44 protein-coding genes (1 of these 44 running past the window's edge) are annotated in these 57,671 nt (G+C 73.4%); 23 read left to right on the top strand and 21 right to left on the bottom strand.

Annotation, left to right across the window (positions count from 1 at the left end; genetic code table 11):
- A protein-coding gene (locus ACZ5GH_RS16155; RefSeq protein WP_464334552.1) for an SCO2583/SCO2584 N-terminal domain-containing protein crosses the window boundary here: on the top strand, window positions 1–1,237 show its 3' portion. Its footprint begins 80 nt before the window's first position; the window shows 1,237 of its 1,317 coding nt (coding positions 81–1,317); the start codon falls outside the window, past its left edge; its stop codon occupies window positions 1,235–1,237.
- Window positions 1,238–1,262: 25 nt separating this feature from the next.
- Here the strand turns inward: ACZ5GH_RS16155 and ACZ5GH_RS16160 are convergent, their stop codons facing one another.
- From ACZ5GH_RS16160 to ACZ5GH_RS16185, 6 genes are all read right to left on the bottom strand, one after another.
- Entirely contained in the window at window positions 1,263–1,793 is a 531-nt protein-coding gene (locus tag ACZ5GH_RS16160; RefSeq protein ID WP_464334553.1) for a hypothetical protein, read from the bottom strand.
- A 140-nt stretch (window positions 1,794–1,933) separates the two neighbouring features.
- Window positions 1,934–3,778, bottom strand: a complete 1,845-nt coding sequence (ilvD, locus tag ACZ5GH_RS16165; protein ID WP_464334554.1) for a dihydroxy-acid dehydratase — start codon at window positions 3,776–3,778, stop codon at window positions 1,934–1,936.
- A 158-nt stretch (window positions 3,779–3,936) separates the two neighbouring features.
- Window positions 3,937–4,725, bottom strand: coding sequence for a class I SAM-dependent methyltransferase (locus tag ACZ5GH_RS16170; protein ID WP_387752936.1), 789 nt, complete (start codon window positions 4,723–4,725; stop codon window positions 3,937–3,939).
- A 46-nt stretch (window positions 4,726–4,771) separates the two neighbouring features.
- On the bottom strand, window positions 4,772–5,575 hold the full coding sequence (locus ACZ5GH_RS16175) for a sugar phosphate isomerase/epimerase family protein (protein ID WP_387753201.1): 804 nt from the start codon (window positions 5,573–5,575) through the stop codon (window positions 4,772–4,774).
- A gap of 674 nt (window positions 5,576–6,249) precedes the next feature.
- Window positions 6,250–7,212: a Ppx/GppA family phosphatase gene (locus ACZ5GH_RS16180; protein ID WP_387752934.1), complete on the bottom strand. Its 963-nt coding sequence runs from the start codon at window positions 7,210–7,212 to the stop codon at window positions 6,250–6,252.
- A 262-nt stretch (window positions 7,213–7,474) separates the two neighbouring features.
- Window positions 7,475–8,683: an SUKH-4 family immunity protein gene (locus tag ACZ5GH_RS16185; RefSeq protein WP_464334555.1), complete on the bottom strand. Its 1,209-nt coding sequence runs from the start codon at window positions 8,681–8,683 to the stop codon at window positions 7,475–7,477.
- 318 nt (window positions 8,684–9,001) lie between these two features.
- Here ACZ5GH_RS16185 and ACZ5GH_RS16190 point away from each other — a divergent pair.
- Window positions 9,002–9,888, top strand: a protein-coding gene (locus tag ACZ5GH_RS16190) for an IS5 family transposase (protein WP_464336835.1) whose coding sequence is annotated in 2 segments (ribosomal slippage) — window positions 9,002–9,356 and window positions 9,356–9,888 — 888 coding nt in all. Because the reading frame shifts where the segments join, the coding sequence is not laid out codon by codon here.
- 1,015 nt (window positions 9,889–10,903) lie between these two features.
- Here the strand turns inward: ACZ5GH_RS16190 and ACZ5GH_RS16195 are convergent.
- Both ACZ5GH_RS16195 and ACZ5GH_RS16200 read right to left on the bottom strand, forming a co-directional pair.
- Window positions 10,904–13,705 carry a toxin glutamine deamidase domain-containing protein gene (locus ACZ5GH_RS16195; protein WP_464334556.1) on the bottom strand — a complete coding sequence of 934 codons (2,802 nt, stop codon included), beginning with the start codon at window positions 13,703–13,705 and terminating at the stop codon, window positions 10,904–10,906.
- Window positions 13,706–13,788: 83 nt separating this feature from the next.
- Window positions 13,789–14,271, bottom strand: a complete 483-nt coding sequence (locus ACZ5GH_RS16200; protein ID WP_464334557.1) for a hypothetical protein — start codon at window positions 14,269–14,271, stop codon at window positions 13,789–13,791.
- Window positions 14,272–14,626: 355 nt separating this feature from the next.
- Between ACZ5GH_RS16200 and ACZ5GH_RS16205 the strand changes: the two genes are divergently transcribed.
- Window positions 14,627–15,517 (top strand): DUF3109 family protein, encoded by an 891-nt coding sequence (locus tag ACZ5GH_RS16205; RefSeq protein ID WP_464336836.1) that lies wholly within the window; start codon window positions 14,627–14,629, stop codon window positions 15,515–15,517.
- Window positions 15,518–15,549: 32 nt separating this feature from the next.
- On the opposite strand, the gene ACZ5GH_RS16210 is transcribed toward ACZ5GH_RS16205, so the two are convergent.
- Both ACZ5GH_RS16210 and ACZ5GH_RS16215 read right to left on the bottom strand, forming a co-directional pair.
- Window positions 15,550–16,719, bottom strand: coding sequence for an NADH-quinone oxidoreductase subunit D (locus tag ACZ5GH_RS16210; protein ID WP_464334558.1), 1,170 nt, complete (start codon window positions 16,717–16,719; stop codon window positions 15,550–15,552).
- Complete coding sequence (locus ACZ5GH_RS16215) at window positions 16,716–17,732, bottom strand: SAM-dependent methyltransferase (protein ID WP_464334559.1); 1,017 nt, start codon at window positions 17,730–17,732, stop codon at window positions 16,716–16,718. Before ACZ5GH_RS16215 ends, ACZ5GH_RS16210 begins: the two co-directional genes overlap by 4 nt.
- Window positions 17,733–17,860: 128 nt before the next feature.
- Here ACZ5GH_RS16215 and ACZ5GH_RS16220 point away from each other — a divergent pair, with 128 nt between their 5' ends.
- From ACZ5GH_RS16220 to ACZ5GH_RS16255, 8 genes are all read left to right on the top strand, one after another.
- A complete protein-coding gene (locus ACZ5GH_RS16220) occupies window positions 17,861–19,093 on the top strand; it encodes a sensor histidine kinase (RefSeq protein ID WP_464334560.1) in 1,233 nt (410 codons plus the stop codon).
- Between the two features lie 37 nt (window positions 19,094–19,130).
- A complete protein-coding gene (locus ACZ5GH_RS16225; protein WP_387752919.1) occupies window positions 19,131–19,820 on the top strand; it encodes a response regulator in 690 nt (229 codons plus the stop codon).
- A 126-nt stretch (window positions 19,821–19,946) separates the two neighbouring features.
- Window positions 19,947–20,918 carry a Rossmann-like and DUF2520 domain-containing protein gene (locus ACZ5GH_RS16230; RefSeq protein WP_387752916.1) on the top strand — a complete coding sequence of 324 codons (972 nt, stop codon included), beginning with the start codon at window positions 19,947–19,949 and terminating at the stop codon, window positions 20,916–20,918.
- Entirely contained in the window at window positions 20,918–21,823 is a 906-nt protein-coding gene (gene panC / locus ACZ5GH_RS16235; RefSeq protein ID WP_387752913.1) for a pantoate--beta-alanine ligase, read from the top strand. The genes ACZ5GH_RS16230 and panC overlap by 1 nt, the downstream gene beginning before the upstream one ends.
- A 133-nt stretch (window positions 21,824–21,956) precedes the next feature.
- Window positions 21,957–22,406, top strand: coding sequence for an aspartate 1-decarboxylase (panD, locus tag ACZ5GH_RS16240; RefSeq protein ID WP_387752910.1), 450 nt, complete (start codon window positions 21,957–21,959; stop codon window positions 22,404–22,406).
- A gap of 15 nt (window positions 22,407–22,421) precedes the next feature.
- A complete protein-coding gene (locus tag ACZ5GH_RS16245) occupies window positions 22,422–24,092 on the top strand; it encodes an L-aspartate oxidase (protein WP_387752907.1) in 1,671 nt (556 codons plus the stop codon).
- 4 nt (window positions 24,093–24,096) lie between these two features.
- On the top strand, window positions 24,097–25,059 hold the full coding sequence (gene nadC, locus ACZ5GH_RS16250) for a carboxylating nicotinate-nucleotide diphosphorylase (RefSeq protein ID WP_401112945.1): 963 nt from the start codon (window positions 24,097–24,099) through the stop codon (window positions 25,057–25,059).
- 47 nt (window positions 25,060–25,106) lie between these two features.
- Window positions 25,107–25,895 (top strand): type III pantothenate kinase, encoded by a 789-nt coding sequence (locus ACZ5GH_RS16255; protein WP_387752904.1) that lies wholly within the window; start codon window positions 25,107–25,109, stop codon window positions 25,893–25,895.
- A gap of 7 nt (window positions 25,896–25,902) precedes the next feature.
- Here the strand turns inward: ACZ5GH_RS16255 and ACZ5GH_RS16260 are convergent, their stop codons facing one another.
- Together ACZ5GH_RS16260 and ACZ5GH_RS16265 are read right to left on the bottom strand one after the other, a co-directional pair.
- Window positions 25,903–26,811 carry a hypothetical protein gene (locus ACZ5GH_RS16260; protein ID WP_464334561.1) on the bottom strand — a complete coding sequence of 303 codons (909 nt, stop codon included), beginning with the start codon at window positions 26,809–26,811 and terminating at the stop codon, window positions 25,903–25,905.
- 73 nt (window positions 26,812–26,884) lie between these two features.
- Window positions 26,885–27,439 carry a SigE family RNA polymerase sigma factor gene (locus ACZ5GH_RS16265; RefSeq protein WP_387752898.1) on the bottom strand — a complete coding sequence of 185 codons (555 nt, stop codon included), beginning with the start codon at window positions 27,437–27,439 and terminating at the stop codon, window positions 26,885–26,887.
- A 162-nt stretch (window positions 27,440–27,601) separates the two neighbouring features.
- Between ACZ5GH_RS16265 and ACZ5GH_RS16270 the strand changes: the two genes are divergently transcribed.
- The 7 genes from ACZ5GH_RS16270 to ACZ5GH_RS16300 all read left to right on the top strand — a co-directional run bounded on the left by ACZ5GH_RS16270 (window position 27,602) and on the right by ACZ5GH_RS16300 (window position 37,729).
- Window positions 27,602–28,348 (top strand): hypothetical protein, encoded by a 747-nt coding sequence (locus tag ACZ5GH_RS16270; RefSeq protein WP_464334562.1) that lies wholly within the window; start codon window positions 27,602–27,604, stop codon window positions 28,346–28,348.
- Between the two features lie 245 nt (window positions 28,349–28,593).
- The gene (gene lysX / locus ACZ5GH_RS16275) at window positions 28,594–30,150 is read left to right on the top strand and encodes a bifunctional lysylphosphatidylglycerol synthetase/lysine--tRNA ligase LysX (RefSeq protein WP_387752893.1); all 1,557 of its coding nucleotides are present in this window, start codon (window positions 28,594–28,596) and stop codon (window positions 30,148–30,150) included.
- Window positions 30,151–30,393: 243 nt separating this feature from the next.
- Window positions 30,394–30,831, top strand: coding sequence for a BlaI/MecI/CopY family transcriptional regulator (locus ACZ5GH_RS16280; protein ID WP_387752890.1), 438 nt, complete (start codon window positions 30,394–30,396; stop codon window positions 30,829–30,831).
- Between the two features lie 10 nt (window positions 30,832–30,841).
- Window positions 30,842–31,378 carry an amino-acid N-acetyltransferase gene (locus ACZ5GH_RS16285; RefSeq protein WP_387752887.1) on the top strand — a complete coding sequence of 179 codons (537 nt, stop codon included), beginning with the start codon at window positions 30,842–30,844 and terminating at the stop codon, window positions 31,376–31,378.
- A gap of 91 nt (window positions 31,379–31,469) precedes the next feature.
- Window positions 31,470–31,823, top strand: a complete 354-nt coding sequence (locus ACZ5GH_RS16290; RefSeq protein WP_387752884.1) for a histone-like nucleoid-structuring protein Lsr2 — start codon at window positions 31,470–31,472, stop codon at window positions 31,821–31,823.
- 697 nt (window positions 31,824–32,520) lie between these two features.
- Window positions 32,521–35,040, top strand: a complete 2,520-nt coding sequence (locus ACZ5GH_RS16295; RefSeq protein ID WP_387752881.1) for an ATP-dependent Clp protease ATP-binding subunit — start codon at window positions 32,521–32,523, stop codon at window positions 35,038–35,040.
- 343 nt (window positions 35,041–35,383) lie between these two features.
- On the top strand, window positions 35,384–37,729 hold the full coding sequence (locus tag ACZ5GH_RS16300) for an immune inhibitor A domain-containing protein (protein ID WP_387752878.1): 2,346 nt from the start codon (window positions 35,384–35,386) through the stop codon (window positions 37,727–37,729).
- Window positions 37,730–37,826: 97 nt separating this feature from the next.
- On the opposite strand, the gene ACZ5GH_RS16305 is transcribed toward ACZ5GH_RS16300, so the two are convergent.
- Window positions 37,827–39,017 (bottom strand): threonine aldolase family protein, encoded by a 1,191-nt coding sequence (locus tag ACZ5GH_RS16305; RefSeq protein ID WP_464334563.1) that lies wholly within the window; start codon window positions 39,015–39,017, stop codon window positions 37,827–37,829.
- Window positions 39,018–39,374: 357 nt separating this feature from the next.
- On the opposite strand from ACZ5GH_RS16305, the gene ACZ5GH_RS16310 reads away from it, so the two are divergent.
- Window positions 39,375–40,313, top strand: coding sequence for a M23 family metallopeptidase (locus tag ACZ5GH_RS16310; RefSeq protein WP_387752873.1), 939 nt, complete (start codon window positions 39,375–39,377; stop codon window positions 40,311–40,313).
- A gap of 38 nt (window positions 40,314–40,351) precedes the next feature.
- Here the strand turns inward: ACZ5GH_RS16310 and ACZ5GH_RS16315 are convergent, their stop codons facing one another.
- Window positions 40,352–40,999, bottom strand: coding sequence for a TetR/AcrR family transcriptional regulator (locus ACZ5GH_RS16315; RefSeq protein ID WP_464334564.1), 648 nt, complete (start codon window positions 40,997–40,999; stop codon window positions 40,352–40,354).
- Window positions 41,000–41,221: 222 nt separating this feature from the next.
- On the opposite strand from ACZ5GH_RS16315, the gene ACZ5GH_RS16320 reads away from it, so the two are divergent.
- Window positions 41,222–42,817, top strand: coding sequence for an MDR family MFS transporter (locus tag ACZ5GH_RS16320; protein WP_464334565.1), 1,596 nt, complete (start codon window positions 41,222–41,224; stop codon window positions 42,815–42,817).
- A 69-nt stretch (window positions 42,818–42,886) separates the two neighbouring features.
- Here the strand turns inward: ACZ5GH_RS16320 and ACZ5GH_RS16325 are convergent, their stop codons facing one another.
- The gene (locus ACZ5GH_RS16325) at window positions 42,887–43,834 is read right to left on the bottom strand and encodes an HhH-GPD family protein (protein WP_464334566.1); all 948 of its coding nucleotides are present in this window, start codon (window positions 43,832–43,834) and stop codon (window positions 42,887–42,889) included.
- A 194-nt stretch (window positions 43,835–44,028) separates the two neighbouring features.
- Between ACZ5GH_RS16325 and ACZ5GH_RS16330 the strand changes: the two genes are divergently transcribed.
- A complete protein-coding gene (locus ACZ5GH_RS16330; RefSeq protein WP_387752861.1) occupies window positions 44,029–44,889 on the top strand; it encodes a hypothetical protein in 861 nt (286 codons plus the stop codon).
- A gap of 190 nt (window positions 44,890–45,079) precedes the next feature.
- Here the strand turns inward: ACZ5GH_RS16330 and disA are convergent, their stop codons facing one another.
- Both disA and radA read right to left on the bottom strand, forming a co-directional pair.
- A complete protein-coding gene (disA, locus tag ACZ5GH_RS16335) occupies window positions 45,080–46,138 on the bottom strand; it encodes a DNA integrity scanning diadenylate cyclase DisA (protein ID WP_387753192.1) in 1,059 nt (352 codons plus the stop codon).
- Window positions 46,139–46,338: 200 nt separating this feature from the next.
- Window positions 46,339–47,862, bottom strand: a complete 1,524-nt coding sequence (gene radA, locus ACZ5GH_RS16340) for a DNA repair protein RadA (RefSeq protein WP_387752859.1) — start codon at window positions 47,860–47,862, stop codon at window positions 46,339–46,341.
- Window positions 47,863–48,021: 159 nt separating this feature from the next.
- Here radA and ACZ5GH_RS16345 point away from each other — a divergent pair, with 159 nt between their 5' ends.
- On the top strand, window positions 48,022–49,968 hold the full coding sequence (locus ACZ5GH_RS16345; protein ID WP_464334567.1) for a BACON domain-containing protein: 1,947 nt from the start codon (window positions 48,022–48,024) through the stop codon (window positions 49,966–49,968).
- 500 nt (window positions 49,969–50,468) lie between these two features.
- Here ACZ5GH_RS16345 and ACZ5GH_RS16350 read toward each other — a convergent pair whose 3' ends face one another.
- Both ACZ5GH_RS16350 and ACZ5GH_RS16355 read right to left on the bottom strand, forming a co-directional pair.
- Complete coding sequence (locus ACZ5GH_RS16350) at window positions 50,469–51,731, bottom strand: IS256 family transposase (RefSeq protein ID WP_464334568.1); 1,263 nt, start codon at window positions 51,729–51,731, stop codon at window positions 50,469–50,471.
- Window positions 51,732–51,919: 188 nt separating this feature from the next.
- Window positions 51,920–53,254, bottom strand: a complete 1,335-nt coding sequence (locus ACZ5GH_RS16355) for a DUF1254 domain-containing protein (protein ID WP_464334569.1) — start codon at window positions 53,252–53,254, stop codon at window positions 51,920–51,922.
- A gap of 267 nt (window positions 53,255–53,521) precedes the next feature.
- Here ACZ5GH_RS16355 and ACZ5GH_RS16360 point away from each other — a divergent pair, with 267 nt between their 5' ends.
- Window positions 53,522–54,562 carry an NAD-dependent epimerase/dehydratase family protein gene (locus ACZ5GH_RS16360; protein ID WP_464334570.1) on the top strand — a complete coding sequence of 347 codons (1,041 nt, stop codon included), beginning with the start codon at window positions 53,522–53,524 and terminating at the stop codon, window positions 54,560–54,562.
- Window positions 54,563–54,722: 160 nt separating this feature from the next.
- Here the strand turns inward: ACZ5GH_RS16360 and ACZ5GH_RS16365 are convergent, their stop codons facing one another.
- Both ACZ5GH_RS16365 and ACZ5GH_RS16370 read right to left on the bottom strand, forming a co-directional pair.
- Complete coding sequence (locus ACZ5GH_RS16365; protein WP_464334571.1) at window positions 54,723–55,772, bottom strand: family 2 encapsulin nanocompartment cargo protein polyprenyl transferase; 1,050 nt, start codon at window positions 55,770–55,772, stop codon at window positions 54,723–54,725.
- A 198-nt stretch (window positions 55,773–55,970) separates the two neighbouring features.
- Window positions 55,971–57,389 carry a family 2B encapsulin nanocompartment shell protein gene (locus ACZ5GH_RS16370; protein WP_464334572.1) on the bottom strand — a complete coding sequence of 473 codons (1,419 nt, stop codon included), beginning with the start codon at window positions 57,387–57,389 and terminating at the stop codon, window positions 55,971–55,973.
- Window positions 57,390–57,671: the final 282 nt, after the last annotated feature.

Consider the following 57,671-nt stretch of genomic DNA (forward strand, 5'->3'; position numbering starts at 1 on the left):
GAAGGACCCGTTCGCCGACCTCGTCCTGGACGAGGAGTTCATCCGCAGCGCCACCGTCAAGGAGCAGAGCGGGCGCACCCGCATGCTGTCCGCCCGGTGGAAGCACACCCCGCCGGTCGATCCGGGCGGCCGCCGCTCGGTCAACGACGGCCCCCGGCCCAAGCGCCGGTTCGGCCGCGGGCCCAAGCCCCCGGCGGTCGACGCGTGGGGCGCCCCGCACCCGCGCCGCCGCGAGTGGCGCGCACCGCTGTTCGTGACGCTGACCGTCGTCCTGGTGCTCGCCGCACTGAACCTCGGCGGGCTGCGCGGCTGGTACGAGGACCACTACGGCAGGGGATCCTCCTCCCCCTCGGGCGCCGCCGTACCGACCGTCGCCCCGGAGACGGCCAGGCCGACCGCGGCACCGCCGGCCACCCCGGCCGACCAGCCGACCGTCGACCACCCCTGGAAGGGCTCCCCCGCCGAGGGCTGGCCGACCAGCCTGGAGTCCTTCGAGCTGCCCCCGGCCAAGGCCGTCGGCGTCTTCTCGGCCGAGGAGGTCGCCGCCCAGCTCCAGTCGGTCAAGGCCTACCTGACCGCCGCCAACCTCGACCCCGGGGTGATCGCCGGCGCCCGGCCGGAGGCCGCCCTGGCGATGCTCGACTCCCAGGAGCGGGCCTCCGCCGTGGCCGCCCTCGACCACCCCGGCAAGGGCACCGACCCGACCAGCTGGTTCGCCCGTTTCGACCCGCGCGAGGCGGCCCTGGTCGGCGGCGCCGTCAAGGTCCAGGGCCGGATCGGCTTCGAGGAGGACGGCGACCGGGGCGTGCTGGTGCACACCGACTTCACCTTCGTCTACCCGCTGCAGCCGGGCCCGGACGCGGAGAAGCTGGCCTCGTCCCGCCGCGGCACGCCGGACACCGCGCCGGGCGGCACCGCCAGGCCGGTCGGCCTGACCGCCCCGGCCTCCGGCGACACCGGGAGCACCTGGACGACCCGCACGATCATCCGCAAGGTCGACGACTTCCGCTTCCACGACCCGCAGCGCTACAAGGTCGAGGCGAAGAAGCTGGTGTTCGCCAAGACCCAGTGGGACGCCGGCAACAGCGCCTGCGACGTCTACGACGGCTTCCTGCACCCGCGGTTCGAGCAGTTCCCCGCCCACGGCCCCGCGCCCACCGGGCCGACCAGCGACCCGTACGACCGGAGCAAGGACCTCGCGCCGACCGGGCAGTGCGGCATCGTCAGCCGTACGTAGGAGGTGTCGTGTCCGGGAGCAGGCGTCAGCGCTTGCGCCCGGCCCGGCCCGGCGCCTTGGCGTCGGGCCGGCGGCTGCGGCCCGCCTGGCGCTTCTCGTACTGGGCGACGGCCCGCTCGTAGGCGGCCCGCTTGACCGCCTCGCCGGGGGCCTCGACCAGGCTGCGGGCGAAGTAGGCGAGCAGCGAGCCGGCCCCGCCGATCAGCCAGACCGCGCCGAGCGACCTGTCCTCGGCCATCCAGCCGGTCAGCTGGTCCTTGCCCTCGGTGAGCACCTTCCAGGTGCGCCGCACGGCCATCATCGAGCAGACCGCGATGGCGGCGGTCAGCAGCCCGTTGAGGAAGGTGCCGTTGTCGGAGAGGGCGATGCCCTCGACGCCGAAGCGCAGCAGCAGCACCGCGGCGGCCGCCGCGACCAGGGCGCCGACCGACACGGCGACCCGGCGCGGCCAGTAGCCGTTGTCCCGGTTCAGCCAGCTGGTGCCGAACCAGCGCAGGGGCTCCGGCTCGGGGGCGCCGGCGGGAGTGGGGGCGGGGGTGGGGGGCTGCTCGCTCACGCCGTCGATTATCACCCGACCGGCCCGAACGACGGAGGAGCCGTCCCGCGCGCTGCGGGACGGCTCCTGCGTCGTTCGGGCCCGGTGCGGGCTCGGGCTCGGCCGGATCGGGTACTGGCTCGGGCTCGGCCGGTGCGGGCTCAGCCGAGCTTGGACACGTCGCGGACGGCGCCCTTGTCGGCGGAGGTGGCCATCGCGGCGTACGCCCGCAGGGCCTGGCTGACCTGGCGGTCGCGGTTCTTCGGCCGGTAGCCGCCCACGGCCTCCAGCGCGCGGCGGCGCTCGGCCAGCACCTCGTCCGGGACCTCCAGGGAGATCCGGCGGCCGGGGATGTCGATGGCGATGGTGTCGCCGTCCTCGACCAGCGCGATGGTGCCGCCGGAGGCCGCCTCCGGGGAGGCGTGGCCGATCGACAGGCCCGAGGTTCCGCCGGAGAAGCGGCCGTCGGTGACCAGCGCGCAGGCCTTGCCCAGGCCCCGGCCCTTCAGGAAGGAGGTCGGGTAGAGCATCTCCTGCATGCCCGGGCCGCCCTTGGGGCCCTCGTAGCGGATGACGACGACGTCGCCCTCCTTGACCCGCTTGGCGAGGATCGCCTCGACCGCGTCCTCCTGGGACTCCACCACGACGGCCGGGCCGCTGAAGGTCCAGATCGACTCGTCCACGCCGGCGGTCTTCACGATGCAGCCGTCCTCGGCGAGGTTGCCGTACAGCACGGCCAGGCCGCCCTCGACCGAGTAGGCGTGCTCGACAGCACGGATGCAGCCCCTGGCGGCGTCGGTGTCCAGCGACTCCCAGCGCTCGGACTGCGAGAAGGCCTCGGCCGAGCGGACGCAGCCGGGGGCGGCGTGCCACAGCTCGACGGCCTCGGCGGAGGGCGAACCGCCGCGCACGTCCCAGGTCTTGAGCCACTCGGCGAGCGAGTCGGCGTGCACGGTGTGGACGTCCTCGTTGAGCAGCCCGCCCCGGTACAGCTCGCCGAGGATGGCCGGGATGCCGCCGGCCCGGTGCACGTCCTCCATGTAGTACGAGCCGTTCGGCGCGACCTTGGACAGGCAGGGCACCTTGCGGGAGACCGCGTCGATGGCCCGCATGTCGAAGTCCAGCTCGGCCTCCTGGGCGGCGGCGAGCAGGTGCAGGATGGTGTTGGTCGAGCCGCCCATGGCGATGTCCAGGGCCATGGCGTTCTCGAAGGCGGCGCGGGTGGCGATCGAGCGCGGGAGGACGGAGTCGTCGTCCTGGCCGTAGTGGCGGTTCGCGATCTCGACGACGGTCCGGCCGGCGTTCTCGTAGAGGGCGCGGCGGGCGGTGTGGGTGGCGAGCACCGAGCCGTTGCCGGGCAGCGAGAGGCCGATCGCCTCGGTCAGGCAGTTCATCGAGTTGGCGGTGAACATGCCGGAGCACGAGCCGCAGGTGGGACAGGCGTTCTCCTCGATGATCGCGATGTCCTCGTCGGAGACGTTCTCGTTGACCGCCTGGGAGATCGCGTCGACCAGGTCGAGCTTGCGCACGGTGCCGTCGACCAGGGTGGCCTTGCCGGCCTCCATCGGGCCGCCGGAGACGAAGACGGTCGGGATGTTCAGGCGCAGCGCGGCCATCAGCATGCCCGGGGTGATCTTGTCGCAGTTGGAGATGCAGATCAGGGCGTCCGCGCAGTGGGCGTTGACCATGTACTCGACCGAGTCGGCGATCAGGTCGCGCGAGGGCAGCGAGTAGAGCATGCCGCCGTGGCCCATCGCGATGCCGTCGTCCACGGCGATGGTGTTGAACTCGCGCGGGATGCCGCCCGCCTGCTTGATCGCCTCGGAGACGATCCGGCCGACCGGCTGGAGGTGGGTGTGGCCGGGGACGAACTCGGTGAAGGAGTTGGCGACCGCGATGATCGGCTTGCCGAAGTCCTCGCGGGCTACGCCGGCCGCCCGGAGAAGCGCCCGGGCGCCTGCCATGTTGCGACCGTGGGTGACCGTACGGGACCTCAGCTCGGGCACTGTGCTCCACTCCTTCGGGGCTCTCGCCGGCGCCCCGCTGCTGGGAGGGTTCGGGGGCCGCTGTGGGTACCGAGCCTACGCCCGCGGTCCGGCGGGCGGACGGTCCGTCCGCGATGCGGGCAGGCGGCGGGGCGGGTCGGGCACGGTGCCGACGGGCGTCAGTGCCGCTTGACGGCCACGGTGAGGTCGAGGACGTACGGCTCGACCACCCGTCCGTCCGGGAACTCGGCCAGCAGCGCCGCGCGCTCGGTGGCGAGCAGCGGTTCGCGCCGCTCGGGGGTCAGCGAGGCGAGGAAGGAGCGCGAGGTGAGGTTGTCGACCACCTGCTCGACGGACACCTGCCGCTGCCAGCGCAGCTGGGTGCGGAGGACCTCCAGCCCGGCGGCGGCCAGGGGGGCGGTCAGGTCGTCGACCCGGCCGTAGCCGTGGTAGCGGCCGGACAGCGCGGCGGACAGCCGCTCGTCCCGGGCGCGCACCCAGGGGACGGTCTCGTCGAAGAGGTTCCACCAGGCGGCCAGCGCGCCGCCCGGCCGCAGCACCCGGATCGCCTCCGGGACGGACCGCCCGGGATCCGTCCAGTGGAACGCCTGGGCGTAGCCGATCAGGTCGGCGGAGCGGTCGTGGAACGGCAGCTCGTCACCGACGCCGCGGACCAGCGGGAGCTGCGGCGAGACGGCCTGGAACCGCGCGGCCATCCCGGCGGAGGGCTCGACGGCGACGACGTCCGCGCCGCGGGCGGCCAGCAGACGGGTGGCGATGCCGGTCCCGGCACCGACGTCCAGGACCCTGGCGCCCTTGAGCCCGCGGCCCCAGAGCCGCTCCAGCTCGTCGAACAGCTCCTCCGGGTAGCCGGGCCGGCCGCGGTCGTACTCGGCGGCCACCGCGCCGAAGCTCCCGGCCAGCTCACGGAAGCCGGGCAGTTCGCGGAACTCCTGACCCGTCGCCATTTCGCCTCCTGCGTAGGGCGGTTCGCGCCCGATCCGGCCGGACGGCTCAGCGTACGCGCGAGGGGGTGGCCAGGTGCAAGCGGGTGAAGGCGAGGGCCTCGGCCAGGTCGGCCTCGCGTTCGGCGGGGGACGCGGAGCGCCTGGTGTTGACCTCCAGCACCACGTGGCCGTCGAAGCCGGTGCGGGCGAGGTGCTCCAGCAGCTCCGCGCAGGGCTGCTTGCCGCGGCCGGGGATCAGGTGCTCGTCCTTGCCGGAGCCGCTGCCGTCGGCCAGGTGGACATGGGCCAGCCGGTCGCCCATCCGCTCGACCATGGCGAAGGTGTCGATCCGGGAGGTGGCGGCGTGCGAGAGGTCGATGGTGAAGTGCCGGTACTCCTCGTCCGTGACGTCCCAGCCGGGGGCGTACGCGAGCATCTCCCGGTCGCGGTAGCGCCACGGGTACATGTTCTCGACGGCGAAGCGGACGTCGGTCTCCCCCGCCATCCGGTTGATGCCCTCGACGAACTCCCGGGCGTACTGGCGCTGCCAGCGGAACGGCGGGTGGACGACCACGGCGCTCGCGCCGAGCTTCTCGGCGGCCGCCCGGGCCCGGACCAGCTTGGTCCACGGGTCGGTGCTCCACACCCGCTGGGTGATCAGCAGGCAGGGCGCGTGCACGGCCAGGATGGGGAGCTGGTGGGCATCGGAGAGCCGGCGTAGGGCGTCGACGTCCTGGCTGACCGGGTCGTTCCAGACCATCACCTCGACCCCGTCGTAGCCGAGCTTGGCGGCCAGCTCGAAGGCCACGGCGGTGCTCGCCGGGTACACCGAGGCGGTGGACAGCACCACCTTGGTGTCGGGGATGTGCAGGGCCGGGTGCCGGGGCAGCACCAGCCGGTCGGTGGTGCGCAGCAGCGGGGGGCGGGCGGCGTCGCGCTTGGCGGCCTTGACCGAGCGGACGGACTGGACGGCGGCCTTGGCGGCGCCGGCGGCCCGGGCGGTGCGGGTCTCCTTGGGGACGGCTTTGCCGGTGGTGGTCTGCTTCGCGGGCTTCGTGGTCCTCGCGGGCTTCGGCTTCGCCGTCTCGGCGGTCTCCGCCGGCTTCGCGGCCTTCGCCGTCTTGGCGGTCTTCGCCGAGGTCGTCTTCGCCGAGGTCGTCTTCACCGAGGCCGTCTTCGCGGCTGCCGTCTTCGCGGTGCGATGGGCGGCCTTGACCGCCTTCGCGGCCTGCTTGGCGGCCTGGGCGGCGGTGGCGCCGGTCACCGCCTTGCCGAGCCGGCGGCGCGGGCCGTCCGGCCGCGACTGCCCGTTCCCGGGAGTGCGGCCCTCCTGCGTTCCGTCCTCGTCCGCTGGTTGCACCACGGGAGACAGCGTAAGCGGAGCACGCGGCGAACGGGGTGGGATGACCGGCGCAGTGACCATCGGCACGTTGCGGCGGGGCGACTCCTACCGGCCGTGGGGCGGTGGTCGACCGGCGGGTGCCGGGTGTCTTGGCGCGGCCAGGGCTGCGGGCGTGGCCGGGGTGCCGGTGCGGCCGGCCGGGGTTACGGGGTGAGTGCCGGGCGGCGGCGGTCGGCGGGGCTGTCCATGGCGTCCAGGCGGCGCAGGATGATGCCCTCGCGCAGCGCCCACGGGCAGACGTCCAGCTCCTCCAGGCCGAACAGGTCCATCGCGGCGTCGGCGACCAGCGCGCCGGCCAGCAGCTGCTTGGCCCGGCCCTCGGAGACGCCGGGGATCCGGGCGCGCTCGGCGACGGTCATCGCGGACAGCCGGGGCAGCCAGGCGGCCAGGCCGCTGCGGGTGAGCCGCCGGTCGGCGTACGGGCCGGCGTCGGCGGGCGCGGCGCCGGTCATCCGGGCCAGCTGCTTGAAGGTCTTGGAGGTGGCGACCGCGTGCCGCGGCGGCCCGAGCCGGGTGATCTCGGCGACCACCGTGGCCAGCTCCGCCCGGATGTGGCGGCGCAGCTCGCGCAGCCCGTCCGGGTCGGCGACGTCCCCCGGCAGCCAGCGGGCGGTCAGCCGGCCGGCGCCCAGCGGCAGCGAGCAGGCGACGTCCGGTTGCTCGTCGAGGCCGCAGGCGATCTCCAGCGAGCCGCCGCCGATGTCCAGGTTGAGCAGCCGGCCCGAGGACCAGCCGAACCAGCGGCGGACGGCCAGGAAGGTGAGCCGGGCCTCGTCCTGCCCGGAGAGGACGCGCAGCTCGACACCGGTCTCGTCGGTCACCCGGCGCAGCACCTCCTCGCCGTTGGCGGCCTCGCGCACCGCGGAGGTGGCGAACGGGAGGATGTCGACCACGCCCTTGTCCTCGGCGACCCGCAGCGAGGAGGCGACGTGGCCGACCAGCCGCTCGACGCCGGCCTCGCTTATCGCCCCGTCCGCGTCCAGCAGTTCGGCCAGGCGCAGCTCGGCCTTGTGCGAGTACGCGGGCAGCGGGGCAGCACCCGGGTGGGCGTCCACCACGAGGAAGTGGACCGTGTTGGAACCTACGTCGAGCACACCGAGTCGCATAACTCTCCACGCTACGCGATCCAGGTCCTGGTGAGAGGGGGTGCGGCGGTACTCGTGCTGGTCCGGGACCGGCCGGCGGGCGGGCCGGTGAACCGGCGGTTCCGGCCGTCCGCACCCGTACCGCCCGGGTGGCCAGTGGCCGCCCGGGGGTCGCCGCATCGGGGGCGGCCGCCCTTGCGGCGTCCGGCGCGGGGGTTGTCGGCGCGGGGGTTGTCGGCGCGAGGGTGGCCGCGCCGGGGCTTCCGGCGCAACCGACCGGCCGTCACAGCAGGCCGTCCCACAGCTGCTCGACGATGACGGCCCACCAGTTCTCCGGGTCGGCGAAGACCGTGCCGTCCACCTCCGCCAGCGCGCGCTGCAGGGCGTCCACCGCTCCGCCCGCGGCCACCGGGTCGAGCCCGCGCAGCGCGGGCCACCAGCCGGCGAACACCTCCAGGCAGCGGACGAAGGCGCGCAGGCTCGCGTTGCAGTGGCGGGCGGTCGCGTAGTCCGGGTCGACGGCCCGGACCGCCCCGCCCACCGGGTCGAGGGCCAGCAGCGCCCAGCCGTCCGTCCCCAGCACCAACTGCCCGGCGAGCGCCAGACGCTCCCGCTCGGCCACCCGGGTGCCGCGGCCGAGCTCGGCCAGGTGCGCGGCGAGCGGGGGCAGGGCGGTGCCCTGGCGGGTGCCGTCGGCGATCGCCTCGGTACCCGGGTGGTGCAGCCCGAAGAACCCCGGCACGGAGACCGGTACGCCCACCGTCAGCAGCAACGCGGCCGCGTCCCCGGGCAGTTCGGCGCGGGCGACGTCGGCCGGATCGAAGCGCTGCACGCCCGCCGGGCCGAACCGCTCGGCGAGCCGGGCGGCGAGCGCCGCGTCGGGTTCGTCGGGCGCGGGGCGCACCGCTCGGGGGAAGGGCACCCGGTTGCGGGCCGGGCCGCCCGGCGGCGCGGGCAGCGCCCGTACGGCGGCGGCCCGGTGGTCGAAGCGCGGGCCGTACGGGAGCTCGAAGTCGATCCGGGCGGTGGGCAGTTCGGCGGCCAGGGCGTAGGACCAGTAGCCGCCGGGCAGGGCGCTCGGCCGCAGGTCGGTCCGGACGGCGAGCACGTCCTCGGCGGCGACGCCCTGCTCGCGCAGCCACCACCAGCCGCGCAGCGCGGGGTGCGGCAGGCCCGCGGCGGAGCGCAGGGCCAGCGACCGTTCCTCGCCGGTGACGTCCCGGTAGATCAGCTCGGCCCGGGCGCCCCGGCCGGTCGCGGGCGGGAGGGTCGGGTCGTAGCCGCCGGCGCCGACGAAGTCCCGGTACAGCCCGACCACTTCGTCCACCGGCACCGAGGGCCACACCGTGAACCGTCCGCTCTCCCGGTCCACCACGGCGCAGGCCGCGCCCACCTCCTCGGGCGCCCGCCGTTCTGCCGTCCGCGGGTCCACCACCAGCCGGGCGGGCTCGGCCCACACCACCCAGCCGAGCTCGAACTCATGGGTGCACACCCGCCGCACCGCACCGGCGCCCTGTGGCAGATCCCCGTTGATCCACCGGTGCCCCGCCTCCACCGCCTGCGCCCGCGAAATCACCCGGCCACCCCCGTTCCCGTCCACACCCCGACACCCATCCCAACCCGACCCGCGACCCTACGCCCCCACACCGACCCCACACCAAGCACCGACAACCACCCCCGCCGACTCCCCACCCAACCCCCGCACACCCCGCTCCTCCCGCCCCCTCGCGCACCCTGCCCCTCACACCCCCTCACGCACAGGAAGTCGGCCCCGCCGACTTCTAGGCCGTGTCTCATAATTGATCTTGTGGTGGGTCGAGGAGAGATAACGGATGCCGCGTGGGCTCGGATAGAGCCGTTGTTGCCGCAGCGGGACGGGGCCGGGCGTCCATGGCGGGATCATCGCCAGGTGGTCAACGGGGTGCTGTGGCGGCTGCGGACGGGAGCCCCCTGGCGTGATCTGCCCGAGCGGTACGGTCCGTGGCAGACCGTCTACCGGCGCTTCGCCCAGTGGGAGAAGGACGGCACCTGGGCCGCGCTTCTGCGTGAGGTCCAGGTCCGCAACGACGCGGTGGGGTCCGTGGAGTGGACGGTCTCGATCGACTCCACGGTCGCGCGGGCCCACCAGCACGCGGCCGGGGCCCGCAAAAAGGGGATCAGCCCGAGGACGAATCGGATGATCCGGCAGCAGTTGCGTGCCGCGAGGCGCTTGGCCGGTCCCGGGGCGGGCTGACCACCAAGATCCACCTGGCGGTCGACGGCCGGGGCCTGCCGCTGTCGATCGTGCTGAGCACGGGCAACACGGCCGACTGCACGATGCTGCCCGCCGTCCTCGACGCGATCCGTGTTCCGCGCACAGGGGCCGGGCGGCCGAGGACCAGACCCGACCGGGTCGTGGCCGACAAGGCGTACTCCTCCCGGACGATCCGCCGGCTGCTGCGGCGCCGGCGGATCAGGGCGACCATCCCCGAACGCCGGGACCAGATCGCCGGCCGCGCCCGCCGCGCAAGCCGCGGCGGGCGCCCGCCGGCCTTCGACATGACCGCCTACAAGGGTCGCAACGTCGTTGAGCGCTGCTTCGCCAGGCTGAAGCAATTTCGGGCCGTGGCCACCAGGTTCGACAAGCTGGCCAAGCGCTACCGGGCCGGCGTCGTCCTCGCTTCGCTGATCCTGTGGCTGCGAGCCGAGGAGCAATAGCCCCCACCAAGATCAATTACGAGACACGGCCTAGTGCGGCCCGCACACCCTGCCCCTCACACCCCCTCACGCACAGGAAGTCGGCCCCGCCGACTTCTAGTGCGGCCCGCACACCCTGCCCCTCCCACCCCCTCACGCATAGGAAGTCGGCCCCGCCGACTTCTAGTGCGACTCGCGTCCGTTCTTCCGGACGTGGGCGAATATGCAGACTGGTCTACATATCTTTCCACCTCACGCCCCCTATGCAAGCGCGAGAAGTCGGCGGGGCCGACTTCTCGCGCATCGCCTCTGGCGAATATGACGGTCGGCCTACATATTGCCTCGCGCCCCCAACCCCGGCCGCCTCAAAATGCGGCACAGGAAGTCGACCCGCCCGACTTCTCGCGCGCAGACCCTCTCCGCCGACGCCATCGCGCCGGGCTGTCATTGGAAGTCGGCAGGATCGACTTCCTGCGCAGCTGATCTGATGGCTCTCGCCGGGAGATGCTGGGCCCGCGCAGAAAGTCGGCCCGTTCGACTTCTCGCGCCGCCCGACGCGGGGGCATTCCTGGAGGTTGGGTCGCACAGGAAGTCGGCGGGGCCGACTTCCTGTGCACGTTCGAGGTGTCGGGCTGGGGTGGCGGGCAGAAATATGTAGACCGAGCGTCCTATTCTTCGCCGCTTGTGCCGGAAGTCGGAGTAGCGGGGCATGCAAAGCCAACGAATATGACGGTCGGCCTACATATTCTTTCCGAAAAAAGGCGGGCAAGATCTGGCAGCTCGAACCGCACAGGAAGTCGGAGGGGCCGACTTCTGGCGCAAGCTCAACGCCCACCCAGGCATCGCGCCGTGCGTGCACAGGAAGTCGACCCGGCCGACTTCTCCGCAGAATCCTGGAAAATATGACGGTCGGTCTACATATTCGCTGGAAGAGGAAAGTTCGGGCGAGCCCAACCCCATACCGACGCCACCCCGCCCGGGGATGCGCAGGAAGTCGGCGGGGCCGACTTCCTGCGCGCTGGGGGGCAGGGCGGGGTCAGGCGGCGGGGGTGAGGGGTAGGGGGCGGCCTTCGGGGGTGAGGGCGATGGCCCAGAGGCCATGGGTGGCGGGGTGGAGGGGGGTGGGGGCCTGGAGGGCGAGTTGGTGGTCTAGATAGGTGACGGTGTCCTGGTGGTTGACGGCGTTCCAGGCGTGCGGGCGGCCGTAGGCGTCGAGGGTGAGGAGCACCGCCTGGGAGCCGTGGCCGGCGCGGCGGAGGTCCTCGGCGAGGCGGTCGAAGGCCCGCCCACCGTCGCCCAGGTCCCGGAAGGGGGCGCCGAGTTCGCGTTCGGCGCGGTCCCGGCCACCGCGTTCGCCGGCGTCGCCCTCGGTGGGGATGCGCGGGGCCGCGCAGGTCGGGCGGCCGGCGTAGCACTCGACCGCCGAGAGGGCGATCTCCAGGCTGTTGTTGGCCCGGCCCGGTTCGCGGTAGCCGCCGTCGTTGACGGCCTCCGCCCAGCCGCCGGTGGCCGGGTCGGGGTGGCGGACGGGCAAGCCGTCCTCGTCCCGGGGCGCGCGGCGTTCGAGTTCGGCCTGGTGCTCCGGGTCGACCGGCGCGAGCCCGCCCGGCAGGCCGTACGGACGGCTGTCGGCGATGCTGCGCACCCGGACCGCCGGACCCTCCGGCTGGGCTCCGCGCCGTGCGCGCAGGGCGAGTTGGAGGGCCATCGCGTGGGCGGTCGCGACCGGGACCGCGCCCCAGGCGAGGGTCGGGTCGGCGAGGCCGGCCGCGTTCTCCCGTCGCCGGGCGTCCACCGGGTGCGGTTCGGGCCTCCCGATGACCGGGGTGGTCCCGACGATCGGCGGTGCGGCCGGAGGCGGCGGTACGGCGTGGACGGGCGGCGGTCCGACGACCGGGTTCGGCGCCGCGCCGACCGGTGCCTTGGTCACCGGCGCACCCGGCTGCGGCCCGCCGGGAGCAGGTCCCCCGGGAGCAGGTCCGCCGACGGCAGGACCGCCGACGGCCGCGCCGCCGGGACTGCCGGACGCACCCGCCCCGACGCCACTGCCGAACGGCGCCGCGACGTTCACCGGCCCGCCACCGGGGCCGGCCAGCGGCCCGGGTCCGACGGTGCCCACCGGACCGGCCGCCGGGTACCCGCCGTACCCGCCGCCGTACACCGGGGTGCCGAACTGCCCGGGCACCCCGACCGGCCGGATCGCCGGCGGGGCGTCCGGTGCCGGACCGTGCGCCGGGACGTGGGCGGGGCCGCCGGTGGACGGCGTGGTGACGGGCGCGGTGACCGGATCGGCCGGCGCAATCACCGAGTCCGTCCGTACGGTCACCGCACCACCACCGCCGCCACCGACACCCGCACCACCGCCACGACCGCCACCGCCGTGCGAGGAGGCCGCGGGCGCCTGGAGCGGGTAGTCCCCGTCCGCCGAGCCCACCGGCCCGACGGACCCGACGCCGCTGCCGAACGGCGCGGCAGCGGCCGCCGCCGGCGCCCAGACACCGCCAGCGCCTGCACCGCCACCACCCGTCGCCCGGTGGTGCCCCGGCGAGCCTCCGGCCGACGCGCCCCCCGCCGCACCCCCCGGCGCGCTCGCCGCGACCACCGCGTCCGGCCCGCCGACGACCGCACCCGGGTCCACCGCCACCGAGGCCACCGTCACGACACCCGGCGCCTTCGGATCCCCCGGCCCCTCGGGCGTCACACCCGCGCCCGGCCTCTCGGCCCCCGGCCTGTCACCGCCCGGCCCGTCCGCCCCCGGCGTCAGCCCGGCGAGCGGCACCCCGTGGACCGCCTTGGCCTCCTCGTCGGTGAGCACCGGCTGCCCGTGCTCGTCCAGCCGGACGGCCAGGTCCGCGACCCCGACGACCGGCTTGCCGTCCGGCCCCGGGACGACCAGCAGCCCGGTGGCGTCGGCCACCTCCGTGCCGTCGGCGCGCAGGATGACCGGCTGCCCGTCCGGGCCGAGGACGGGTTTGCCGTGCTCGTCCACCTTGACCATCAGCCCGGGCACGCCGACCAGCGGCCTGCCGTCCTTCCCCGCGAGCAGGACCAGCCCGGAGCCGTCCGCGCCGAGCACCCCCGGTTCGCCGAGGGCGGCGGGCAGCCCGGCGGCGAGCGGGTCGAACGCGCCGCCGCGGTACGAGGCCGCGGTGATCCCCGTCCCCTGCGCGGTGCCGAGCTTCAGCAGGGCGACGGCGGCCGGCTCCTTGAGCACGCCGGACAGGGCGTCCTTCATGGCCCGGCCGAGTTCGGCGAGCAGTCCGCCGATCTTCAGCGCGGCGGCTTCGACGGCGACGGCCGCCACGCCCGCCGCGACCTGTTCGGTGGCGGCGTTCCGCACCTTGGCCGCGACGCCGCCGACGGCCTTCTCCAGTCCGCCGACCACCCCGTTCTTCGCCGGGTCGCCGTCGGCCGCCGCGGCGATCCGGCCGGCCGCCTCCTTGGCCTCGGCCGCCTGTTCCTCGGCCTGCTCGAGGTCGGCGGCGAGCTGTTGCAGGGTCGCGATGACCTCGGCCTTGCAGATGTCCACGGCCCGCGCGGCCGTGTCGAAGGCCCCGGCGACCAGCCCGACCGCGCTGTGCGCGTCGTCCAGGTGGCCCTTGCCGCCGCCACTGAACGCCTGCCAGTACGCGCCGAAGGCCTCGACCGCGTGGCCGGAGTTGTCGGCGGTGACCCGCCGGACGGACTCGCCGCAGCGGCGGGTGAGCCGGTCGGCCTCCTTGCCGAACTCGCGCCAGACTCCGGCGGCCTTGCGCAGGCCCTCCTCGTCGGCCTGCGGCCACTGCTGGCCGGTCCGGGCCAGCACCGGGACCAGTTCCTCGGGCAGTTTCCGGGACACGCGCTTCTCCCCCTGTCGAGCCGGGTCTGTCGTACCGGCTGTGTCGATCCGGTACGTCGAGCCGGTATGTCGAGCCGGGCCTGTCAGACCGACATGTCCTTGGGGACGACGGGAGCCGCCCCCTGGGTTGCCCCCGGAACCCCGGTCACCCCCGAAACCCCGACCGGCCCAGGCACCCCAGGCACCCCAGGCACCCCCGGCACTCCCGAACCCCCCGGCACCGCCGTCGCCCCGAACCCGCTCGCCGCCGAGCTGTCCGCGTCCGCCGTCCGCCCCGCCATCGTGTGCAGCCCCGCCCCGACCCCGGCCACCCGCCCGGCCAACCCCCGCAGCCCGCCGACGAGTTCACCGCGCGCCTGCCCGTACACGGCGGCGAAGCCGCTGCCCGGCTGGTCCGTCCCCCAGGGGGCGCCGAGCGCCGCGAGGCCCTGCTCCAGGGCGGCGACGGCCTTCGTCAGCTCGCCCCCGAGCTTCTCGAACTCCCGCCCCTCACCGTGCAGTTCCCACGGCTTGAGGACGAACTCCCCGCCCGCCGGACCGGACGCCCCGGTGCTGCCGCCTGCCATCCCCGTACCTCCCCGTAGCGGACCCTGCGGGCCCGTGCGGACCCGCAGCGGGCCGGCCGCCATCCTAGGCACGCCGCCGGGGCCGCCCGCAGGGCCCGACAGACCTCTTCACCCCGCCTTCACTCCCGGTGCCACCACGCCTTCACTCCGGGCCGCCACTCCTGGTGCCCCACCCCGCCCTCACTCCCGGCGCCCCCACCGCCACGGGCCGCGACCACCGGTCCCGCCACCGCGCTTCCGCCCCCGAAAGCTCTACCCTTGCCGGGTGGCACCAGCAGAAGCGTCCCCAGCAGAAACGTCCGAGAAGAAGGCCAAGGCGAAGCCCAAGGCCTCCTCCGCCCCCGTCGACCTCGCTATGCCGACCCTGCGTCGCGAGATCCCGCGCGACGAGGTCCCGCTCGACTTCCCGCGCGCCTGGGTCGAGTTCGCCGACCCGGCGGACGAGGAGCAGGTCTTCCGCTGCGACCTCACCTGGCTGACCTCCCGCTGGTCCTGCGTCTTCGGCCAGGGCTGCCACGGCATCCGCGAGGGCCGCGGCGAGTCGGACGGCTGCTGCACGCTGGGCGCCCACTACTCGGACGAGGACGACGAGAAGCGCGTCCGGTCGCACGCGGCCCGGCTGACCCCCGAGCTGTGGGAGAACTTCGCCGAGGGCACCGACGCCAAGGGCCGGATCGTCGCCGACGGCGGCATCACCATGCTGGACGAGGACGGCGACCGCCAGACCCGCCGGGTCAACGGCGCCTGCATCTTCGTGAACAGCCCGGACTTCGCGGGCGGCGCCGGCTGCGCCCTGCACGCGCTCGCCCTCAAGGAGGGCCGCGAGCCGCTGGAGACCAAGCCGGACGTCTGCTGGCAGCTGCCGGTCCGCCGCACCTACGACTGGATCGACCGCCCCGACGACACCCGCTACCTCCAGGTCTCGATCGGCGAGTACGACCGGCGCGGCTGGGGCCCCGGCGGCCACGACCTGCACTGGTGGTGCACCGGCGCCCCGGCGGCCCACCAGGGCGCGGAGCCGGTGTACGTCAGCTACCGCCCCGAGCTCACCGAGCTGATGGGCCGCGAGGCGTACGAGGTGCTGGCCCGGCTGTGCGAGGAGCGGATCGCCACCAAGGGCGACCGCAAGGTGGCTCCCCACCCCGCCGACCCGGTCAAGCCCCCGAAGCCGACCAATCAGGCCAAGGCCGACGCCAAGGCCAAGGACAACGCCAAGGCCAAGGTCAAGCCCCCCAAGCAGGACTGACCGCCCCGCCCGCCCACCGACCCCCGGCGGTCCTACTTGTCGATGTCGCCGACCACGAAGAACATCGACCCCAGGATCGCCACCATGTCCGCGACCAGCGTCCCCGGCAGCAGCTCGGTCAGCGCCTGGATGTTGTTGAAGGACGCCGACCGCAGCTTGAGCCGCCACGGCGTCTTGTCGCCCCGCGAGACCAGGTAGTAGCCGTTGATCCCGAGCGGGTTCTCGGTCCACGCGTAGGTGCTGCCCTCCGGCGCCTTGAGCACCTTGGGCAGCCGCTGGTTGACCGGGCCGGGCGGCAGCGCGGCGAGCTTGTCGAGGCAGGCGTCGGCGAGGTCGAGCGAGTTGAGGGTCTGCTCCAGCAGGCACTCGAAGCGGGCCAGGCAGTCGCCCTCCTCGCGGGTGACCACGGTGAGCACCTGCCGCAGTTCCTCGGAGCCGTACGCCAGGTACGGCTCGTCGCGGCGCAGGTCGAGGTCGAGGCCGCTGGCCCGGGCGATCGGCCCGCTGACGCCGTACGCCTCGGCCTGCGCCCGGGTGAGGACGCCGACGCCGGCGGTGCGGGCGCGGAAGATCTCGTTGCCGAGGACGAGGTCCTCGAAGACCGGCAGCTGCGAGCGCACGGTGGCGACGGCGGTGCGGACCCGGCCGAGCCAGCCGGCCGGCAGGTCCTCCTTGAGGCCGCCGACCCGGTTGAACATGTAGTGCATCCGCCCGCCGGAGGCCTCCTCCAGCACGTGCTGGAGGTCCTCGCGGCCGTTGAAGGCGTGGAAGACGGGGGTGATCCCACCGAGTTCCAGCGGGTACGAGCCGAGGAACATCAGGTGGTTGAGCACCCGGTTGAGCTCGGCGAGCAGGGTGCGGACCCACACCGCCCGCTCCGGGACCTCCATGCCGAGCATCCGCTCGACGCCCATCACGACGCCGAGTTCGTTGGAGAAGGCGGAGAGCCAGTCGTGCCGGTTGGCCAGCATGATGATCTGCCGGTAGTCACGGGCCTCGAACAGCTTCTCGGCGCCCCGGTGCATGTAGCCGATCACCGGCTCGGCGCTCACGATGCGCTCGCCGTCCAGCACCAGCCGCAGGCGCAGCACGCCGTGCGTGGCCGGGTGCTGCGGGCCGATGTTGAGCACCATGTCGGTGGTGCCCGCCGTGCCCGTGAAGTTCTCGGCGCCCGCCCCGATGCCGACCGTGGTCTCCCTCATGAGGTCAGAGTCTGCCATCCCGGCAGGTCCGCCAGACTCCTCGGTCCCGACATCCGGACGGCCTGCACCAGCCACCCGAACCCGCCCAGCCCGCCCGGGTCGGTCAGCTCGGCCGCCTCCCCCGCGCCGCTCAGCGCCCGCAGGTAGCCGGCCGGGTCGCTGGACGCCAGCGCGAGCGCCGGGCGCTCGCCGCTCACGCCGAGCGCCCGCAGCGCCTCCCGCTGCGTCGTCCACAGGCTGTGGAGACCGGGAGCGGCGATCGAGTCCAGCGCGACGTGCGCGGTGACGTCGCAGGAGCCGTCCGGCACCGGGGCGACCTCCCGGCCGTCCCGGAAGCCGGCGTGGGTGCCGAACGGCGGCCGCCGGTCCGCCGTGTGCCCGTAGTCGACGGCCACGGCCAGGCCGCGCTCCAGCCCGGCCACGACCCGCGCCCAGGCGGCGTCCCGGGGGCCGCCGAACTCCACCACCTCGCCGGGCTCCGCGACCGGCCACCAGCGCTCGGCCCAGGCCGCGTCGGCCGCCGAGACCGGCTCGCCGAGGCGCTGCTCGCCGGTGGCGGTGTCCACCTCGAGGTAGCGCAGCACCCCGTCCCCGTCCACCTCGCCGGCGTCCAGCGGCACGTTGTCCAGCCACTCGTTGGCGAACAGCAGCCCGGTGACGCCGCGCGGCGGCTCGTCCGTCCACAGGGCTGTGGACGGCAGGCCGTGCGGCCGCCCGGCGATCTCCACGCCGTACGGCCGCAGCCGTGCCAGCACCTCCGCGGGCAGCTCGGCGAGGACCCCGGTGAGCAGTTCGCCCCGCCCGGCCCCGACGTCGACCAGGGCCAGCTCCTCCGGACGACCGAGGGCCGCGTCAACCTCCAGCAGCAGCCGTGCCACCGCACGGGCGAACCTCGGCGAGGCGTGCACGGAGGTGCGGAAGTGCCCGGCGGGGCCCTCCGGCCTGCGGTAGAAACCCCGCTCGGGGTCGTACAGGGCCTGTTCCATGGCGGGCGCCCACCGCATCCAAGTCATGGGGCCGGACGCTACCCGGCGCCCGGTGGCCCCACCCAATCGGATCAGGTGCTCTCCGACCTACGGAGTAGGACGGATCGCCCTACCGGCGGACCTGGGCATGCGAAGCGACTGCCTACGCTGGACACGTGCATCGACTCAACGCCTGGCTCCGCCGTCACCCCATGGTGGTCGACGCCGCCTGGGCGTCGATCGTGCTGTTCTTCGGCCTGCTGCCGAACGACGGCTACGTCGACGAGGGCTGGCGCTTCGACGCCTCGATCCTGGTCGCGGTGCTGCTGCCGCTGCTGATGGTCTTCCGGCGGCGCCAACCCGATCTCACGGTGGCCGCCGCCACCTGCATCGGCGTCGGCCAGGTGGTCGCGAACGTGCCGCCGGGCGGCTCCTCGATCGCCTACCTGGTCTTCGCCTACACCGGCGCCGCCTTCGGCCAGAAGTGGACCTCCCGGCTGGCCCTGGCGGCCGGCCTGTCCGCCGGGCCGCTGGTGTTCTGGCAGATGAAGCCGGTGAAGACGGTCTTCGACAGGGCCGGCGACGCGCACAGCCGCCCGTACACCTTCGGCGAGGCGGCGCTGATCACGCTGCTGATGAGCACGCCGTTCATCCTCTGCTGGGCCTGGGGCCGGCTGACCAGGGTGCGCCGCGCCTACCTCACCGAGCTGGAGGACCGCGCCGCCCGTCTGGAGCGCGAGCGGGACGCCCAGTCCAAGGTGGCGGTCGCCGCCGAGCGGGCCCGGATCGCCCGCGAGCTGCACGACGTTGTCGCGCACAACGTCTCGGTGATGATCGTCCAGGCCGACGGCGCCGCGTACGTCCTGGACAACTCCCCGCAGCAGGCGAAGGAGGCGCTGAGCACGATCGCCTCCACCGGCCGCCAGGCGCTGGTCGAGATGCGCCGCCTGCTGGGCGTGCTGCGCACCTCCGACACCACCGCCGAGGAGTACGTGCCGCAGCCGGGCGTCGAGGAGCTGCCGGAGCTGCTGGAGCAGGTCCGCACGGCCGGGCTCGACGTGGACTACGCCACCTCCGGGCACCCGCGCGAGCTGCCGCGCGGCGTCGAGCTGACCGTCTACCGGATCGTCCAGGAGGCGCTCACCAACGTCCGCAAGCACGGCGGCCCCGACGTGCACGCCCGGGTCGCGGTCGACTTCGGCGAACGCGAGCTGGCCGTCCTGGTGGAGGACGACGGGCGCGGCAGCACCGACGAGCAGTTGGCCGCCGGCGGCACGGACGGCCTCGGCCACGGCCTGATCGGCATGCGCGAACGCGTCGGCATGGTCAGCGGCAGCCTCGACGTGGGCCCCCGCCCCGGTGGCGGCTTCCGGATCCGCGCCGTCCTGCCGCTCAAGGCGGCCCACTAGCCCCGTCCGCCGTCCACCCCCTCCAAGGAGTCCCACCTTGACCATCCGCGTGATGCTCGTCGACGACCAGGAACTGCTGCGCACCGGCTTCCGGATGATCCTCCAGTCGCAGGGCGACATCGAGATCGCCGCCGAGGCGGGCGACGGCGCGCGAGCCCTGGAGCTGCTGCGGCACACCGAGGTGGACGTGATCCTGATGGACGTCCGGATGCCGCGGCTGGACGGCGTGCAGGCGACCCGCCGGATCTGCCTCGCCGAGGACGGCAGCCCGCTGCCGAACGCCCCGCACGTGCTCATCCTCACCACCTTCGACCTGGACGAGTACGCCTTCGCCGCGCTCAAGGCCGGCGCCAGCGGCTTCCTGCTCAAGGACGTCCCGCCGACCGAGCTGGTGGCCGCGATCCGCGCGGTGCACGGCGGCGACGCGGTGGTCGCCCCGACCACCACCCGCCGGATGATCGACCGCTTCGCCGAGGTGCTGCCCACCCCGCACAGCGCGCCGGGCTCGGACGCCCTGGGCCCGCTGACCGAGCGCGAGCGGGAGGTGTTCCTGCTGGTCGCCCAGGGGCTGTCGAACGGCGAGATCGCGGCCCGGCTGGTGCTCTCCGAGGCCACCGTGAAGACCCACGTCGGCCGGATCCTGGCCAAGCTGGGACTGCGCGACCGGGTCCAGGCCGTGGTGCTGGCGTACGAGGCCGGGCTGATCCGGGCCGGGGCCACCGACTGATCCGGGCCCGGGCCACCGACTGATCCGCTTCGGTGTTCGGTCTCCCCCGTAGACTGGGGCGGTACGTCCGGTACCCGTCGAGCGGACTGGAACGGTCATTCAGGACAAGGCAGGACAAGGGTGGACGTGAATCCGTCCGACTTCGCCGACTTCGGCGAGTTCGCCCCGCTCGCCGACGGTCTCGGCGGCCAGGCCTTCGGCGATCCCGGAGACCCGGGCAACCGCCCGGCCCGGCTCGCCGTCGGCGTGGTCGGCACCGGCCGGGTCGGCCCCGCGCTGGGCGCCGCGCTCCAGCTCGCCGGGCACACCGTGGTCGCCGCGTCCGGGGTGTCCGCCACCTCCCGCCGCCGCGCCGAGGCGCTGCTGCCGGGCGTGCGGATCGTCACCCCGCCGCAGGTGCTGGCCGCCGCCGACCTGGTGCTGCTGACCGTGCCGGACGACGCGCTGGCCGACCTGGTGGCCGGGCTGGCCGCCACCGGCGCGGTCCGCCCCGGCCAGCTGGTGGTGCACACCTCCGGCGCGCACGGCGTCGCCGTCCTGGAGCCCGCCACCCGGGCGGGGGCGCTGCCGCTGGCCCTGCACCCGGCGATGACCTTCACCGGCACCTCGGTGGACCTGGCCCGGCTGGCCGGCTGCCCGTTCGGCGTGACCTCGCCCGAGGAGCTGCGGCCGGTCGCCGAGGCGCTGGTGGTGGAGATGGGCGGCGAGCCCGAGTGGGTGCCCGAGGACGTCCGCCCGCTCTACCACACCGCCCTCGCGCACGGCGCGAACCACCTGGTCACCCTGGTCGCGCAGGCGATGGACCTGCTGCGCACGGCCGGCGTCGCCGAGCCCGGCCGGATGCTCGGCCCGCTGCTGGGCGCCGCCCTGGACAACAGCCTGCGCTCCGGCGACGCCGCCCTCACCGGCCCGGTCGCCCGGGGCGACGCGGGCACCGTACGGCGCCACCTGGCGCAGCTCAGTACGGTGTCCCCGGACATCCCGGCGGCGTACCGGGCGATGGCCCGCGCCACCGCGCAGCGGGCGCTCGCCAACGGAGCGATCGACGAAACGTCGGCGGCGGCGCTGCTGGACGTACTGAACGAGGAGAAGCACTGATGGCACGCGGCAAGCAGCCGAACAAGGCCCAGCGGACGCCGAAGGTCCACCGGGCCGTCGTCACCCGCACCGTGGACGACTTCGAGGCCGCTTTCTGGCCGGACGAGCGGCCGGTGGACAACGCCGTCGTGATGACCATGGGCGCGCTGCACGAGGGCCACGCCGCGCTGATCCGGGCCGCCCGCAAGCAGGTCGGCCGGGAGGGCCGGGTCGCGGTGACGGTCTTCGTCAACCCGCTCCAGTTCGGCCCGGCCGAGGACCTGGAGCGCTACCCGCGCACCCTCGACGAGGACGTGCGGCTGGCCGAGGAGAACGGCGCCGACGTGGTCTTCGCGCCGTCCGTCGACGAGGTCTACCCGAACGGCGAGCCGCAGGTGCGCATGGTGGCCGGCCCGATGGGCGAGCGCTTCGAGGGCGCCACCCGCCCCGGCCACTTCGACGGCGTGCTGACCGTGGTCGCCAAGCTGCTGCACATCACCGACCCGGACTTCGCCTTCTTCGGCGAGAAGGACGCCCAGCAGCTGGCGGTCATCCGGCGGATGGTCGCCGACCTGGACTTCGACGTGGAGATCGTCGGCGTGCCGACCGTCCGCGAGGAGGACGGCCTGGCGCTGTCCTCGCGCAACCGCTACCTCTCGGCGCAGGAGCGCGCCCGGGCGCTCGTCCTGTCCAAGGCCCTGTTCGCCGGCCGGGACGCCGCCGCGCAGGGCCCGAAGGCCGTCCGCGAGGCCGCCTCGGCCGTCCTGGACGGCGCCGAGGGCGTCACCCTGGACTACCTCGCCCTGGTCGACCCGCACGACTTCTCGGAGGCGGCGGACGACTTCCAGGGCGAGGCGGTGCTGGCCGTCGCCGCGAAGGTGGGCGAGACCCGCCTGATCGACAACGTCCACCTCATCTGCCGCTAGCGCCCGTCTCCCGGATCCTCGCCGGGTCCGGGAGACGGGCCCCGGGCGGATGACCGTCAGGCACGGAAACGTTCGGTAGTACCGACAGCAGGAACCCCCTTCCGGCATGCACTCACAGGAGGCGTGACCCGCAATGCTCCGCACCATGCTCAAGTCCAAGATCCACCGGGCCACCGTGACCCAGGCCGACCTGCACTACGTGGGATCCGTCACGGTGGACGAGGACCTGCTCGACGCCGCCGACCTGCTCCCCGGCGAGCTGGTCCACATCGTCGACATCAACAACGGCGCCCGGCTGGAGACCTACACCATCGCCGGCCCGCGCGGCTCCGGCGTGATCGGCATCAACGGCGCCGCCGCCCGCCTGGTCCACCCCGGCGACCTGGTCATCCTCATCGCCTACGGGCAGATGGACACGGCCGAGGCCAAGGGCTACCAGCCGAAGGTCGTCTTCGTGGACGGGCACAACCGGATCACCGGCCTGGGCGGGGACCCGGCCGAGGCGCAGGAGGGCACCGGACTGCTGCGCGGGGACGCGGCGTACGGTGGCGGCAACGGCGCGGCCGACGCCGCCTCGCGCTGAAGGAGCCACTGACCCATGTCCACGCACCGCCTCACCGCCCCGGCCCCCGGCTGGACCGCGACCACCGACGTGGTCGTGGTCGGCTCCGGGGTGGCCGGCCTCACCGTCGCGCTCAACGTCCGCAAGGCCGGCCTGCGGGCCATGGTGGTCACCAAGGCGATGCTGGACGACGGCTCCACCCGCTGGGCCCAGGGCGGCGTCGCGGCCGCGCTGGGCGAGGGGGACACCCCCGGGCAGCACCTGGACGACACCCTGGTGGCCGGCGCCGGGCTCTGTGACGAGGAGGCCGTGCGCACCCTGGTCACCGAGGGCCCGGACGCCGTCCGCCGGCTGATCGCCACCGGCGCCGCCTTCGACCGCGGCGCGGACGGCGAGATCCTGCTGACCCGCGAGGGCGGCCACCACCGCAACCGGATCGTGCACGCCGGCGGGGACGCCACCGGCGCCGAGATATCCCGCGCGCTGGTCGCCGCCGTCCGCCACGACCCCGAGATCGAGCTGATCGAGCACGCGCTGGTCCTCGACCTGCTGACCGACGCCGAGGGCCACGCGGCCGGCCTCACCCTGCACGTGATGGGCGAGGGCCAGCGCGACGGCGTCGGCGCCGTCCGGGCCCGCGCGGTGGTGCTCGCCACCGGCGGCATGGGCCAGGTCTTCTCGGCCACCACCAACCCGGCGGTCTCCACCGGCGACGGCGTGGCGCTCGCGCTGCGGGCCGGCGCCGAGGTGACCGACCTGGAGTTCGTCCAGTTCCACCCGACCGTGCTCTGGCTCGGCCCGGAGGCCGAGGGCCAGCTGCCGCTGGTCTCCGAGGCCGTGCGCGGCGAGGGCGCCCACCTGGTGGACGCGGACGGCGTCCGGTTCATGGTCGGGCAGCACGAGCTGGCCGAACTGGCCCCGCGCGACATCGTCGCCAAGGCGATCACCCGGCGGATGCTGGAGCAGGGCGCCGAGCACATGTACCTGGACGGGCGGCACTTCGGCGCCGAGATGTGGGCGCACCGCTTCCCGACCATCCTGGCCTCCTGCCGCGCGCACGGCATCGACCCGGTCACCGAGCCGATCCCGGTCGCCCCGGCCGCGCACTACGCCTCCGGCGGCGTGCGCACCGACCCCCGCGGCCGCACCTCCGTGCCCGGTCTGTACGCCTGCGGCGAGGTCGCCTGCACCGGGGTGCACGGCGCCAACCGGCTGGCCTCGAACTCCCTGTTGGAGGGCCTGGTCTTCGCCGAGCGGATCGCCGCCGACCTGGCCGGACGGCACCTGGCCGGCGAGCTGCCCGAGCGCACCGTGGACGTCGAGGCCGCCCGGGCCGCGCACCCCGTCCCGCTGCCGGCCTCCGAGGCGCGCGCCGAGATCCAGCGGCTGATGTCGCGCGGCGCCGGCGTGCTGCGCTCGGCCGACTCGATGGCCGACACCGCGGCCGGGCTCGGCCTGGTCGCCGAGCAGGCGTACGCGCACGTGGCCGAGGAGAAGCCGGCCGACCCCCGGGTGGAGACCTGGGAGGCCGCCAACCTGCTGCTGGTCGCCACCGCCCTGGTCGCGGCCGCCGCGCAGCGCGCGGAGACCCGCGGCTGCCACTGGCGCGAGGACTTCCCCGAGCGCGACGACGCCCACTGGCGGCGCCACCTGATCACCACCCTCGCCGCCACCGGCGGCCCGGTCAGCACCCCTGAGGAGCAATAGAACCATGACCCACTCCCACGAGGAACTCCCGATGGCCGGCGGCTGCGGCGACGGCTGCGCCTGCGGGGACGGCGAGGGCTACGAGACCGGCCTGGACCCGCAGCTGGCCGAGCTGCTGGAGCGCTCCGGGCTGGACCCGGTCGAGGTCGAGGACATCGCCACCCTGGCGCTGGCCGAGGACCTGGCCGGCGGCGAGGACGTCACCTCGGTGGCGACCGTGCCCGCCGAGGCCGTCGCGACCGCCGACTTCACCGCCCGCCAGGCCGGCGTGGTGGCCGGCCTGCGGGTCGCCGAGGCGGTCGTCTCGCTGGTCTGCGAGGAGGAGTTCGAGGTCGAGCGGCACGTCGAGGACGGCGACCGGGTGGAAGCCGGCCAGGTGCTGCTCTCGGTCCGCTCCCGCACCCGCGACCTGCTGACCGCCGAGCGCAGCGCGCTCAACCTGCTCTGCCACCTGTCCGGCATCGCCACCGCGACCCGTGCCTGGGCGGACGCCCTGGAGGGCACCGGCGCGGTCGTGCGGGACACCCGCAAGACCACCCCGGGCCTGCGCGCGCTGGAGAAGTTCGCGGTGCGCTGCGGCGGCGGCGCCAACCACCGGATGGCGCTCTCGGACGCCGCGCTGGTGAAGGACAACCACGTGGTCGCGGCCGGTGGCGTGGCCGAGGCCTTCCGGGCCGTCCGGGCCGCGTACCCGGAGCTGCCGGTCGAGGTCGAGGTGGACACCCTGGAGCAGATCCCGCCGGTGCTGGAGGCCGGGGCGGACCTGATCCTGCTGGACAACTTCACCGTCGGGCAGCTGAAGGAGGCCGTCTCGCTGGTGGCCGGCCGGGCGAAGCTGGAGGCCTCCGGCGGACTGACCCTGGCCAGCGCGCGCGAGGTCGCCCAGACTGGTGTCGACTACCTGGCCGTGGGCGCGCTCACCCACTCCTCGCCGATCCTGGACATCGGCCTGGACCTGCGCGCCTGACCGTCAGGGCGAGAACAGACCTGTCCCGACTCGCAGAAAGCGTCCCCGTGCTCCTCACCATCGACGTCGGCAACACCCAGACCACGCTCGGCCTGTTCGACGGCGAGGACGTGGTGGAACACTGGCGGATCTCCACCGATCCGCGCCGCACGGCCGATGAACTGGCGGTGCTCCTGCAAGGGTTGATGGGCAACCACACCGCGGTCCGGGAGGCCGCGGTGGAGGGCCTGGCGATCTGTTCGTCCGTCCCCGCCGTGCTCCACGAGCTCCGCGAGGTGACCCGCCGCTACTACGGCGACGTCCCCGCGGTGATCGTGGAGCCCGGCGTGAAGACCGGGGTGCACGTCCTGATGGACAACCCCAAGGAGGTCGGCGCGGACCGGATCGTCAACGCGCTGGCCGCCAACCACCTGTACGGCGGCCCGTGCATCGTGGTCGACTTCGGCACCGCGACCACCTTCGACGCGGTCAACGCGCGCGGCGACTACGTCGGCGGCGCGATCGCGCCGGGCATCGAGATCTCGGTCGAGGCGCTCGGCGTCCGCGGTGCCCAGCTGCGCAAGATCGAGCTGGCCCGCCCGCGCAACGTGATCGGCAAGAACACCGTCGAGGGGATGCAGTCCGGCATCCTCTACGGCTTCGCCGGCCAGGTCGACGGCCTGGTCGAGCGGATGGCCCGGGAGCTCGCCAAGGACCCGGACGACGTCCAGGTGATCGCCACCGGCGGCCTCGCCACCCTCGTCCTCGGCGAGGCCACCACCATCGACGTGCACGAGCCCTGGCTGACCCTGATCGGCCTGCGCCTGGTGTACGAGCGCAACCGCCCCACGGCCTGAGCGGCGCTCAGTTGCCGGGCGGCGGGGTCGCCGACGGGGTGGCCGGACCGGACGGCACCGGCGTCGCCACGGCCGGCAGGGTCGTCGGGTCGGGCGGCACCGGCGGCGGAACGGTGACCGTGGCCGTTCCCGCCAGCTGGGCCGGCTTGCCCGCGTTCCGGTCCGGAACGGCCGCCACGACCTTCTTCCAGCGCGGGTCCTTCACCACCGCGGTCAGCTGGTCCGGCGTCAGCGGCGGGTCGGTCCGGGTGATCGGCGAGCCGTTCTCCAGCGGCTTGCGGTTCCACTCCTGGAGCAGGAGCTGGTAGCCGCTCCCGGTCAGCTTGGCGGACCACGTCTTCGAGCCGGCCGGCTCGTCGCCGCGCGTCCCGGCCTGGTAGACGCGCACGTGCTCGCCGCCCGGGAGGTCGGCCTCGGTGCAGGCGTCACCCGGGACCGTCGTGGCGGGGCAGTCGGCGTCGCCGACCATGAGCGTGACCGAGAACAGGTACTGGACCGCGCCGTTCCCGTCGTCCAGCACCAGCCGCAGCTGCGGGATGTCGCTCTCGGTGCCCCTGGCCTCGCCCACCGTCACCTCCCCCTGCGGCAGGAGTTCGGTGAGCATCCGCAGGAACTCCGGCCCGGTGACCGGAGGAGCGGACGCGGTCGACGCCCCGTCCGAGGCCGCGCCGGCCACCGCCGCACCCTGCCCGGGCAGCAGGCCGCCGAGCGCGGCTCCGCCCACCCCGATCAGGGCCAGTGCGGCGGCGCCCGCCACGGTGCCGGCCCGCCGCCTGCGGCGCAGCCGGCGGCCGTACGCCCAGCCGGTGTCGACCAGCCGGGTGGCGTCGGTGTCGTAGGCCCCGCCGGCCCGGCCGATGGCCTCGGTGAAGGCCTGCTCGAACCGCTCGTCGGGCCCGTCGTGCTCTGCGGACATGCTGGACCAACCTCTCTACCAAATGAGTTGACGTGATCAGTGCGGTGGACCCGCCGAGCGCGCTACGGCCGGCTCAGCGCCCGGCCAGCTCGTCGAGGCTGCCGCCGAGCACCGCGCGGATCCGGCCGAGCGCGCGGAAGGACTGGGTCCGGACGGCGCCCGGGGTGCTCTGCAGGATCGCGGCGGTCTCCTCGACGCTGCGGTCCTCCCAGTAGCGCAGCACCAGCACCGCCCGGTCGCGCGGCGCGAGCCGGCCGAGCGCGTCCACCAGGGTCAGCCGCAGCTCCGGGTCGCCCTGCGGGGCCGCGCCGTCCGGCACCGCGTCGACCGGCCGCTCACCGCTGGAGCGGCGGCCGCGGTGCGAGAGGAAGGCCCGCACCAGCACGGTGTGGGCGTACCCGGCCGGGTTGTCGATCCGCCGCTTGGCCCCGAACCAGGCGGTGCGGTGCCACTGGGCGTAGATCCGCCCGAGCGCCTCCTGCACCAGGTCCTCGGCGAGGTGGGTGTCCCCGCCGGTGAGCAGGCAGGCCGACCGGTAGAGCGGTCTGGCCCGGGCGGCCGCGAAGGCCTGGAAGTCCTCGTCCCGGCGCCCGCCCCGGGCCGCCTTCCCCTGACCGTCCGGTTGCATCCTGCCCGGCCCCCTCGCTCGTTCTCCCCTGACACCTGGATGACCAGGTGCACCCCGGGCGGCGTTACAGGTGGTGGCGAAAGGCTTCTTCACCGCGCCGAACGGGGGTCGTTCGGCGCGACGTTACCGACAAATCGGATATTCCTCACGTAGTGTCAATCCATGCCTACGCCACACGGATCGCGCGGCGGCATGGCCTTCAGCGCCGACGAAGTCCGCGTGCTGCGCCGAGCCCTCGCCCAAGCCCTGCACCCCGCCGTTCCCGTCCACCTCCAGAAGCCCGACCGCCCGGTCTTCGCCTGGCCCGGCGCCGAGCTCTGGGCGGAGGACGTCCAGGACGCCCTGCGCCTGACCGAGGCGATCGACGAGGCGGTCCAGGAGGGCGGCCGGCTGCGCGCCTTCCTGCTCGCCGACCTCGGACGCTACCGCTCCGCCCTGCCCGGCAGCGCCCCCGGCTACCTGGAGCGGCTGGAGGAGGCGGTGTCCGACGGGTACCTGCCCGGGCCGGAGGACCTCACCGCGCTGCGCGGGCTGTCCCGCCAGCCCTGCGGCCAGGGCGAGCGGGCCCGCCGCTCCCGACTGGCCGGGCGCTGCCACGCACTGGCCGAGGCCGCCGTCCGCGAACGGCTCGCCCTCCACACCGGCCCCCGCCACCTGGTGGCCGTACCGAGCCCCGCCGCACCGCCGCACAGTCACCCCATCCCCGTAGGAGGACGGACCATCATGAGCAGCACCGAGTCCCGCCCCGAGCAGCCCGCCGCCGCGACGACCCCGCCCCGTCCGCACCGGATGCCCACCCCCGCCGAGCTCTTCGGCCGCCGCCCCAAGCCCCCCACCCGTCCCGCCCCGCCCGCCGACCAGACCCCCGAGGACATCGAGGACGTCGAACTGGCCACCGGCACCGGCTGAGCCGGACGACACGCCCCGGAGGGGGGACCGCCGTCGCGGTCCCCCCTCCGCCGCGCCCCGGTCCAGGTGCCGACAGTGCCGCGTTCCGGCCGGCCGCCGTCGATCACGGCAGGGACTCGGCCGCCCCCGGGCCCGCCGCGCCGGCTGACCCGGGCCCGTCCGGTCCGCGGGGCAGGCCGCCGTCACGGCCTCCCCCGCGGCAATCCCGGCGCGGAGCACCGTGTGTGGCTGGCTACCCTTGTGGGGTGAGCGATCAGAGCCTTTTTCCCGCGACCGACGACCTTCCCGAGCAGATGCGCGTCCGGCGCGAGAAGCTGGACCGGCTCCGGGCGGCCGGCGTCGACCCGTACCCGGTCGGATTCCCCCGCACCACCACCATCGCGGACCTCCGCGCCAAGCACCCCGATCTGGAGCCGGACACCGCGACCGGCGAGCGGGCCGGCGTCACCGGCCGCGTGATCCTCTCCCGCACCGGCGGCAAGCTCTGCTTCGCCACCCTGCGCGACGGCACCGGCGACCTCCAGGTGATGTTCTCCCTGGACAAGCTGGGCGCCGAGCGGCTGGCGGCCTGGAAGGCCGACATCGACCTCGGCGACCAGGTCGGCGTCGAGGGCGAGGTGATCACCTCCAAGCGCGGCGAGCTGTCCGTGATGGTGGACCGCTGGGAGCTCACCGCCAAGTGCCTGCGCCCGCTGCCGGACAAGCACAAGGGCCTCACCGACCCGGAGGCACGGGTCCGCCAGCGCTACCTGGACCTGATCGTCAACCCCGAGGCCCGGGAGATCCTGCACCTGCGCAGCAAGGTCGTCCGCTCGATCCGCCGCACCTACGAGGACCGCGGCTACATCGAGGTCGAGACCCCGATGCTCCAGCCGGTGCACGGCGGCGCCAACGCGCGTCCGTTCAAGACGCACATCAACGCGTACGACATCGACCTCTACATGCGCATCGCCCCCGAGCTGTACCTCAAGCGGCTGGTGGTCGGCGGCGCCGAGAAGGTCTTCGAGATCAACCGCAACTTCCGCAACGAGGGCGCGGACTCCACCCACAACCCGGAGTTCACCTCGCTGGAGTCGTACGAGGCGTACGGCGACTACGACACCCAGGCCGAGCTGATCCGCGAGACGATCGTCAACGCGGCCCGGGACGCGCTGGGCACCACCGTGATCAAGGGCGTGGACGCGCACGGCGTCGAGCACGAGATCGACCTGGCCGAGCCGTGGGAGGAGGTCTCCGTCTACCCGGGCATCTCGGCCCGCCTGGGCGTCGAGGTCACCCCGGAGACGGGCGTCGAGGAGCTGCGCAAGCTGGCCGCCGAGCACGGCATCCCGTTCGAGAAGGAGTGGGGCCACGGCCAGATCGTGCTGGAGATGGTCGAGCGCCTGCTGGAGGAGAACGCCGTCCGGCCGACCTTCATCAAGGACTACCCGACCGAGGTCTCCCCGCTGACCCGCCAGCACCGCTCGCGGCCCGGTGTGGCCGAGAAGTGGGACCTGGTGATCTTCGGGACCGAGATCGGCACCGCCTACTCCGAGCTGGTCGACCCGGTCGAGCAGCGCGCCCGCCTCACCGCCCAGTCGCTGCTGGCGGCCGGCGGCGACGTCGAGGCGATGCAGGTGGACGAGGACTTCCTGCGCGCCCTGGAGTACGCGATGCCCCCGACCGGCGGCCTCGGCCTCGGCGTGGACCGCCTGATCATGCTGCTGACCGGCAAGAACATCCGGGAGACGGTGCTCTTCCCGCTGGTGAAGCCGGAGCCGAAGGCTTCCGCCGCGACGGCGGAGAAGACCGAGGAGGAGTGACCTGATGGACTACGTCAGCGCGATCGTGCCGCCGCTGGTCATGGCGATCGGCTTCGGCTTCCTGGTGCGGGCCATCGTCCGCAGCCAGGGCGGGGCCCAGCGGGCCAAGGAAGACGTCGACTGACGCCGTCAGCCGTCCCGAACGACCGGCGCGCCGCCATTCCCGATTCCCGGGGGTGGCGGCGCGCCGGTTTGGCGCACTTCACAAGATTTGCCCCATTCACTCCCTATCCTGGCCGCACTATGGTCCGGCAACTCGGCGAACTTGAGAACGCCATCATGACCCGGGTGTGGCAGTGGAACCGACCGGTCACGGTTCGCGAGGTTCTCCTGGATCTGCGGTCGGAACGCGAAATCGCGTACACCACGGTGATGACCGTCCTGGACAAGCTCCACAGAAAGGGCTGGCTGCGCCGCGAGCGGGTCGGCCGGGCCTATCGATATGAACCGGTCTCCTCGCGCGAGGCGTACACGGCGGCCCTGATGAACGACGCCTGGGCCACCAGTGACAATCCGGCGGCGGCCCTGGTGCACTTCTTCGGCCTGATGTCGCCCGAGCAACGCGAAGCGCTCCGGGACGCCTTGCGGGTGGCCGCGCTGTTCCCGTCCGATCCGCCCGGCGCGGATTCCCCGGACGACGGACCGGATACCGGTGGGACGGAACCGGGAGCGGCGCGATAACGTCCCGACCATGGAGGTCACCATCCGCCGGGCGCGGACCACGGACGTGCGGGCAGTGCGCGGGCTCATCGACGCCTACGCGCGCGACGGCATTCTGCTGGACAAGCCCACAGTCACACTGTTCGAATCCGTCCAGGAGTTCTGGGTCGCGGAACGCGACGACGACGGCGCGGTCGTGGCCTGCGGCGCACTGCACGTGATGTGGGAGGACCTCGCCGAGGTCCGCACGCTCGCGGTGGATCCGGCCGTCCGCGGCTTCGGGATCGGGCACCTGCTGCTGGAGAAGCTGGTGCAGACGGCGCGCTGGCTGGGCGTCCGTCGGATTTTCTGCTTGACGTTCGAGGTCGCGTTCTTCGCGAAACACGGTTTCGTCGAGATCGGGGAGCTCCAGGAAACCGATGATGGTACGACAGACCCGGCGGCGATCGCTACGGATGTCTATGAAGAACTCCTCCGCTCGTACGATGAAGGCGTCGCCGAGTTCCTCGACCTGGAGCGGGTGAAGCCCAACACACTGGGCAACTCGCGCATGCTGCTGCACCTCTGAGGCGCTCCACCCGGGTCAAGGGTTTGTGTTTTCCGGAGAAAGGCGCTTTCCTTTCCTCAGGCAATGGGTCGTTTAGCGGAAAGGGAAGCCCGTGGCACAGAGGGTGCAGGTCATTCTTGAAGACGATCTCGACGGCGGTTCGGCGGACGAGACGGTGACGTTCGCCCTCGACGGCGTTGCCTACGAGATCGACCTGAAGAGCGCCAACGCGGACAAGCTCCGCGGCCTGCTGGCGCCGTACGTGGAGAAGGGCCGCAAGCAGAGCGGCCGGCTCGCCGGCACCCGTCGTCCGGGCCGCGGCGGTGCGGCGCGTCCGGCCGGCGGCGGTGCGCCCGACACGGCCAAGATCCGCGCGTGGGCCAAGGAGCAGGGCCTGGAGGTCAACGACCGCGGCCGCGTTCCGAGCAACGTCCGCGAGGCCTACGAGAAGGCCAACGCGTCCTGATCCCGGCGCCGTCGGCCCGCCGGTGCGGGCGCGGGGCCCCGGCGGCCGGAGACGGCGCCGCCAGTACACGCACGGGGCGCGGAGGAGTCTCCTCCGCGCCCCGCGGCGCGTGCCCGCAGGGCCGTGCCGCCGCGGGCACCGGGGCCGGGCGGGGCACCGGTCCGGGCGGCGGCCCGGGCACCCGGTCGGGCACCGGTCCGGGCACCGGCCCGGGCGGCGGAACAATCGCGGGCTGTGCAACGCTGTAAGGGCGAAGCGGTAAGCGGACACCACCGGGGCACGCACCCGGGCCCCGGCCGCCGTTGAACCGCCGTCGCCACGGCCCGACTTCTCGCCAGGCGAACACCGCCACCGCGGAAACTGCGCGAGAACCGCCCCGATACCGGGTATGAATGCAGGTGGACGGGTTCTTCGGCCCGTCCAGGGGCAGTATGCGCGACCGGCCGGAGTGTTCCGGCCCGCGCCCCCGGCGGCACGTGTTCGCCGATGGCGTAGCGGAATCCGGTGCATCCGGCCCACCTGTGGGAACACCGTTTCCCAGCATCAGGTTGGGATTGGTGTCGGCTGGTCGCGCAGCATCTCGCTCCTCTACCGGGGAGTGAATCCGTGGGCCGCGCCGCTGAGCGGGACTAGCATGCGGAAGGACAGGGCGGGGACGGACCCCGAACTGCCCGACCGCTCTGAGGAGCGATAAACGATGTTCGAGAGGTTCACCGACCGCGCGCGGCGGGTTGTCGTCCTGGCTCAGGAAGAAGCCCGGATGCTCAACCACAACTACATCGGCACCGAGCACATCCTCCTGGGTCTGATCCACGAGGGCGAGGGCGTCGCCGCCAAGGCCCTGGAGAGCCTCGGGATTTCTCTTGAGGCCGTTCGCCAGCAGGTCGAGGAGATCATCGGCCAGGGCCAGCAGGCCCCGTCCGGCCACATTCCCTTCACCCCCCGGGCGAAGAAGGTCCTGGAGCTGTCGCTCCGGGAGGCCCTGCAGCTCGGCCACAACTACATCGGCACCGAGCACATCCTGCTCGGCCTGATCCGCGAGGGCGAGGGCGTCGCCGCCCAGGTCCTGGTGAAGCTGGGCGCCGACCTCAACCGGGTGCGCCAGCAGGTCATCCAGCTGCTCTCCGGCTACCAGACCGGCGGCAGCAAGGAGTCGGCCACGGCCGGCGGGCCCGCCGAGGGCACCCCGTCGACCTCGCTGGTCCTGGACCAGTTCGGCCGCAACCTCACCCAGGCCGCCCGCGAGGCCAAGCTCGACCCGGTCATCGGGCGCGAGAAGGAGATCGAGCGGGTCATGCAGGTGCTGTCCCGCCGCACCAAGAACAACCCGGTGCTGATCGGTGAGCCCGGCGTCGGCAAGACCGCCGTGGTCGAGGGCCTGGCCCAGGCGATCGTCAAGGGCGAGGTCCCGGAGACGCTCAAGGACAAGCAGCTCTACACGCTGGACCTGGGCGCCCTGGTGGCCGGCTCGCGCTACCGCGGTGACTTCGAGGAGCGCCTGAAGAAGGTGCTCAAGGAGATCCGCACCCGCGGCGATATCATCCTGTTCATCGACGAGCTGCACACCCTGGTCGGCGCGGGCGCCGCCGAGGGCGCCATCGACGCCGCCAGCATCCTCAAGCCGATGCTGGCCCGCGGCGAGCTGCAGACCATCGGTGCCACCACCCTGGACGAGTACCGCAAGCACCTGGAGAAGGACGCCGCGCTGGAGCGCCGCTTCCAGCCGATCCAGGTCGCCGAGCCGTCGCTGCCGCACACCATCGAGATCCTCAAGGGTCTGCGCGACCGCTACGAGGCCCACCACCGGGTCTCCATCACGGACTCCGCCCTGGTCGCCGCCGCCACCCTGGCCGACCGGTACATCTCGGACCGCTTCCTGCCGGACAAGGCGATCGACCTGATCGACGAGGCCGGCTCCCGGATGCGCATCCGCCGGATGACCGCGCCGCCGGACCTGCGCGAGTTCGACGAGAAGATCGCCGACGTGCGCCGCGAGAAGGAGAGCGCGATCGACGCGCAGGACTTCGAGAAGGCCGCGTCCCTGCGCGACGACGAGAAGCAGCTCCTGCAGGCCAAGGCCAAGCGCGAGAAGGAGTGGAAGGCCGGCGACATGGACGTCGTCGCGGAGGTCAACGAGGAGCTCATCGCCGAGGTCCTGGCCACCGCCACCGGCATCCCGGTCTTCAAGCTGACCGAGGAGGAGACCTCCCGCCTGCTGCGCATGGAGGACGAGCTGCACAAGCGCGTCATCGGCCAGAAGGACGCCATCAAGGCGCTCTCCCAGGCCATCCGGCGCACCCGTGCGGGCCTCAAGGACCCGAAGCGCCCCGGCGGTTCGTTCATCTTCGCCGGCCCGTCCGGCGTCGGTAAGACCGAGCTGTCCAAGACGCTGGCGGAGTTCCTGTTCGGCGACGAGGACGCGCTGATCGCGCTCGACATGTCCGAGTTCTCCGAGAAGCACACCGTCTCCCGGCTGTTCGGCTCCCCGCCCGGCTACGTCGGCTACGAGGAGGGCGGCCAGCTGACCGAGAAGGTCCGCCGCAAGCCGTTCTCGGTCGTCCTCTTCGACGAGGTCGAGAAGGCCCACCCGGACATCTTCAACTCGCTGCTGCAGATCCTGGAGGACGGTCGCCTGACCGACTCCCAGGGCCGCGTGGTCGACTTCAAGAACACCGTCATCATCATGACGACCAACCTCGGCACCCGGGACATCTCGAAGGGCTTCAACCTCGGCTTCGCGGCCACGGGTGACACCCAGACCGGGTACGAGCGGATGAAGGCGAAGGTCGGCGAGGAGCTCAAGCAGCACTTCCGCCCCGAGTTCCTGAACCGCGTCGACGACATCGTGGTGTTCCACCAGCTGTCCGAGGACGACATCATCCAGATCGTCGACCTCATGATCGCCAAGGTGGACGAGCGGCTCAAGGACAAGGACATGGGCCTGGAGCTCAGCGTCGAGGCCAAGAAGCTGCTGGCCAAGCGCGGCTACGACCCGATCCTGGGTGCCCGTCCGCTGCGCCGCACCATCCAGCGCGAGATCGAGGACCACCTCTCCGAGAAGATCCTCTTCGGTGAGCTGCGGGCCGGCCACATCGTCGTCGTCGACGTCGAGGGCGAGGGCAAGGACGCCAAGTTCACCTTCCGCGGCGAGGAGAAGTCGGCCGTCGCGGACACCCCGGCCGCGGTCGCCTCGTCCGGTCCCGACCTGACGAAGTAACCCAACTTTTAACAGACAACTTCACAGCCACCGAGCCCCCGGCGTTCACGCCGGGGGCTCGGTGCGTTCCGCCCCGCCGACGCCGGCGGGGGTACGGACCGGAATGTCCGGCTCCCCCACTGGCTGGTACGGGTGCGCTCGGTTTCTCAGCAAGCTTTAACGAACATACGGTTGACATGCGGTCAGATGATGGGGGGTCGCGGAGCATAGCGCCGTGACCATGTCACGGTCAAGGTCTATCTTTTCTGTGCACGCTTGTATCAAATGACGTCCACCTGTCTTTCATTTTGGTTTGCCGGGCTTTGGCCATGAGCTGGCCCCGGTCGGGGAGGACGTCACAACGTTGAAGAACACCAGGAGAACCGCTGCGGTCGCCACAGCCGCAGCGGTCATAGTCACGCTCGGCGCGGGCCTGCTTCCGGGCACCGCCGTCGCCGCCGGCTCCGCCCCGGTCCCGAAGGACCCGGCCGAGGCCGTCCAGAACACCGAGCACAACCTTCCGGGCCCGCTGACCGCGAAGGTGGAGGCGGAGCAGAAGGCCGCCACCGAGAAGCTGCTCAACGGCACCGCCGAGGTCGAGCAGCACAACGGCAGCACCAGCGTGAAGCTCGGCAAGGACAAGTACGTCGAGCTCGCCCGCGAGCGCACGGACAAGATCTTCACCATCCTGGTCGACTTCGGTGACCAGGTGGACAACACCACCACGACGCCGGACGGCAAGGTCAAGTACGGCGGTGAGCCCGGCCCGAAGCACAACGAGATCGAGAAGCCGGACCGCGCCACCGACAACTCGACCGAGTGGCAGGCCGACTACAACCAGCAGCACTACCAGGACCTGTACTTCAACAAGGACAAGCCCTCGCTGAAGACCTACTACGAGAAGCAGTCCTCGGGCCGCTACTCGGTCGACGGCGTGGTCACGGACTGGGTCCGCGTCCCGTGGAACGAGGCCCGTTACGGCTCCGACTACTGCGGCTCCAACGTCTGCGCCAGCGCCCAGGACCTGATCCGCGACGCCGTGGACATCTGGTACAAGGACCAGCTGGCCAAGGGTCAGACCGACGCCCAGATCAAGGCGACCCTGGCCCAGTACGACCAGTGGGACCGTTACGGTTCGCACCACGACGGGAACTTCAACCAGCCCGACGGGTACCTGGACCACTTCCAGATCGTGCACGCCGGCGAGGACAAGTCGGCCGGTGGCGGCAAGCAGGGCAAGAAGGCCCTGTGGGCGCACCGCTCGTACGTCTACGGCAACCTGCAGGGCACGGCCGGCCCCGAGGGCAACAAGCTCGGTGGCGTCCAGGTCGGCAGCAGCGGCATCTGGGTCGGCGACTACACGATGCAGCCGGAGAACGGCGGCCTCGGCGTCTTCGCCCACGAGTACGGCCACGACCTCGGTCTGCCGGACCTCTACGACACCGCCGGCAAGGGCATCGACAACTCGGTCGGCTTCTGGTCGCTGATGTCCTCCGGTTCCTGGCTCGGCGAGGGCAAGGACGCGATCGGCGACATGCCGAACGACCTCGACGCCTGGAGCAAGTACCAGCTCGGCTGGCTGAAGGTCGACCGCGCCAAGGCGGGCACCGAGTCGACCCACCACATCGGCCCGGCGGAGTACAACAGCAAGCTGCCGCAGGCCCTGATCGTCGACCTGCCGAAGAAGAGCATCACCACCGAGATCAACAAGCCGTTCGCCGGCGCCGGTGAGTGGTGGAGCGGCAGCGCCGACAACCTGAACGTCACGCTCACCCGCGACGTCGACCTGACCGGCAAGACCAAGGCCAGCATCAACGCCAAGGCCTGGTACGAGCTGGAGCAGGACTTCGACTACGCGTTCGGCGAGGTCTCCACCGACGGCGGCAAGTCCTGGACCGTCATCGACGGCACCTGGAACGGCACCGCGCTGCCGCGCGAGAACGACCGTCCGGCCCTCAGCGGCCAGGTTGCCGCCTGGGGCGACCTGTCGTTCAACCTGGACGCCTACGCGGGCCAGAAGGTCAAGTTCCGCTACCACCAGACCACCGACGGCGGCCTGCACTTCCGCGGCCTGACGCTGGACAACATCGCGGTCGTCGCCGACGGCGCCGCCGTGTTCAGCGACGACGTCGAGAACGGTGACAACGGCTGGGTGGCCGACGGGTTCTCCCGCTTCGGCGGCTCGTACACCAAGGACTACGCGCAGTACTACATCGCGGAGAACCGGCAGTACGTGTCCTTCGACCAGACCCTGAAGACCGGCCCGTACAACTTCGGCTTCGCCGACAAGCCGAGCTGGGTCGAGCACTACTCCTACCAGCCCGGTCTGCTGATCTGGTTCTGGGACGAGTCGCAGACCGACAACAACGTCAGCGCCCACCCGGGCCACGGCCTGGTCCTGCCGGTCGACTCGCACCCGAACGTGCTGAAGTGGACCGACGGCAGCCTGATGAAGCCGCGCGTCCAGGGCTTCGACTCCACCTTCGGCTCCCGCCGCGTCCCCGCGCTCACCCTGCACAACAAGGGCGTCGAGACCGTCATCCCGAAGGCCAAGGGCGTCGACGAGTTCAACGACCTGAAGTCGTGGTGGAGCAAGGACGACCAGTACGCCGGTGTCGACGTCCCGAAGACGGGCACCAGCATCGAGGTCGAGAACGAGTCCTCGAACTACCTGGAGACCTGGATCCGGGTCCGCCCGGTCGACAACTGATCGTCGCTCCGGTAGCGATCGGCCTGTGACCAGGCAGCTCTGACACCTCCACGTCCGGCCCGTCCCCGCAGTGCGCGGGGGCGGGCCGGACGCTTTGTCAGGACCGGACGGCCGGCAGCCGGTCCAGGAAGGCGGCGGCCGCCACCGCGACGTCGGCGCCGGTCCAGTCGAGGGCGGGCGCGGCGACCGTGACCTCGGTCATCGAGAGCCCCGGCGGCCCGTCCTCGCGCCAGGCGCCGAACAGCCCGGTCCCGGTGCCCTCGGCCAGCCCGAGCCCGGCCTCCTCCAACTCCCCCGCCGGGTACGGCAGCCAGAGCTGGAACTGGTGGGTGTGCGGCGGGGACGGGTGCACCCGGGCGCCGGGGACGGCGGCGAACGCCCGCTCCAGCGCCCCGGCGACGGTCCGGGCGTGCGCCACGTACCCGGCCAGCCGCGGCAGTTCGCGCTCCAGCCCGGTCAGCGCGGCCAGCGCGGACGGCCACTGCTGGTAGAGCTGCCCGCCGTAGCGGTGCCGCCAGGCCCGGGCGGTGCGGACGAGGCCGCCCGGGCCGGCCAGCGCGGCGCCGCTGATCCCGCCGAGCGTCTTGTAGAAGGACACGTAGACCGAGTCGGCCAGGGCGGCGACCTCCGGCAGCGGCCGGCCGAGGGCGACCGCGGACTCCCAGAGCCGGGCGCCGTCCAGGTGCAGCGCCGCACCGTGCTCCTCGCGCACCACCGCGGCCAGCTCCACCAGCTCCGCCCAGCCGGGCAGCACGAACCCGGCGTCGCGCAGCGGCAGCTCCAGGCTCAGCGCGGCGTACGGCTCGTCCAGGGCGCGCAGCTCCTCGGCGGTGGGCTGGCGCGGCGCGGTCGTGGGCCAGAGGCTGCGCAGGCCGGACAGGACGCCGAGGGCATGCCGCTCGTGCCGGTCGGTGTGGGCCAGCGGGTGGGTGACCACGGTGCGCGTCCCGGCCGCCTCGGCGTGGATCCGCAGGGCGATCTGCTGGGCCATCGTGCCGGTCGGGAAGAAGGCCGCGTCCTCGGTGCCGAGCAGCTCGGCGACCCGCTGCTCCAGGGTGCGGACCACGCCGTCGCCGTACTGGTCCGGGCGGCCGTCCAGGTCGGCGCCGCCGTACGGGCCGGGGGCGGCGTCCGGCGGCGGCCCGGCCAGGTCGGCGAGGCGTTCGCGGATGGTCTGCGGCCGGACGCCGGACAGCAGCCGCTCGCAGCCGCGCAGGGCGGCGAAGCGGCGGTCCGGCAGGGCCGGCCGGCCACTGGCGTCGGGGACTTCACTCCTGTTGCCGTACATGGCTCGATGGTCCCGCAGCGGGCCTGGCCGGTCAGCGGTGCGGACCGAAAGCGGTTCGAGCCCGCCAAACGCCGGCCGCGCGTGGTGCTGGTCACAGGCCTCCGGCGCGGTACGACCGACGGTAGTAGCGGGGGCCGGGGAACCGGCGGACGCCGCGAGGCGGGCACCGACGATCCGATCACATGATCATTACTCCGTCGGTTTGAATCTCCGGCGCCACGATGACTACACGCCGTAGTACGTCACACCGTTTGGGACTCCGCTCGGTGACCGTTACACCTGAGTGGTCCCCCGCTCAGCACGCGCCCGAACGGGCTCCTCGTGCTGCCCTCGTTCGACCGTGAGGTACGGCAAGCGATGTCCACCGTCCCGCCCGTGGGGCCGGCCCTGCGCCGGCTCGCCGCCCGCACGGCGGCCCAGGCCGCCGTCTGGCTGCCCCGGATCGGCCACGCCGTCCGCACCCAGGCCGCACCGCTGCGCTCGCTCGCGTCGCCCCGGCACACCACGCTGCCGGGCAGCCGGCAGCGGGCCGAGCACGACCACGCCCTGGTCTCGGCCGGAGCGGCCGCCGTGCTGCTCGCCGGGGTGCTGCTGGTGGCCACCCCGGGCACCGCCTCGGCGCAGACCGTGCTGCCCACCACGCCGGGCAGCTCGGCCTTCACCGTGCCCAGGGCGGAGGTGCCCAGCGCGGGGCTGGTCCAGGTGGCCGGGCCCAGCCCGTACAAGCTGCCCGACGACGGCGACTCCGCGCAGGAGTTCGTGGCGGTGGCGGCCAACCTGCTGCCGCTCGAACCGCCGGCTCCGGCGCCCGAGCCGGAACCCGCCCCCGAGCCGGCCCCCGAGCCCGCCCCTGCACCCGAGCCCGAGCCCGAGCCCGCCCCGGCTCCCGGGTGGTCGGCGCCGGTGCCGAACGCGCCGACCAGCAACCCGTACGGGAAGCCCAACCGCAGCTACGCGGCCGGGTACCACACCGGGGTGGACTTCGCGGTCTCCCCGGGCACGCCGCTGCTGGCGGTCGGCGACGCGACCGTGGTCTCGGCCGGCTGGGACGGCGCGTACGGCAAGGAGGTCGTGCTGCGGCTGGCGGACGGCCACTTCGCGCAGTACGCCCACATGTCCTCGGTCAGCGTCTCCGCGGGCCAGTGGGTGCCGGCGGGCGAGCGGATCGGGTATTCCGGGAGCACCGGCAACTCGACCGGCCCGCACCTGCACTTCGAGATCCGCACCAGCAACCGCTACGGCGCGGTGGTCAACCCGATCGCGTACCTCGCGGGGCACGGCGTCACGAACTTCTGAGCCGCCCCGGGTGCTCCACTGAGCGCCCTTGGCGACCCTCAGCCCGCGCTGGACGCGGGGTGGCCGGGGGCGGAGTGGCGGATCCCGGCGCCGATCTCCAGCGCGATGTCCCGGGCCGCCCCGATCGCCTCGTCCAGGCCGGCCGGGGGCGGCTGCTCGCCCCACACGTTCCGGGCCTCGCCGCAGTCCGCGCTGTCCTGCTTGAGCAGGAACAGCGACGAGTGGACGGTGAACAGCGCCATCGCGGCCCGCAGCCGGTCGTGGAAGTCCGCCTCCGGCCCGTGCACCAGCTGCATCATGGTGATCATGCGGTCCTTGAAGGCCAGCCCGGCCGGGGACTCGCGCAGCGCGGGCTGGTTCTCGTGGAAGAAGCGCAGCAGCGGGGCCCGCTCGGCCATCCCGTCCGCGAAGCGGCGGATCAGCTCGTCGCGCGTCGTCGGGCTCCAGGCCTGCTTGCGGCCCCACGCGATGGTCTCGTCGATCGGCGCGGCCATCCGCTCGACGATGCCGAGGACGATGTCGTCCTTGGTCTTGAAGTGGTAGTAGAGCGCGGCCTTGGTGACGCCCAGGCGGTCGGCGATCTCGCGCAGCGAGGTCTGCTCGTAGCCCTGCTCCGCGAAGAGCTCCAGTGACACCTCGATGATGCGAGCCCGGGTGTCGCTGCGGGGGCTGTGCGGAGTGCCCATGGCCTGCCTCATGACTGCGTCGGTGACTACTGCGGACCCCGGGGTGGTGGTCCGCCCCGGGCTCATTCTCCCTGCCCAGACGGTCGGTCGAGAAACTGGCTTGACGACCGGCTAGGGAACAACCTACCGTGCCGACGGTCGATAAACTAGCCGGGCGACAAGTAAGTGAGCCGCCGCACGGCACGACGCTCCGTCCGCACCACCCTCCGGGAGACCCACCTCATGTCACAGCCCAAGACCGCCGGCCCGGTGCCGGAGGACAGGACGGCCGAGGAGGAGCAACCGCGGTCACCGCGCGAGATCCGCCTCGTGATGGTCGGCCTGGTCGTCACCATGCTGCTGGCCATGCTCGACAACCTGATCGTCGGCACCGCGATGCCGACCATCGTCCACGACCTCGGCGGCGCCGAGCACCTGTCCTGGGTGGTCACCGCCTACACCCTGGCCACCGCCGCCTCCACCCCGATCTGGGGCAAGCTCGGCGACCTCTACGGCCGCAAGGGCACCTTCCTCACCTCGATCGTGGTCTTCCTGGTGGGCTCGGCGCTGTCCGGCCTGTCGCAGAACATGAACGAGCTGATCGGCTTCCGCGCCGTCCAGGGCCTGGGCGCCGGCGGTCTGATGGTCGGCGTCATGTCGATCATGGGTGCGCTCGTCCCGCCGCGCGACCGCGGCAAGTACCAGGGCATGTTCGCCGCGGTGATGGCCCTCGCCACCATCGGCGGCCCGCTGGCCGGCGGCTTCATCACCGACCACCTCAGCTGGCACTGGACCTTCTACATCAACCTGCCGCTCGGCGTGGTCGCGCTGGCCGTGGTCGTCGTCACCCTGAAGCTGCCGAAGGTCCGCAGCACCGCGAAGATCGACTACCCGGGCGCGGTCCTGCTCACGGTCGGCATCACCTCGCTCGTGCTGATCACCACCTGGGGCGGCCAGGAGTACGCCTGGGGCTCCAAGGAGGTCCTCGGCTTGGCCGCGCTCGCCGCCGCCTCGCTGATCGCCTTCTGCTACGTGGAACAGCGGGCGCAGGAGCCGATGCTGCCGCTGGGCCTGTTCACGAACCTGAACTTCACCCTGGTCTCGATCATCGGCTTCATCGTCGGCTTCGTGATGTTCGGCTCGACCGTCTTCCTGCCGCTCTACCAGCAGACGGTCCAGGGCGCCTCGGCGACCAACTCCGGCCTGCTGCTGATGCCGATGATGTTCGGCATGCTGGTGATCTCCCTGGTGGTCGGCCAGGCCGTCACCAAGACCGGCAAGTACCGGATCTACCCGATCATCGGCACCCTCGTGATGACCGCCGGCCTGCTCCTGCTCTCCACCATGGGCACCGGGACCAGCAGCTTCACCTCGGCCTGCTGGATGGTCGTGCTCGGCGCCGGCATGGGCTTCCTGATGCAGATCACCATGCTGGTCGCGCAGAACAGCGTCGAGCTCAAGGACATGGGCGTGGCCAGCTCCACCGCCACCCTGTTCCGCACCATCGGCGGCTCCTTCGGCGTCGCGCTGTTCGGCGCCCTGTTCAACAGCCGGGTGACCGACACCATGACGGAGAAGCTCGGCGGGCAGGCCACCGCCGGCGGCGGCGTGCAGGACCCGAGCCAGATGAGCATGGCCGACCTGCGCAAGCTGCCCGAGAACGTCCAGGACGCCTACCACCACGCGGTGTCCAACGGCATGCACACCGTCTTCCTGTGGGGCGCCGGGGTGGCCGTGATCGCGATCGCCGCCGCGTTCTTCCTGCGCGAGGTGCCGCTGCGCGGGGCCGGCAAGGACGAGAAGCCGGCCGAGTCCTCGCTGGAGGCGGCGGCCGTCTGACGGCTCCGCCCCGTACGCGCCCCCGGGAGGTTCGTCCGCCCGGGGGCGCCTTCCGTTCGTGCGTGGCGCCTACTGGGGCAGCCGGTAGACGCCCTGCTCGACCGGCTCGACCAGGCCGTCCGCCACCAGGCCGTCCAGTGCCCGGGCCCGCTGCACCGCGTCCGGCCAGACCGCGTCCAGCCGGGCCTGCGGCACCGTCCCGTGCGAGTCGCGCAGCACCGCGAGCAGCTTGCCGCGCACCTGGCGGTCCGTCCCCTCGTAGGACTGGCCGCGCCGGGCCGGGCCCTCGTACGGCGGGCGTCCGGCCCGCTGCCAGGCGCAGGCCGTGAACAGCGGGCAGTCCCCGCACTCCGGGCCGCGCGCGGTGCAGACCAGCGCGCCCAGCTCCATCACGCCGACCGCCCAGGTGGCGGCCGTCTCGGCGTCGTCCGGCAGCAGCGCGGTGGCGGTGCGGCGCTCGGCGGCGGTGGTGGCCTGGGCCGGGTACTCGACCCCGGTCACCGCGCGGGCGAAGACCCGGCGGACGTTGGTGTCCAGCACCACGTGCCGCTGGCGGAAGGCGAAGGACGCGACGGCGGCGGCGGTGTACTCCCCCACCCCGGGCAGCGAGAGCAGGGTGGCGTGGTCGTCCGGGACCTCTCCCTCGTGCTCCTCGGTGATCGCCACCGCGGCCGCGTGCAGGCGCAGCGCCCGGCGCGGGTAGCCCAGCCGGCCCCACATCCGGACCGCCTCGCCGGGCGCCTCGGCGGCGAGGTGGGCCGGGGTCGGCCAGCGGGTGAGCCAGGCCTCCCAGGCGGGCAGCACCCGCTTGACCGGGGTCTGCTGGAGCATGAACTCGCTCACCATGACGGCCCAGGGCGTCGCGTCGGGGGCCCGCCAGGGCAGGTCGCGCTTGCTCGCCTCGTACCAGTCCAGGACGGTCGAGTGGAACAGCGGCAGGGGCAGCGGCGGCCGGACGGCGCCGGCGGGGGCGGGAACGGCGTCGGCGGCGGTGGCGGGGGCGGTGATGGCAATCATGGCCCTTCGATCCTCCCATGCCCGCCGACCGGGCCGAAGTGGATCAGACCGCTCCGGATCCTCCCGGGAAACTCCCCGGAAATCGTCCGATTGGCGCTCGCTCGAACGGATCAAATGGCGGATCATGTGAAGGAAGGGGTGACTGTGCGGTGTTGGTGAGTCAATCGCCACACACAGTCTCGTAGAGTTTGGTCGTGCCTTCTCTGCGTCAACCCGTCGGACCACTGCCGGCCTCGATCTACTGGCGTCGGCGCGTCGTCGTGCTCGTCGCCGTCGCGGCGGTCGTCGCGCTGATCGCCTGGCTGATGATCGATCAGGGCGGGGGCGGTGACGGCGGCTCATCGGGCAAGGCCGCACAGGCCGTTCCGTCCCAGAACCAGACCCCGGCCCAGGCCATCACGCCCGGCGCCTCCCCGAGCGGCCCCGCGGCGCGCCCGGGTGGCGGCGGTGCCGGGGGCGGCCCGGTCGCGGGCGGCGGCGGCACCGAGGTGAACCTCAGCGGGGGCACCGGCGCCGGTGCCAACCCGGCCCCCGGGGGCGGCGCGGCGCCGGCCGCCGGCGGCGCCGGTGGCGGTGGCGGTACGGGCGGCTCCGGCGGCCCGGGCGGCGGCGCCCCGGCGGTGAACACCCCCGAGATCATGGCGCTGCCGGTCTGCGCCTCCTCCCAGGTGGCGCTGGAGCTGGCCGGCACCCAGAACTCGTACCAGCCCAAGGACAAGCCGCGGCTGGCCCTGACGGTCAAGAACTCCTCCGGCACCAACTGCCGGGTGGACCTGGGCCGCACCGCCTCCGTGATCACGGTGAGCGGCAGCAACAACGACCGGGTCTGGTCCTCCGGCGACTGCCCGGCCGACAAGGGCAGCATCTGGGTGCAGCTCGGTGCGGGCGGCAGCCAGACCGAGACCTTCACCTGGGACCGCAGCCGCAGCAAGCCGCAGTGCGCGACCGCCGACCAGACGCCGCCGCCGAGCGGCACCTACGTGGTGCTCGCGGAGCTCACCGGGCTCTCCGGGGACAAGGTCTCGGCGCGGGCCTCGATCCGGCTGGACAGCTGAGAACCGGTCAACTTCCCCCGGAGCCCCCGGCCGCCGAGCGGCCGGGGCTCCGTCGTGTCCGGGGCTCCGTCGTGTCCGGGGGTTTCGTCTTTGCCTGGGAACGAGCCTGGCGGACATGCGGCGGCCCCCGGAGAAGCGTTTCTCCGGGGGCCATCGCCGGGTTCCGGCGTCCGTACGGGGGCGCGTCCGGTCAGACGTAGCGCTCCAGGATGGACGATTCGGCAAGGCGGGACAGGCCCTCGCGGACCGAGCGCGCGCGGGTCTCGCCGACGCCCTCGACGGTCTGCAGGTCGTCGATGCTCGCGGCGAGCAGCTTCTGGAGGCCGCCGAAGTGCTCGACCAGACGCTCTATGACGGTGTTCGGCAGGCGCGGGATCTTCGCCAGCAGGCGGTAGCCGCGCGGCGAGACGGCGGAGTCCAGCGACTCCGGGGTGCCCGAGTAGCCGAGCGCCTTGGCGACGGTCTGGAGGTCCAGCAGCTCGGCGTGGGTGAGCGCCTCCAGGTCGGCCAGCACCTCGGTGACCGTCCGGCCCTTCTTGGCGGCCCGCTCCGGGAAGTAGTCCCGGGCGACCAGCTCGCGCTCCGGCTCCACGCCCGCGATCAGCTCGTCCAGCTGGAGCGAGAGCAGCCGGCCGTCGATGCCGAGCTCCAGCACGTAGCCGGCGATCTCGGTGGCGATCAGCCGGACCATCTCCAGGCGCTGGGCCACGGCGGTGACGTCCCGGACCGTCACCAGGTCCTCGATCTCCAGCGCGGAGAGCGTGCCGGCCACCTCGTCCAGGCGCAGCTTGTAGCGCTCCAGCGTCGCCAGTGCCTGGTTGGCGCGGGACAGGACCGTGGTGGAGTCCTCCAGCACCCGGCGGGTGCCGTTGACGTACATCGCGATCAGCCGCATCGAGTGCGAGACCGCGACCACCGGGTAGCCGGTCTGCCGGTTGACCCGCTCGGCGGTGCGGTGGCGGGTGCCGGTCTCGTCGGTGGGGATGGTCGAGTCCGGCATCAGGTGCACGCCGGCCCGGACGATCTTGGTGATGTCCTTGTCGAGCACCACCGCGCCGTCGAGCTTGCACAGCTCGCGCAGCCGGGTGGCGCTGAACTCGACGTCCAGCACGAAGCCGCCGGTGCACAGGGACTCGACGGCCTTGTCGAAGCCCAGCACGATCAGACCGCCGGTGTTGGCCCGCAGGACCCGCTCCAGGCCGTCACGAAGCGCGGTACCGGGCGCGATGGCGGTGAGGGAGGCCCGCAGCAGGGCCTCCTCGCGGGAGGCCTTGTCCGCCCCCCGGTCGCTGGCTGCCACGTGACTCCTCCGGTCGACCCGTGCCGCGCGCCTCGCGCCGTGCGCCGGTCCGCGGTCTGTTGCTCTGTCGCTCAGTACCGCTCGGTACTGCCTTCTGGCCAATGAGACTGGGGGAAGTCTAACTGTGTGTGGCTTCGGCAGGGCTTGGGTCAGCGCAGTTCGTCGGAGTCGAGCGGCTCCCAGCCCTCCATCAGCTCCTCGGGGTACGCCGCCGGGCCGGCCGCGGCCCGGGCGGAGCGCGGGGCCGGCGGCGCCGACGGTGCCTCACCGCGGGCCTCGGTGCGCGGCTTGGCGGCGGAGCGGCGACGGCCCGGGATGGCCCGCAGCGCCTCGCCGATGTCGGCCACCTCGACCACCTTCATGCCCGGCGGCACCTTGCCCGGGTCCGGCGGGACCAGGGCGTGGGTGAAGCCCAGCCGGTGCGCCTCGGCGAGCCGCCGCTGCACGCCCGTCACCCGCCGCACCTCGCCCGCCAGACCGACCTCGCCGATCGCCACCAGGTTGCTGGGCAGCGGGGTGTCGGTGGAGGAGCTGGCCACCGCGAGCGCCACCGCGAGGTCCGCGGAGGGCTCGGTCAGCTTCACCCCGCCGACCGTCGCGGTGTAGATGTCCTGCTTGCCGAGCTTCACCCCGCCGTGCCGCTCGACCACGGCCAGGATCATCGCGATCCGGGGGGACTCCAGGCCCGAGGTGGTGCGCCGCGGGGAGGGGATCTGCGAATCCACCATCAGCGCCTGCACCTCGGCCACCAGCGGGCGCTTGCCCTCCAGGGTGACGGTGAGGCAGGTGCCGGGGACGGGCTTGTCACGCCTGGTCAGGAAGAGGCCGGACGGGTCGGCCAGGCCGACGATGCCCTCGTCGTGCAGCTCGAAGCAGCCCACCTCGTCGGTCGCGCCGTAGCGGTTCTTGACCCCGCGGATGAGCCGCAGCCGGGCGTGCCGGTCCCCCTCGAAGCTCAGCACCACGTCCACCAGGTGCTCCAGCAGGCGCGGGCCGGCGATCTGGCCGTCCTTGGTGACGTGGCCGACCAGCAGGGTGGCCATGCCGCGCTCCTTGGACGCCCGGATCAGCGCGCCCGCCACCTCGCGGACCTGGGCCGGGCCGCCGGGGGCGCCGTCCAGCTCGGCGGAGGCGATGGTCTGCACCGAGTCCAGGATCAGCAGGCCCGGGTTGACCGCCTCGATGTGGCCGAGCACCGCGCCGAGGTCGGACTCGGCGGCGAGGTAGAGGTGGTCGGAGAGGGCGTTGATCCGGTCCGCGCGCAGCCGGACCTGGCTCGCCGACTCCTCGCCGGTGACGTAGAGCGTGCGGTGCTGCGCGGTGGCCGCCTTGGCGGCGACGTCCAGCAGCAGGGTGGACTTGCCGACGCCGGGCTCGCCGGCCAGCAGCACCACCGCGCCGGGCACCAGGCCGCCGCCGAGCACCCGGTCCAGCTCCGGCACGCCCGTCGAGCGGGCCGTCGCGACCTGGCCGTCCACCTGGGCGATCGGGCGGGCGGGCGCGCTGACCGGGCCGGCGGCCGTGGTGCGGATCGGCACCGCGCCGTACTCCTCGACCGTGCCCCAGGCGTTGCACTCCGGGCAGCGGCCGACCCACTTGGGCAACTGGTTGCCGCACTCGGTGCAGCGGTACGCCGGGCGGGGCTTGGCGGTGGTCTTGGAACGCGGAGGCATGCGGCCCACCGTAGCGCCTGGGTCCGACAGCGACGGGCCGTCCGGCTCGCCCGGCGGCTCGCCGCGCGTCCACACAGATGGGCGATGTTGTTACCCGAAAGAAGTACATACGCGGCGAATGGCCGGGATCAGCCGTCCGCGTTCTCTACCGTCGGACGGGTGACGACGAGAACTGTTGGTCCGACCTGGTCGGGTAGGTCGGGTGGGGCGGGCCGGTCGGGCCGGTCGGGTGGGACGGGCGCCCAGGCTCCGACGGCCGGGGCGGCCGGGGCGGCCGGTGCGACCGGGACGGCCCGGACGGCCGGGCCGCGGGCCGCCGCCGCGCTCGCGGCGTACGACCGGCAGGTGGACGGCCTGTTCACCTACTGCCTCTCGGTGCTCTGCGAGCACGACGCGGCCGCCGACGCCCTGCGCGAGGTCCGCGAGCTGGCGCGGCGGCACGGCGCCCGGCTGGCCGAACCCGGGCTGCTGCGCGCCTGGCTGTTCTCGCTGGCCCGGTACTGCTGCCTGCGCCGGCTCGCGGGCGACGGCCCGGACGTGACCGGCACCGGGGCCGGGCGGGCGCCCGGGGCCGAGCCGGACGAGACCGAGGCGGCCCGGCGACGGCGCGAGCTGTCCTCGCTCGCCTGGCCGGAGGCGGCCGGCACCGACCCGGAACAGCGCGAGGCGCTGGAGCTGTCCGTCCGGCACCGGCTGACCCCGCTGGAGGTCGCGGCGGTGCTGGGCCTGCCGTTCGAGCGGACCCGCGCGCTGCTGGCCGGGGCCGAGGCCGAGGTGGCCAGGACTCGGGCGGCGCTGCTGGTGCTCGGCGTGGGCAGCTGCCCGGAACTGGACCGGCTCGGCGGGGCCGGGGCGGAGTCCTGGCGGGACTGGGTGCTCGGCCCGGCGCTGCGGCGGGAGCTGGTGCAGCACGTGGTGGACTGCCCGACCTGCCGGGGGACGGCGGAGCGGGTGGCCGCGAGCGAGGCGGCGGAGGGTGCGGCGGGGCTGTCGGGCCTGGCGCTGCTGCGGGCTCCGGCGGACCTATCCGGGGCGGCCGCGGTCACCGGCTCGGTCACCGGCGCGGCGGCGGCCCGGGGGGCGGAGCCGGGGCCGCGGTTCGACCAGGGCGGCTTCCCCCGGCACCGGGCGCCGGACGCGGGGCGCGGGCTGGCGGTGCGCCGGCGGGTGGTGACCACCGGGGTGCTCGCGGCCGTCCTGGCAGCGCCGGTGGTCGCGCTCTGGGCCGGGCACCGGGGCGGTGGCGGGGCCGGGTCGGCGGCCGCGGTGTCGGCGGTGCGGGTGGACGAGACCGGGCGGCCCACGGGGCAGCGGCCGCGGCCCGCGGTGGACGGTCCGGCGGGGCCGGGTGCGTCCCGGATGCCGGGGATGGAGCTGGCGGGAGCCGGGGCCGGGATGGCAGGGGGCGGCGCCGGTGCGGGCGGTGCAGAAACGTTGCTTCCCGAGTTTCCGCGGCTCCTCTTCCAAGGCGCGGTGATCCCCGTCCCGACCCACGGCGCCACCCCGCTCGACGGCCCCGGCCTGGTCGCCGCACCGGCCCCGTCGGTCGACCGGGCCTCCGCGACGGGCACGGGCGATCCGGCCCCGGCCGGGCTGCTCACCGTCGAGGCCGGCGAGTACGGCAACCGGACCGTCCTCACCCTCACCAACTCCGGCACCACGGAGATCCGTTGGCACGCGGTGACGGAGGCCGACTGGCTCCGGCTCAGCCGCGACTCCGGCACCCTGGCGCCCGGCCAGCGGATCACCGTGATCGTCACCGTGGACGAGGACCGGGCGCCGACGACTCCCTGGACCGCCCGGATCGCGCTGCCGCCCTCGCAGGCGGTGGTCACCCTGGAGGGCGGGCCGCACAACCGCGGCGGATCGGCCACTTCCCCGGTCGATCCGTCGCCCTCCTCGACTCCCCCCTCGACACCGCCCACCACACCGGTGCCGACCGGGTCCGCCACCGCCTCGCCCACCACGTCCCCCACCGCCTCCGGCTCACCGACGTCGTCCCCGTCGCCGTCTTCGTCCGGCTCCCCGTCCCCCTCGGGCACGACCACGGCGGCCCCCACGTCGGACACCTCGGGCACGGCAACAGCCTCCCCCTCGGGGCAGTAACAGCGGGCACAGCCGCAGAGACTGCACAGGAAGTCGGGCCCGCCGACTTCTCATGCAGGCACGACCACGGCAACGCCCACCCCGAACACCTCGCCACACCCCTCAGATACGGCAACAGCGGGCACAGCCCACCGGGCGGTGCACAGGAAGTCGACCCGGCCGACTTCTCACGCACGACAAGCCCACGCTTCGGCCGACCGGATGGGTCGGCCACCCAGCTCCCGGCGAAGCGCGCGTGAGAGGTCGACCCGGCCGACTTCTCGTGCACGCCGAATCGTGCTTCGGCCCCTCCGTCCCCGCGAAGCGCGTGAGAAGTCGGACCCGCCGACTTCTCATGCGGGCACGGCCACGGCAACGCCCACCCCGAACACCTCGCCACACCCCTCGGACATGGCAAATAGCGGGCACCGGGCGGTGCACAGGAGGGACTATCACGATCTAGGTGTACGACACCCGGTTGGCCTAGGTGTTGATGTTCTGGTGGGTGTGGGCCGGGTGGCCTACGCCCGTCCGGCTGACAGGCGCCCGTCGAAGGCGATGTCGAAGGCGTTGAGGGCGGCCATCCAGCGGTTGCTCCAGCGTTGCCGGCCGCGTCCGGTGGGGTCGAGCGCGAGGGTGGCCAGGTAGAGCCGTTTGAGGGCGGCCTGCTCGTTGGGAAAGTGACCGCACGCACCGGCGGCCCTGCGGTAGCGGGAGTTGAGACTCTCGATGGCGTTGGTGGTACAGATGATCTTCCGGATCTCGGCGTCGAAGGCGAGGAAGGGCACCATCTCGGGCCATGCCTTCTCCCAGAGTTTCACCACGGCCGGGTAGGTCGCCTCCCACGCGGCGGCGAAGTCCGCGAACCGCTCCAGGGCCGCGGCCTCGTTCGGCGCGGTGTAGACGGGCTTGAGGTCGCGGGCCACGGCTGCCCAGTCCCGCTTGGAGGTGTAGCGGAAGGAGTTCCGCAGCAGGTGGACGATGCACGTCTGCACCACAGTCTGGGGCCAGACCTGGGCGACGGCGTCGGGCAGGCCGGCCAGGCCGTCGCAGATGAGGATCAGGCAGTCCTTCACTCCGCGGTTCTTGATCTCGGTCAGGACGGACTGCCAGTACTTGGCGCCCTCGCCACCACTGGAGGTCCACAGGCCCAGGATGTCGCGGTAGCCGTCCGCGGTGACACCGAGGACCACGTAGACGGGCCGGTTGGCGACCTGGCCATCGCGGACCTTGACGTTCACCGCGTCCACGAACAGGACCGGGTAGACCGCGTCGAGAGGACGCGTGCGCCAGTCGGCCATGCCCTCCAGCACCCGGTCGGTGATCGTGGAGACGGTCTCCTTGCTGGTGGCCATGCCGTAGACCTCGGCCAGGTGCGCGACGATCTCACCGCTGGTCAGGCCCTTCGCGGTCAACGAGACCACGAGGTTGTCCAGGCCCTCGGTACGGCGCGCGTGCCGGGGCACGACCTTCGGCTCGAACGTGCCGGCCCGGTCCCTGGGCACCTCGAGCGTGACCGGGCCGGCCTCGGTCATCACGGTCTTCATCCGGTAGCCGTTGCGCGCGTTGCCGCCCTTGCGCACCGATCGGCCCGGCTCCGCACTGGACGCCAGGTGCTCGTCCATCTCGGCCTCCAATGCCTCCTGGAGCAGGTGCCGGGTCAGCTGCTGCAGCAGCCCGCCCTCACCGAGCAGCTGCATCCCGCCGGCCCTGGCCTGCTCGGCCGCCGGCTCCGCGACCGACGCCACCACGTCCGACCCGCCAGTGTTCTTCCTCGGACCCATGCCCAAGGCATCGGCAGTTCCCGACTCCGACAAAACCGACCCGTCAGGAACCGACCCGATCCGGTGATCCGTCCGCGAGCTCATCAGTATCTCCCTTGATCAGAGTGTCCACCTGATTCATGACACTCCCGCACAGGAAGTCGGCCCGGCCGACTTCTCGCGCGGGCGCCTCGGTGGGCGCGGGGTGTTCAGAGCCGGTGGATCGGCGGGACCTGGTAGGTGCCGTCCAGGACGGCGGGCTCGGGCTGGTAGATGCGGAGGATGGGGCGGAACTCGCCGGGCGGGGTGGGGAGCCAGTTGGCGGCCGCCGCCGGGTCCTCGGGCTGGTCGTGCTGGAGGGTCAGGGTGAGGGAGCCGTCCTCGCCGTAAACGAGGCCGGGGGTGCGGTCGCCGATCGAGTAGCGGTCGATCGGGTTCTCCACCAGGTAGTAGTCCGGGACGGAGTACATCGTGACGGACCAGAACGCCCCGGCCGGGGGCGGCTGGTCGAAGCGCAGGGTGTAGCGGTGCGCGCCGGTCAGCGGCCGCCCGTCGGAGTCGTCGTAGGTCATCGCGTACGAGGCCTCGTAGGCGTGGTTGCCCCAGAGGCCGGCCCGGGCGGCGGCGGCCCGGCTGAGGTAGGCGGCCCGGCGGTCGGGGATGCGCCACTCGGGGTCGTCCAGGGTGCCGGGGCCCAGGTGGTCGGTGTTGTAGTCGAAGAGGTGGAGCGCGCTGCGCCACTCGCCGGGCGGGTGGTCCTCGGGCGGGCGGGTGGCGTCCTCGACGCGTTCCCGGCCGGCGGCCAGGCCCTTGGCCAGCGCGAGCGTCCATTCGGGGGCGGCCGCGCGGTACGGCGAGGCGCCGTCGTCCAGCAGGCCGAGCGGGGCGAAGCGGCGCTGGTACTCGATGTCCGTGGTGGCGGGTGGGAAGGCCTGCATCCAGACCCGCATCCGCTCGAAGAAGGCCAGCCGCTCGGGGACGTCCCCGTCCGGCTCGGGCAGTCCGGCGACCAGGCCGCCGGGTTCCAGCGGCTGCAGCTCCAGGCCGGCCTGCAGGGCCCGGACCCGGGGCAGGTCGTCCGGGCCGGTGCAGGCGAAGCGGCCGACGAGGGTGCCGACGGTGGTCGGCAGCTCGATCACCCGGTTGGGGTCCGGCGGGGTGCCGTGCCAGCCGGGCGGGACGATCAGCCAGGTCTGCGCGCCGGTGCCGGTGGCCCGGCGGCCGAGGTAGGCGACGTTCTCCGTCCAGGCGTCGATGAACTGCAGCACGTAGTAGGCGCCCGCGGTGTCCGGGACGCTCAGCACCTGCGGGCCCTCGGAGAGGTCGAGCTGGGCGATCGAGTAGACGGTGTCGTTGTTGACCGAGACGAAGTCGTCGGCCGGGCCCGCCAGCCGGGTGGCGTGGCTGACCTGGTTGAACGGCGCCGCCGGGAGGGTGCCCAGGCCGCCCCGGGCGAAGCGCTCGACCATGGTGAGGCCGGCGACCAGCGGGTAGCCGTAGACGTACGCGTCGGCGGCCAGGGCCTCCAGCTCGGGCTGGTTCATCGCGGGTCCTTCGTCCGGGGCGGGCGGCCGGGCGGCGGAACCGCTCGGCGTCCCGCGGCCGTTCGGGCCGGCTGCGGCGGGTGGGTCCGCCGTCCGGGTCGTGCACCGGGCCGGGGTGCGGTCGCCGAGCGCGGTACACATCGGATGCTAAGCGGGGCCGGGTGGGGCGGCACGTCGGACCGGACGCCGCGCGGCATCCGGTGGGCCGCTGTCTGCTGACCGCGAATCCGGGCGTACGGGCGGGGCGGCCGGGAGAGGCTCGTCGGCATGAAGATCCTTCTGCTGGGCGGCTCGTCCTTCCTGGGGCGGGCCTACGCCGCCGAGGCCCTCGCCCGGGGCCACCGGGTCACCACCTTCAACCGCGGCCGCAGCGCCGCGGATCTGCCCGGCGTCGAGGCCGTCCGGGGCGACCGCGACAGCACCGAGGACCTCGCCCGGCTGGTCGAGGGGCGCAGCTGGGACGCCGTCGTCGACACCTCCGCCCAGCAGCCCGCCCAGGCGGCGCTCAGCGCCCGGCTGCTGCGCGGGCGGGCCGGCCACTACACCTTCGTCTCGTCCGTGCACGCCTTCGCCGACTGGCCCGCCCGGGTGGTCGACGAGGACTCCGCACCGCACCCCTGCCCCGCCGACACCCCGCCCGACCAGCCGCCCGGCAACGCCCTGAAGGCGGGCTGCGAACGCGCCGTGCTGGAGGGGTTCGGCGTCGGGCGCACGCTGGTGCTGAACAGCGGGCTGCTCGTCGGACCGTACGAGTTCGGCGGTCGGCTGCCCTGGTGGCTGGAGCGGATGGCCCGCGGCGGCCGGGTGCTCGCGCCGGGGGATCCCCGGCGGACCATGCAGGTGATCGACGTCCGGGACTTCGCCGGCTTCGGGCTGGACCTGCTGACAGCCGGAACGGCGGGGCGGTTCGTCACCACCGCGCCGCCCGGCCGGCTCACCTTCGGCGCGTGGCTGGAGACCTGCCGGGAGGTCGCGGGCGCCGCGGACACCGAGCTGGTCTGGGTACCGGACGGGCCGCTGCTCGCCGAGGGGCCGGACCAGGTCGGCGCGTGGGTCGAACTCCCCTTCTGGGCACCGGACCTGCCCCAGCTGGCGGGCGCCTGGCTGGCCGACACCGGTCGGGCGGAGGCGGCCGGGCTGCGCTGCCGGCCGTTCGCCGAGACGGCCCGGGACACCTGGGAGTGGCTGCGGACGCGCGGACCGGCCGAGGACACCGACGCCGAGGGACGCAAGGGGAGGCCGGGGGCGGCGGTCCGGCAGGGCATCGAACCCGCCAAGGAGCAGCGGCTGTTGGCCGCCTTCGGCTGACCGCCGGCAGCGGCTGCCCCCGTCGGTCGACCGCTCGGCCGCCCCGGACAGCAGGAGTGGGAAGTCGACCGGGCCGACTTCCCATTCCGGTGGGCGCGTTGGACGCCGGCGGCCCCGCTCAGTGCGTGCGACCGGCCGCGCTGGAGGCCGACGACCCCGCTCAGTGCGTGCGGCGGGTGACCAGCTCGGCGAGCGCCAGCAGTTCGTCGGCCGCGGCCGGCTCCGGGACGGCGGCGGCCAGCTGCGCCATCGCCGTGGCCATCCGCTCGCAGGACTCGCCCTGTGCCCAGCCGCGCCCGCCGGCCGCCTCGACGGCCGCCGCGCACTGCGCCAACTCCTCAGCGGTCAGCGGGCGCTCCAGCGCGTACAGCTCAGCCAGCGTCTTGCCCTCGACGGTGCCGGACCCCAGCGCCGCGACCACCGGCAGCGACTTCTTCCGGGCGACCAGGTCCGCACCGACCGGCTTGCCGGTGACAGCGGGGTCACCCCAGATGCCGATCAGGTCGTCGATCAGCTGGAAGGCCAGGCCGATCTCCCGCCCGAAGCCGTCCAGCGCCTGCGCCGCCTCCTCGGAGGCGCCCCCGTACAGGGCGCCCATCGCGCAGGCCGCGCCGAGCAGGGCCCCGGTCTTGGCCTCCGCCATGGCCAGGCACTCGGACAGCGAGACGTCGTTGCGCCGCTCGAAGGCGCAGTCGATCTGCTGGCCCTCGCAGAGCTCGACCACGCAGTCCGCGAGCCGGCGGATCGAGCCCTGGGCGGCCGGGTGGCCGTCCTCGGCGAGCAGGCGCAGCGCGAGGGAGTGCATGGCGTCCCCGGCCAGGATGGCCTCGGTGGTGCCGAACACCCGCCAGGCGGTGGGCCGGTGGCGCCGGGTGTCGTCCCGGTCGATGACGTCGTCGTGGAGCAGGGTGAAGTTGTGCACCAGCTCCACCGCTGCTGCCGCGGCGACGGCCTCGCCGGGCTTGCCGCCCAGCGCCTGGGTGGCGGCCAGGACCATGGCCGGCCGGATCGCCTTGCCGGCGGAGGCCTCGGCCGGGGTGCCGTCCGCCTCCCACCAGCCGAAGTGGTAGCCGGCCACCTTGCGCATGGTGCCGGGCAGCGAGTCGACGGCGGCCCGCAGGACCGGATCGACCAGGGCGCGGGTGCGGGCGAGGATGTCCGCCGCCTCGTGCCCCTCTTTGTGGTCCCGCTCCAGCATGGGACTCGTCATGGGTGTCTCCCCCTGTCGGGCGCCTGTCGTGGGACGGCCCGCCGACGGCGGGCCGGAGTTGCGCCGCGGGGCGGGCACGGTCGTACGCGCCCCGGCCGCCTCGGGCCGGGCCCGTATTGCACCGGGGCGCGCCGTCCGCCGGAGCCGCCCAACGGCCTCCGGCGGACGGCGCGGCTCGGCGACCGGCCCCGCGGACCGTCAGTACTGCGCGATCTCCACGTTCTCCAGGACGCCGACCGCGTCCGGCACCAGGATCGCGGCGGAGTAGTAGGCGCTCACCAGGTAGGAAATGATGGCCTTCTCGTCGATTCCCATGAACCGCACCGAAAGGCTCGGCTGGTATTCGTCCGGAATTCCGGTCTGGTGCAGACCGATGACGCCCTGGTTGTCCTCGCCGGTTCGCATCGCGATGATCGAGCTGGTGCTCCCGACGATCGGGATCTTGTTGCACGGGAAGACCGGGACCCCGCGCCAGGACATGAGCTGCTTGCCCTCGACCTCGACCGTCCCCGGGTAGAGGCCGCGCTTGTTGAGCTCCCGGCCGAAGGCGGCGATGGCCCGGGGGTGGGCCAGGAACATCCTGGTGCCGCGGCGGCGGCTGAGCAGCTCGTCCATGTCGTCCGGGGTGGGCGGGCCGGAGTGGGTCTGGAACCGCTGGTCGTACGCGGCGTTGCCGAGCAGGCCGAACTCGGGGTTGTTGACGAGCTCGTGCTCCTGGCGCTCGCGCAGGGCCTCGATGGTCAGCCGGAGCTGGTGCTCGGTCTGGTTCATCGGCTGGTTGTAGAGGTCGGCGACCCGGGTGTGCACCTTGAGGATGGTCTGCGCGACGCTCAGCTCGTACTCGCGCGGCTTGAGCTCGTAGTCCACGAAGGCGCCGGGCAGCTCGTACTCGCCCTCGTGGCCGGCGGAGAGGTCGATCGCGGCCTCGCCGTGCTTGTTCTGCGCCTGCTGGAAGCCGTTGAGGTACTCGATGACCTGGAGCTGGAGCGCCTCGGAGCGGTCGTGCAGCTCCTGGAAGGCGGGCCAGGGCAGCGTCAGCACCGTGCCGGAGGTCGCGGCGCGGACGGTGTACGGCCAGTCGCCGCCGTCCTGCCGGATCGCCTCGTCGCCGAGGTGGTCGCCGTCGGCGAGGGAGCCGACCACCGTCTCCTCGCCGTACTTGCCGGTGCCCAGCCGGTCGAGCTTGCCGTGCGCGATCAGGAAGACCTCGGTGATCGGCGCCCCGGCCTGGACCAGGACGTCGCCCGCGTCGAAGTCCCGCTGCACGAAGCGCGCGGCCAACTCCTCCAGCAGGGCCTCGTCCTGGAAACCGCGCAGCACCGGCACCTCGACCAGCGTGGGCGGGACGATCCGCACCTCGGCCCCGGTCTTGACGAAACTCACCCGGCCGCGGCCGACCGAGTGGCGCAGGCGGCGGTTCACCCGGTAGGTGCCGCCGGACACCTGCACCCAGGGCAGCTTCCTGAGCAGCCAGCGCGGGCTGATGCCCTGCATCTGCGGGGCGGACTTGGTGGTCGTCGCGAGGTTCCGCGCGCCCGCCGTGCTCAGACTCTGCTGCTGCCGGAGTTCCGACTGCGCACCGGGCGCGGGAATACCGGCATTGGTTTCGGTCGACATGGGGGAGCCCTTCGCATATCCCGATGAAGTGTCGCCTTGCACATGCGTGTTGCAGCTTCATGGTGGGCCCATTCGAGGGCGACCCGCAATCACTCGTTCGAGTGGTTCAGAATGCCCGAACAAATAGTACGAATAGATCACCCGATCGATATTCGTTCGACTATTTATTCGAACATATCGGGGTTCCGCACGTCAGCCGGGTCCCGGCCCGGCCTCGGCCGGGCGCCGGCCACGCGTCGTCCGCGCCTCGACCGGCCCCATCCTCCCCCATGCGGGCCCCGG

The organism is Kitasatospora sp. Xyl93, assembly GCF_055383135.1.

Excerpts from the sequence above, each read along its gene's own strand:
- ACZ5GH_RS16170 (WP_387752936.1), bottom strand. The coding sequence starts at position 4,725 with ATGGCGACGGGTCAGGAGTTCCGCGAACTGCCCGGCTTCCGTGAGCTG.
- ACZ5GH_RS16180 (WP_387752934.1), bottom strand. The coding sequence starts at position 7,212 with ATGCGACTCGGTGTGCTCGACGTAGGTTCCAACACGGTCCACTTCCTC.
- ACZ5GH_RS16200 (WP_464334557.1), bottom strand. The coding sequence starts at position 14,271 with ATGGCAGGCGGCAGCACCGGGGCGTCCGGTCCGGCGGGCGGGGAGTTC.
- ACZ5GH_RS16205 (WP_464336836.1), top strand. The coding sequence starts at position 14,627 with ATGCCGACCCTGCGTCGCGAGATCCCGCGCGACGAGGTCCCGCTCGAC.
- ACZ5GH_RS16210 (WP_464334558.1), bottom strand. The coding sequence starts at position 16,719 with ATGAGGGAGACCACGGTCGGCATCGGGGCGGGCGCCGAGAACTTCACG.
- ACZ5GH_RS16215 (WP_464334559.1), bottom strand. The coding sequence starts at position 17,732 with ATGACTTGGATGCGGTGGGCGCCCGCCATGGAACAGGCCCTGTACGAC.
- panC (WP_387752913.1), top strand. The coding sequence starts at position 20,918 with ATGGCACGCGGCAAGCAGCCGAACAAGGCCCAGCGGACGCCGAAGGTC.
- panD (WP_387752910.1), top strand. The coding sequence starts at position 21,957 with ATGCTCCGCACCATGCTCAAGTCCAAGATCCACCGGGCCACCGTGACC.
- ACZ5GH_RS16245 (WP_387752907.1), top strand. The coding sequence starts at position 22,422 with ATGTCCACGCACCGCCTCACCGCCCCGGCCCCCGGCTGGACCGCGACC.
- nadC (WP_401112945.1), top strand. The coding sequence starts at position 24,097 with ATGACCCACTCCCACGAGGAACTCCCGATGGCCGGCGGCTGCGGCGAC.
- ACZ5GH_RS16260 (WP_464334561.1), bottom strand. The coding sequence starts at position 26,811 with ATGTCCGCAGAGCACGACGGGCCCGACGAGCGGTTCGAGCAGGCCTTC.
- ACZ5GH_RS16265 (WP_387752898.1), bottom strand. The coding sequence starts at position 27,439 with ATGCAACCGGACGGTCAGGGGAAGGCGGCCCGGGGCGGGCGCCGGGAC.
- ACZ5GH_RS16270 (WP_464334562.1), top strand. The coding sequence starts at position 27,602 with ATGCCTACGCCACACGGATCGCGCGGCGGCATGGCCTTCAGCGCCGAC.
- ACZ5GH_RS16280 (WP_387752890.1), top strand. The coding sequence starts at position 30,394 with ATGGTCCGGCAACTCGGCGAACTTGAGAACGCCATCATGACCCGGGTG.
- ACZ5GH_RS16285 (WP_387752887.1), top strand. The coding sequence starts at position 30,842 with ATGGAGGTCACCATCCGCCGGGCGCGGACCACGGACGTGCGGGCAGTG.
- ACZ5GH_RS16295 (WP_387752881.1), top strand. The coding sequence starts at position 32,521 with ATGTTCGAGAGGTTCACCGACCGCGCGCGGCGGGTTGTCGTCCTGGCT.
- ACZ5GH_RS16305 (WP_464334563.1), bottom strand. The coding sequence starts at position 39,017 with ATGTACGGCAACAGGAGTGAAGTCCCCGACGCCAGTGGCCGGCCGGCC.
- ACZ5GH_RS16310 (WP_387752873.1), top strand. The coding sequence starts at position 39,375 with ATGTCCACCGTCCCGCCCGTGGGGCCGGCCCTGCGCCGGCTCGCCGCC.
- ACZ5GH_RS16315 (WP_464334564.1), bottom strand. The coding sequence starts at position 40,999 with ATGGGCACTCCGCACAGCCCCCGCAGCGACACCCGGGCTCGCATCATC.
- ACZ5GH_RS16320 (WP_464334565.1), top strand. The coding sequence starts at position 41,222 with ATGTCACAGCCCAAGACCGCCGGCCCGGTGCCGGAGGACAGGACGGCC.
- ACZ5GH_RS16325 (WP_464334566.1), bottom strand. The coding sequence starts at position 43,834 with ATGATTGCCATCACCGCCCCCGCCACCGCCGCCGACGCCGTTCCCGCC.
- radA (WP_387752859.1), bottom strand. The coding sequence starts at position 47,862 with ATGCCTCCGCGTTCCAAGACCACCGCCAAGCCCCGCCCGGCGTACCGC.
- ACZ5GH_RS16350 (WP_464334568.1), bottom strand. The coding sequence starts at position 51,731 with ATGGGTCCGAGGAAGAACACTGGCGGGTCGGACGTGGTGGCGTCGGTC.
- ACZ5GH_RS16355 (WP_464334569.1), bottom strand. The coding sequence starts at position 53,254 with ATGAACCAGCCCGAGCTGGAGGCCCTGGCCGCCGACGCGTACGTCTAC.
- ACZ5GH_RS16360 (WP_464334570.1), top strand. The coding sequence starts at position 53,522 with ATGAAGATCCTTCTGCTGGGCGGCTCGTCCTTCCTGGGGCGGGCCTAC.
- ACZ5GH_RS16365 (WP_464334571.1), bottom strand. The coding sequence starts at position 55,772 with ATGACGAGTCCCATGCTGGAGCGGGACCACAAAGAGGGGCACGAGGCG.
- ACZ5GH_RS16370 (WP_464334572.1), bottom strand. The coding sequence starts at position 57,389 with ATGTCGACCGAAACCAATGCCGGTATTCCCGCGCCCGGTGCGCAGTCG.